Raw genomic sequence first — 57,671 nt, forward strand, 5'->3', positions numbered from 1 at the left:
CCCGGGGCGGTCCGGCCCCGGTCGACCTTGCAGGGTGCGTTCCCATGGCTACTTCAGCCGGGGACAGGGAGTTCCCGCGCCCCGCCCGGCGTCCGTGACGAGCGTGCCGTCGCAGCCGGATCGCCCGCATGGAAATGGCCCGTGGTGCGGTTGGGGCCCGCACGGCGCATTGCCTGATTACGCCGAGAATGTGTGGCGATGCCGACTGACACCGGAAGTGTTCTCCGACGTCCTGTGAGCGTCAAGGTCGCCGACGACACTGGTTGAGGCGCCCCTCGCGGATGCGGTGGCGGTTGCCTTGAACGGCGTCTCTGCCGCCCTCACCCTGCCTGCGCGGGTGCCAGCCCCGAACCCCGCAGGATCTCGTGACCGGGCAGACCTGCCCGGCCGAGCACCCAGCTCGCCCCGTGGAGGGACTTCGCCGCCTGTTTCAGCGGCGCCAGGCACGCAGCGGCCTGCCGGTGGTCCGCGACGCTGCCAGGCGCGCACAGGACCGTCGCCAGGGACAGCGTGACGGCGTGTCCGCCCGCGTACCAGGGCGTGTCGAGCACCGCCGACGCCAGCGGATCGAGACCTTCCGGATCCGTCAGTACGAGGAAGTCGTCCCCGCCGATGTGCCCCACGCGCGTGCTCCCGGACGCCGAGTGCGACAACACCCGCCCCACCGACCGGATCAGCTCGTCACCGGCCGCGAACCCGGCACCGTCGTTGACGCGCTTGAAGTGGTCGACGTCCAGCCAGCTCAGCGCGAACACCCGCCCGGCCGCGATCCGCCGGTCCACCTCCGCGGTGATCGTGTCCGAACCGGGCAGCCGCGTCAGCGGATTGAGCCCCGCCGCCTCCTCGACCCGGCTCTCGGCGAGCGCCCGTACGAGATCCGCCAGCCGTACGACGCCCACGCACCGCCCGTACCGGTCGACGACCGCCACGTCGTCCGACGTACGGTCCCGGTCGCCGTCCGCGACCACGTCCAAGACCTCCCAGGCGGTCGCGTCGACGCCGACCGTGCGCGGCGGGTCGCCCAGCTTGGCGGCGGGCCGGTCGGCGTACAGGGCGTGGCCGTAACGCCCCGACATCGACAGCAGGAAGCGGGACCGGTGCACGGACCGGACGGGCACCCCGGTCTCGTCCACGAGGACCACCCCGGACACGTCGGGCGACCCCGTCAGCAGCGCCCGCACCCGGCCCGCCGACGCGGTGGCCGGCAGGAGCGCGGCGGGCCGTACGAACTGCCGCACCGACGGCCCGGAAGGGGGCGTGGCGGCCAGCCCGGGGGCCAGCGGCGGAACGTATACGTCGGCCACGGGCAGCCGGGCGGGCGGGGCGAACAGCTCGCCCTGGGCCAGCTGCGCCCCGGCCGACACCGCGGCGGCGCACTGCAGTTCGGTCTCCATGCCCTCCACGGAAAGAAGCGCGCCCAGTTGCTCGCACAGGGTCCGCATCGCCCGCACCGCGGCAGGCCGGTCCAGCAGGGACGTGTCCAGCTTCACCAGGTCGGGCGCCAGGTCCGTGAGCAGCCGCAGGGGGACGTCCCCGTCGCCGACGCCGTCCGCGCAGATCCGGAAGCCCTCTCCCCGCAGCACGGCCACCGCCTCCAGGAGCGCCCGCTGCGGCACGTGCGTGTACGGCGGGACCACGTCCACGGTCACCTCCCACGGCAGCCGCCCCGCCTCGCGCACGGCGTCGTGCAGGGCGGCGAGCCCACCGAGGTCGGCGAGGGTCCCGGCGAACACGTTGACGTGGAGCGGCAGCAGCGTCTCCCGGGCGGCCGCCGCCCGTACCGCCAACGCGGCCAGCCAGCCGTCGAGTTCGGGGTCACGGCGAGCCTGGGCGAGGATGTCGCCGCTCTCCGGGCGGGCCAGTATCTCCAGCGCCGCGACGCCGCCGGTCGTCAGATTGACGACCGGCTGGAAGGCGAAACGGAGAGCGTCCGTCCAGGAGGGCACGGCAGCATTTTGGCGCTCCAGGCGTACGCCCGGGCGCAGTTCACGAGGTGTTCACGCACGATTCCGGGCTGATCACAGAGCGTGGAAGTTCCCAGTTGGGCGTGCACTCCATACACACTCCCCGCCCACCTGTTCCTCACCGCACCGCGATCACCGACGAACCGTGCCCGAACAGGCCCTGGTTGGCCGTGATGCCCACGCGCGCACTCGCGACCTGCCGGTCACCGGCGTCCCCCCGCAACTGCCAGGCCAGCTCGCACACCTGCGCGATGGCCTGCGCGGGCACGGCCTCTCCGAAGGAGGCGAGACCGCCACTGGTGTTGACGGGTATGCGCCCGCCCGGGGCCGTCGCGCCCTCCCTCAGCAGCTTCGCCGCCTCGCCCTCGCCGCACAGGCCCAGATCCTCGTACCACTGCAACTCCAGGGCCGTGGACAGGTCGTAGACCTCGGCCAGGGACAGGTCCTCGGGGCCGATGCCGGCCTCCTCGTAGGCCGCCCGTGCGATCGACGCCCGGAAGGTCCCGTCCGTGGGCTCCACGGCCACCGCGGAGTCCGTGGCGATGTCCGGCAGGTCCAGCACGGTCGTGGGGTACCGCGGGGTCACCGTCGACACCGCCCGGATCCGCACCGGCTCCGCCACCCCGTGCCGACGCGCGAACTCCATACCGGTCAGCACCAGCGCCGCCCCGCCGTCCGAGGTGGCGCAGATGTCGAGCAGCCGGAGCGGATCGGCGACCACCGCGGACGCGGCCACCTCGTCGGCCGTGACCCGTTTGCGGTAGCGCGCGTTCGGGTTGAGCGCCCCCAGGGCGGCGTTCTTCACCTTGACCTGCGCGAAGTCCTCCAGGGTGTCCCCGTGTACGGCCATCCGCCGTCGCGCGTACAGCCCGAAGTACGTCGGGTTCGTCGCCCCCAGGACCCGGAACCGCAGCCAGTCCGGGTCGTCGGGCCTTTCTCCGCCGGCCGGCCGGAAGAACCCCTTCGGCGCCGAGTCCGCGCCCACGACGAGCACCACCTCCGCCAGCCCGGCGAGGATCTGCGCGCGCGCCACGGCGACCGCCTGCGCCCCGGACGCGCACGCCGCGTACACGCTCGTCACCCGGGCGCCCTGCCAGCCCAGCGCCTTGGCGAACGTCGCCCCCGCCACATAACCGGGATAGCCGCCACGCACGGTGTCCGCCCCGACGACCGAATCGACGTCCCGCCAGTCGATCCCCGCGTCGGCGAGTGCCCCGCGCGCGGCACTCGCGCCGTACTCGGCGAAGCCACGCCCCCACTTGCCCCAGGGGTGCATGCCCACACCGAGCACCGCCACCTCTCCGGTCATTTCACCACCCCCGTCGGTCGCCAGTGCCAGGTCGTCCAGGTCGTCTCCGCGTCCTCGTGGAGCACGCCTTCGACGACCTCCATCTCCATGCCCACCGTCAGATCGGCGACGGTGACCCCGGGAACCGCCTGTCCCAGCACCACCATCCGCTCGGGCTCCAGCTCCACAGCGATCAACGCGTACGGTTCCCACGGAAGTTCCGGATTCGTCACATAGGGTGACGGCGGCCGGTAGCGGCCGTCGGTGTACGACCAGACCCGCCCGCGCCGGGACAGCGGCACCTCGGCCAACTCGCCGCCCGGACACCCCGGATTGCGGCAGTGGACGTCCTCGCGGGGAAAGAACACCGAGGCGCAGGCCGAGCAGCGGGTACCGAGGAGCCGGAAGCCGTCCCCGTCCCCGGTGAACCACCCGGCGACCACAGGTGTGCGGGTACGTGTCACATTCCCTCCAGAGACCTGGATCTGACGGAACGTCAGAAGTGTGACACGGTCACTTCGGATTGGGCAGCCGTCGCACAGAACCGGACACCCCGTCCGTGCGTCGTCGTATCGGTAGGGACGGCCGGGGTCCACGGGGGTGGTTCCGGCCGTCCCTGGTGCCCGATCGGGCAGGATCGCATCGGATCGCTTCCCCGGAGAGATCCACAACTGATAAATGCAGGGGGCATGACACGATTTCCTGTCGCAGTACGTGGCTTGATGACAGCGCTCGCCCTGCTGCTGGCCGCCTCCGCTCCCGCCGTCGGATCCACCCCGGAAGCCGGGGCACCCGATGACTTCGTGGCCCTGAGGTCAGTCGACCCGACGATCATCCAGGAGATGCGCTACTTCACCCCGCACAACTTCGTGGGCGAGCCCATCGACGGCTACGAGCAGCCGATCTGCATCCTCACCAGGCCCGCGGCCGAGGCTCTCCACCAGGCCCAGCTGAAGCTGCGCCCGCAGGGCTACACCCTCAAGGTGTACGACTGCTACCGCCCGCAGCGCGCCGTGGACCACTTCGTCCGCTGGGCCGAGGACCTCGACGACCAGACCATGAAGGGCGAGTTCTATCCGGACGTCGACAAGACCCGCCTGTTCGAGGACGGTTACATCGCGGAGAAGTCGGGCCACAGCAGGGGCTCCACCATGGACCTGACGATCGTGAAACTCCCCGCGAAACCGACCAGGCCGTACGTCCCCGGGGAACCCCTCGTGTCCTGCTACGCACCCCAGAGCGAGCGCTTCCCGGACAACTCGGTGGACATGGGCACGGGTTACGACTGCTTCGACACCCTCTCCCACACCCTCGACCCGCGCATCCAGGGGGAGCAGCGTGCGAACCGGCTCCTCCTGAAGGACACCCTGGAGACCCTCGGTTTCGTCAACCTCGCCGAGGAGTGGTGGCACTTCACGTTCAAGCCCGAGCTCTATCCGGACACGTACTTCGACTTCCCCGTTTCCGCGAGTTCCCTCACGCCGGTGTCCTGAGGAGCCCCCGGAAGGGTCCCGTCCGTATGATCGGATACAGTCCGCCGCGTGTCCGTAAATCAACTATCAACCGACAACTCCGCGCCGGACTCCCACTGTTCGAGCTGCGGAGCGCCCTACGGAGAGGGCGTTTCCGGCTGGCCCCGCACCTGCCCCGTCTGCGGCGCCGTGGCCTACCGCAACCCGCTGCCCGTCGCGGTGGCACTCCAGCCCGTGTACGACACCAAGGGCGCCGCCCTGGTCGTCATCACCCGAACCATCGCCCCCGCGCGCGGGGGGATCGCCCTGCCCGGCGGGTATGTCGACCATCGCGAGGACTGGCGGCAGGCCCTCGTCCGTGAACTGAGGGAGGAGACGGGCATCGAGGCGGCGAGCCGCGATGTCCGTCTCGCCGACGCGATGAGTTCGCCGGACGGGCACCTGCTGCTCTTCGGAGTCCTCCCGGAACGCCCCGCCGACCACCTGCCGCAGTCCGCCGCCACGGACGAGACGGCCGGCTGGCACCTTCTGCGCAGGCCGGAGGAGCTGGCCTTCCCGCTGCACACGGTGGCCGCGCGCGCCTGGTTCGAGGGCCGCTACTGAGCCCGCTCAGCGCGCGGCGAGTCCCCGCACGCGCACGGGGTGGGACGGCTCGCTCACGCCGTCCTCCCCGTCCCGCTCGACGACCACTCGCCGCCCCTCCCAACGCGTGACGTACCGCTCGATGTCCGCCTCCTCCCACCCGTCCCCCTCGTCCGGCACCACCAGCCCGCCCCCGGTACGCCCGAGGGCGGGCGCCCACACCTCAAGCTCCAGGCCGCCGTCGGCGCCCCGCACGGGTACGACGGCTCCCGCGCGCGCGAGCACCGGAATCCGCGACAAAGGGGCGTCGACCAGCACCTGACAGGGCCCCTCGTACGCCTGCTCCGTCACCGTGTCGTACCACCGCCCGCGCGGCAGCTGCACCGAACGCCGGTCCGCACCCAGGTCGAGCACCGGCGCCACCAGAAGACAGTCACCCAGCAGAAAGGCGTCCTCGCAGTCCCGCAGCGCCCGGTCCTCCGGCGCCCCCCACCACAACGGCCGTACATAGGGTGCCCCCGTGCGCCGCGCCAGATGCGCCAGCGTCATGAAGTACGGCAGCAGACGCCGGCGTTCGACGAGCACCACGCGCGCGTGGGCCAGGACGTCCGCGCCGAACTCCCAGGGCTCCCTGCGCCCCGCCCGCAGACTCGCGTGCGTACGGAACAGCGGCAGATAGGCGCCCAGTTGGAACCACCGCAGATACAGCTCGGGCGACGGGCTTCCGTCGAAGCCGCCCACATCCGGACCCGAGTAGGGCACCCCGCACAGCCCGAGGCCCATGACCAGCGACAGTGATGCCCGCAGCCCCGGCCAGCCCGTCGCCACGTCCCCGGACCACGTCCCTCCGTAGCGCTGCATACCGGCCCACCCTGAGCGGGAGAATATGAACGGCCGCTCCTCGGGCGCCAGTTCGCGCAGCCCCTCGTAGGCGGCCCTGGACATGCACAGGGCGTACACGTTGTGCGCCTCACGATGGTCGCCACCGTGCCCCTCCAGCGCGTGGCGGGCCGAACGCGGCAGGGTCGACTCCCCGAAGGCGGTGAACGACGTGGGCTCGTTCATGTCGTGCCAGAAACCCGCGAACCCCTGCCCGAGCCGCTCCGCGTACATCCGGCCCCACCAGGCACGCACGCGCGCGTGCGTGAAGTCGGGGTAGACCGACTCCCCGGGCCACACGACTCCCCGGACGAGCTGCCCCGACGCGTCCCGTACGAACGCGTCCTCGGCGCTCCCGCTGTCGTACACGGCGTTGCCCGGCTCGGCCTTGATCGCCGGGTCGACGATCGACACCAGCCGGATCCCGTCGCGCCGCAGATCCTCGGCGAGGGCCGGCAACTTGGGGAACTGCTCCTGGTCGACGGTGAACGCCTGGTGCCCGTCGAAGTGGTCGATGTCGAGATGGACCGCGTCGAGCGGCAGATCGTGCTCCTGATAGCCCGCGACGATCCGTCGCACTCCCTGCTCGCCGCCGAAGCCCCAGCGCGCGTGGTGGTGGCCCAGCGCCCAGGAGGGCGGCACCGCGGGCGCACCCGTGAGCAGGGCCCAGGTGTGCAGCACGCGCGCGGGGGTGCCCACCATCATCCAGCAGCGCAGCGGCCCGCCGTCCATCCGCAGTTCGCACGTCCCGGCCCGGTCATGGCCGGAACCCGCGCCCTCCTCGCCCTCCCGCAGGGTCACCGTGCCGTCCCAGGAGGTGTCCTGGAACACCAGATGGGTCGCCGCGTCGGCCACCACCAACTGCACCGGCATGGTGATGTACAGCGGATCGTCGCCGGGACCGAAGGCCCGACCGGGATCCGTGTTCCACAGGCGGTACGTCCCATCGCGCAGCCGAAGTCCCGACGCGCGCCCGCCGAGCCCGAAGAACCGCGCGTCCGCGGCCACTTCGGAGCGCTGCATCCATCGGCTCGTGCCACCGCCCACGGGCTCCCACCAGCGGGGCGGCAGTTCCCGTCGCAGGCTCACCCCTCCGGGGGTGAGCACTTCCACCGCACCGTGCCGCGAGACCACGACCGTCACCCGCTCGGCCACGACCCGCCAGCCACCGTCCTTGTCCGGCTCCAGCGAGGCACGGGGATCCGGCTCCGGGCAGCGGCCCGTGAGCGCGTACGACGGCTCGGGACCGGCACCGTCCCAGCCCCAGAAGACCGCCCCGTTGACGGCGACGGTGATCCGCAGCTCGGCCCGCGCGAACCGGACGACACCACCACCGGGCCCCGGTGTCACGTCCCGCACGGCCCCCGGCACCCGCGCGCGCTCGGTACCCCGAGGCGGCAGCCCGGCGGCGTCGGCACGCCTGCTGCGCCACGCGGCCCGTACGGTACGCAGCCCGTGTGCCGCCCCCGCCGAACCGACCGCCTTCACCGAACGCACCAGGTCACGACTGTCCATGCTGTTCAGCCTGCCACTGACTTCGCCCGACATACGTTCCGTTCAGCATCCGTTCACCCCGGCAATGAGCACATCTTCATCTCCACGACACGACGCCCGCGAGGCGCACCCTGGTGTCGGAGTCGATCAGATGGCATGGTCCGTGTCAGCCGTGTCACGCGCACTGTTCCGGGAGCCGCCCCATGTCCACCACGAACCCCACGCCTCTCTGGCAGCCGGACCGAGAACGGGTCGCCCGGGCCAGGATCACCAAGTTCCAGGCCTGGGCGGCCGAACGACACGGAGCCCCCGCCGACGGCGGCTACGCGGCTCTGCACCGCTGGTCCGTGGACCGGCTCGACACGTTCTGGCAAGCCGTCACCGAGTGGTTCGACGTGGGCTTTTCGACGCCCTACGCGCGCGTGCTCGGCGATCGCTCGATGCCCGGCGCGGAATGGTTCCCCGGGGCGACCCTCAACTACGCCGAGCACGCCCTGCGGGCCGCGGACACCCGCGCGGACGAACCGGCCCTCCTGTACGTCGACGAGACCCACGAACCCCGCCCGGTGACCTGGTCCGAGCTGCGCCGCCAGGTCGGCTCCCTCGCCGCCGAGCTGCGTGACCTCGGAGTACGCCCAGGAGACCGCGTGAGCGGCTATCTCCCGAACGTTCCGCAAGCAGTGGTCGCCCTGCTCGCCACGGCCGCGGTGGGCGGCGTATGGACGTCCTGCGCCCCCGACTTCGGTGCGCGCAGCGTCCTCGACCGCTTCCAGCAGGTCGAACCGGTCGTGCTGTTCACCGTCGACGGCTACCGCTACGGCGGCAATGAGCACGACCGCCGCGACACGGTCGCCGAACTCCGCCGCGAACTGCCCACCCTGCGTGCCGTCGTCCACATCCCGCTGCTGGGCACCGAGGCCCCCGAAGGCGCGCTGGAATGGTCCGCCCTCACCTCCGCCGACGTGACACCCGCCTACGAACAGGTGGCCTTCGACCACCCCCTGTGGGTGCTCTACTCCTCGGGCACGACCGGCCTCCCCAAGGCCATCGTCCAGTCCCAGGGCGGCATCCTCGTCGAGCACCTCAAACAACTGGGCCTGCACTGCGACCTGGGGCCGGAGGACCGCTTCTTCTGGTACACCTCCACCGGCTGGATGATGTGGAACTTCCTCGTCTCCGGCCTCCTGACGGGGACGACGATCGTCCTGTACGACGGCAGCCCCGGCTACCCCGACACGGGCGCCCAGTGGCGGATCGCCGAACGCACGGGCGCGACCCTTTTCGGCACCTCGGCCGCGTACGTCATGGCCTGCCGCAAGGCCGACGTGCACCCGGCCCGGGATTTCGACCTCTCCAAGGTGCAGTGCGTCGCCACCACCGGATCACCGCTGCCCCCCGACGGATTCCGCTGGCTGCACGACGAGTTCGCGGAGAGCGGGGCCGCACTGTGGATCGCCTCGGTCAGCGGTGGCACGGACGTGTGCTCCTGCTTCGCAGGAGCCGTACCGACCCTTCCGGTGCACATCGGCGAACTCCAGGCGCCCGGACTGGGCACCGACCTCCAGTCCTGGGACCCGAGCGGAAAACCCCTCGTGGACGAGGTCGGCGAACTTGTGGTCACCAACCCCATGCCGTCCATGCCCATCCACTTCTGGAACGACCCCGACGGCAGCCGGTACCACGACAGCTACTTCGACACCTATCCCGGAGTCTGGCGCCACGGCGACTGGATCACCGTCACCTCGCGCGGCTCCGTGATCATCCACGGCCGTTCCGACTCCACGCTCAACCGCCAGGGCGTACGCATGGGATCGGCCGACATCTACGAAGCCGTCGAGCGACTCCCCGAGATCAAGGAATCCCTCGTCATCGGCGTGGAACAGCCCGACGGCGGCTATTGGATGCCGCTTTTCGTCCATCTCGCGCCCGGAGCCGTCCTCGACGAGGCCCTGCTGAACCGCATCAAACAGACCATCCGGGAACAGCTCTCCCCGCGCCATGTCCCCGACGAGGTCATCGAGGTCCCCGGAGTTCCGCACACCCTCACCGGCAAACGCATCGAGGTCCCGGTGAAGCGCCTTCTCCAGGGCAGTCCCCTGGAGAAGGCCGTCAACCCCGGCTCCATCGACAACCTCGACCTGCTGCGCTTCTACGAGGAACTGGCCCGCAAGCGCTCCTGACCGGCATTCGGGAACAGCGGTCAACCACCGTAGGTGGCCTCGGACTCGACCAGCACGGTTGCGAAGTCCGAGGCCAGCCGCACCGCGTCGGCCGGCTGGAGGTCAGCCACCGCGATCCGCACCGCGGGCCCGGACGCGAGCCGGAACCGCGCCCCGGCCGCGACCCACCAGCCGTACGACCGCAGCCCGTTCACCACGGCGGACTCGTCCGGCACGGGCACCCACACATTCATCCCGCTCGCCCCCTGAGCCGGGATCCCGTGCCGGCCCAGCTCCCGCAGCAGCGCGTTCCGCCGCAGCGAGTACGTCTCCCGCGCACTGGCGACCAACGCGCGCGTGCCGTCGTCCGTCATCAGCCCGTACACGGTCTCCTGGAGCAGATGGCTGACCCAGCCGGACGTCAGCAGCATCCGTCCGTCGTGCCGGGCCAGTGTGGTCGGGTCACAGGCCGCCGCGGCCCACCGCAGGTCGGTCCCGAGGAACTTGCTCACCGTACGGACGTGCACCCACCGGGCCAGACCGCCCGAGGTCAGCGTGTACAGGGGCGCGTCCGCTACGGCGGACGCGTGATCGTTCTCGACCACGAGGACCTCAGGTTCCTCCCGAAGCACCGCGACAAGCGCGTCCCTTCGCGCCGCCGAGAAACACCCCCCGCGCGGATTCTGCGCGCGCGGGCTGCACACAACGGCCCGTACGCCCGCCCGCAACGCCTCTCTCAGCGCTTCCGGAAGCAGCCCCTCGTCGTCCACGGCAACGGGGACGTTGCGCAGCCCCAACGCGGTCACCAGATCCAGCAGATGGTGGTAGCCGGGGTCCTCCATGGCCACCGCATCGCCGGGCCGCAACTCCACCGACAGCAGCCGCCCGATCAGATCCAGCGCCCCGTGGGCGAAGGCCACGTGGTCCGTCGGCACCCCGTCGGGCCCGAACCACTCCCGGACGACGTGTTCCAGACGAGTCAGCCGGGGTGTCGCGCGATGCGCGCGGGCACCAGGAGACAGGCGTGAGGGCGGCACCAACTGGGGGAGCAGATCGGGATCCGGGTGCCCGCCGGCCAAGTCGCGCAGTCCCTCCGGGACTTTGGGAGGCCGCCGTGAGGCAACCGCCGGAGCCGCCGCCACCACGGTCCCGCCCCGGCCGCGCGTGACCACGATCCCGCGCCGCTGTAGCTCCTTGTAAGCCGTCGCGACCGTCCCCGGACTCACCCCCAGTTCATCGGCGAGCCGACGCACCGGAGGCAGCGCGGCCCCCGGCCCCAACGACCCCTCGGACACGCCTCGTTCGACGGACGAGGCAATCCCCTTGGCCGTCGTACCACTGATCCCATATTGTGTTGCCACGTTGAAGATTATGTATCAGTACATAAATCGAAGCAAGGGGGAGACGTGAATCCACTGCGCCGCGCGTCAGCCTGGACCGACCGCGTCCCAGGATGCCTCGACGGCCGCAGAATGCTCCTGATCACCCTCGTCGACCGCGTCGGCAGCGGCCTGTGGGCATCCGTCTCCGTCCTGTACTTCACCTACGTCGCAGGCCTATCCATCGCCGAGGTCGGCACTCTCGTCGCCGCCGCGGGAGTCATCGGCATTGCCGGGGCACCCATGGGCGGCCGTCTCGCCGACCGCTTTCCGCTCACCCGCGTCCTGATCGCCGTCCAAGTGATGCGCGCCCTGGCCTCGTTCACCCTGCTCACGACCGACCACTACGCCGTGCTCCTCGCATGTACGGCCGTCGGCGGCTTCGGTGACCGCGCGTCGAGCGTCATCACGAAGCTCTACGCCACCCGCGTCGCCGGCCCGGACCGCGTCCGCTATCAGGCGGTCAACCGGACGGCAGCCAACGCGGGCTGGGCCCTGGGAGGCCTCACAGCCGCTGCGGCTCTGGCCCTCGGCACCGCCACGGCGTACCAATGGCTGCTCGTCGGCGACGCACTCTCGTTCGTCGCCACCGCGGCACTCACCCTCCGCTGCGCCGAACCCCCTTCGCCCTCCCGCACGGTAGCCACGTCCTCCGACCCCACGCCCACGACCAGACCGGCGAACCCCTGGCGCGATCGCACCTACCTCGCCTACGTCGCCACCGAGACCGTCCTCTTCCTCGACGACGCGGTCTTCAAGGTCGGCCTGCCCCTCTGGATCGCCCACACCGGCAACGCACCGACCGGCCTCGCCCCACTGCTGATGGTCCTCAACAACGTGATGGTGGTTGCCCTCCAAGTCCCCCTGGCCCGCTTCGGTGCCACCACCAAGGCCGCTCGTAGGCTCCTGCTCCCACTGTCCACGGTCTTCGCCCTGGGCGGCATCACCATGGCCCTCTCGGCAACCGGTACGACTGGCTCCGCGACGCTCTTCCTCACCGCCTCCGCCGCCGCCTTCACCCTGGCCGAGATGCTCCACGCCACCGTCTCCTGGGAACTCTCCGTCGCCCTCGCCTCCGACAGTGCCCAGGGCTCGTACCTCGGAGTCCATGGACTCGCCCAAGCCGTCCAACGCAGCATCGGTCCACTCGCCGTCACGGCGGCCATCGCCACCGGCCCCGTCGGCTGGACCTGCTTCGGCGCCGGCATCGCCGTGACCTGCGTGATCCAGCACCGCCTCGTCCGCGACCGCCTGACCCGAACCCGATTGTCAGTGGCTCCGGTTACTGTGAGTGAGCATTGATCGACTGCGCACAGGGGGAACCATGGCGAACACCAGGCACTCGACCATGCGGCGCGTTCTGCGCCGCGAAATCGCGGGCACCATCGGCCTGCTCACCGACGAGCACGACTTCCGGGCGATGCGGCGCTACCGCAGCTTCACCTTCGACAACCACAGGGCCTACCTCCGCGAGGTGGAAGCTCTCCTGAAGAGCCTTGCCGCCCAGGGCAACCACACCACCGTCGCACTCTTCGACCCCGAGGAGTACGCAGAGTTCTGCACCGCGACCGGCCTCGACCCGGACGCCCCGTCCAGCCGCACCCGCTTCACAGCGGAACTCGCGACCACGGGCCCCACCGTCCCGTACGACGGTCAGCCCCTCGCCGAACTCGTCCCGGACCTCGTCGACGAGGCCGTCCGACAGGCGACCTGGGAGTACGCCGCCACACTCCTGGCCCGCATCGGCGCCTGCGCATCCTGCGGCGAGGACATCGGCCACGCGGCCTTCGCCCGTGCCTCGAACCTTCTGGTCCGCATCCTCGACACCGCCCCGCAGGGAAACAGGCACCTCGTCTGCAGCGTCACGACACCAGCCGAAACACTGGTCGCCGTCCTCCACGCCGACGACGACAGCGAGGGCGCCACGGAACTCGACGAGGCCGAAGTCCTCGAGTTCACCACGGTCCTGGCCCTCGGCATCGCCTCCCAGAGTCCCGGAGGACTCGTCATGCGCACCACCGCACCCGGGACCACCGACCGCATCTACGGCTGGCGCCTGCGCGGAAACGGCGTCGAGCCCCTGACGGCCGGCGAGGTCTTCGACGCCTACTGCACCGACGCCGAATCAGGCGACCTCATCTCCCCGGAATCGGACGTCGACTACTGCACACCCCCCGACCTCGGAGGAGAGGAACCCACCACAGGCCACGCCCACTGAACGAACAACGGGCGAGGGGCGCCCCACCAGAAGTGGGACGCCCCTCGACGAGCCGACGATCTGCACCGGGCCGGTCTGTCCAACGACTCGGCGCCGGCCGCCCGCTCACTCGCCCGACAGCACCGCCTGAGCAGCGTCGCGCGCCTCTTCGGCGCTGTCCGCAGCCCGTGCCGCCGCAGCGGCCCGCTCGCACTGCGCCAGCGTGTACTTCGCCAGTGACGCCCGCACATAAGGAATCGAAGCCGCGCCCATGGAAAGAGAGGTGACACCCAGACCGGTCAGCACACACGCGAGCAACGGGTCCGACGCCGCCTCGCCACACACACCACAGCTCTTGCCCTCGGCCCGTGCCGCGTCGGCGGACAGCGCGACGAGGTCGAGCAGCGCGGGCTGCCACGGATCCTGCAAACGAGAGACCGCACCCACCTGACGGTCGGCGGCGAAGGTGTACTGCGCGAGGTCGTTGGTCCCCAAGGACAGGAACTCGACCTCCTGCAGGATCGAGCGCGCCCGCAGCGCGGCCGACGGGATCTCCACCATGGCACCGAACTTCGCCTGCAGCCCGGCCGCGCGGCACGCGTCCGCGAACGCCTTGGCGTCGGCTCGGTCCGCGACCATCGGGGCCATGACCTCGAGATAGACCGGCAGACCCTCCGCGGCCTTCGCGAGTGCCGTCAACTGTGTGTGCAGCACATCGGGGTGATCGAGCAGGGTCCGAAGACCTCGCACGCCCAGAGCCGGGTTCGGCTCGTCGGCCGGCGTCAGGAAGTCCAGCGGCTTGTCCGCACCCGCGTCGAGCACCCGTACGACGACACGCCCCTCGGGGAACGCTTCGAGGACCTGCCGGTACGCCTCGATCTGCTTCGCCTCGGACGGCGCGCTCTTGCTGTCGTCCAGGAACAGGAACTCGGTACGGAACAGACCGACACCCTCGGCCCCGGCCTCGACGGCAGCCGGTACGTCCGCAGGCCCGCCGACGTTCGCCAGCAGCGGCACCTTGTGACCGTCGGAGGTCGCGCCGGGCCCGGTCGAGGCAGCCAGCGCCGCCTTGCGCTGGGCCGCTGCCGCCTCCAACTGCGCCTTCTTCTCCGCACTGGGTTCCACGAAGATCTCGCCCGTGCTGCCGTCCACGGCGATCACCGTGCCCTCGGCCAGCTCACCCGCACCGGGCAACGCCACCACAGCGGGGACCCCGAGGGCCCGCGCCAGGATCGCGCTGTGGCTGGTCGGCCCGCCTTCCTCGGTGACGAAGCCGAGCACCAGAGTGGGGTCCAGCAGCGCCGTGTCGGCGGGCGCGAGGTCACGAGCAATCAGGACGTACGGCTCGTCGCTGTCGGGGACCCCGGGCATGGGCACTCCGAGCAGACGAGCGACGATACGATTCCGCACGTCGTCGAGGTCGGCCACGCGACCGGCGAGGTACTCCCCGGCACCCGCCAGCAGAGCGCGGTAGGCGGCGAACGCGTCGTACACAGCGCGCTCGGCCGTGCTCCCGACCGCTATTCGCCGCTCCACGTCTGCCATCAGGTCGGGATCCTGGGCCATCATGGCCTGCGCTTCGAGCACCGCCTGGGCTTCGCCGCCGGCCAGATTGCCGCGCGCATTCAGGTCCGCAGCCACAGCATCCACGGCCTGGCGGGCGCGCCCCTGTTCGCGCTCCGCGTCCTCGGCCGGAATCTGCTTCGCAGGCGGTTCGAGCACCGCCGTTCCCATGTGCCGAACCTCGCCGATCGCCACACCGTGGCTCACACCGACGCCTCGCAGCGTTGTCTCCATCTCACCCGTCTCCGTTAGTGCGGCGGGTCCCGCCGCCGCGGTGGTTTTCCTGCCTGCCGTCATCGTCCGGCTGACGTCACTGCCAACCGAAGAGGCTGTCGCCGGCCTTCACGGCGCCGTCTTCGACGAGATCGGAGAGGGAATCGGTGGTGGCCTCGAGCGCCACGATCGGGCACACCGGCGACTTGCCGGCAGCTTCGACGGCGGCAGGGTTCCAGCGCACCACGCTCTGACCACGCGTCACTGTGTCGCCCTTGTTGACGAGCAGTTCGAAGCCCTCGCCGTTGAGCTGCACGGTGTCGATACCAAGGTGGGTGAGCACACCGTGGCCTTCGTCGTCCACGACGACGAAGGCATGCGGGTGGAGCGAGACGATGACTCCGGAGACAGGGGCGACGGCCTCCGAAGGTTCACGCACGGGGTCGATCGCGGTGCCGGGGCCGACCATGGCTCCGGAGAAGACCGGATCCGGCACGGCGGCGAGTCCGATGGCACGCCCTGCAAGAGGGGACGTCACGGTGGTCAAGGGAAGCCTCCCGGGGTGGAGATTCATACCGGCCGTCACTGCCTGTCCCGGACGGCACACTGTTGAGCAGCGTATGTCATATGAAGTGCCGGTTCCGTGCGAGAGACGGCGGTTGACGTCCGTAGAGCACCACGCAATCGATTTGCGCGTGCTCCGAGCGCCCGTGTACAGTCGTACTCCTGCCTGAGGCCGAGTGACGTGATCAAGTGCCTTTGCCTGGCAGCACCCAACTTGTCAGATCCTATCCCGGGGTCTCGTTTTGCATGCCTGCTGAACGATGGTCAGGGAGACGGAAAAACACTGATAGAGTTTGGAACACCGAAGGGAAGCGCCCAGAGGAAAACCTGAGAGAAATTCTTGGGTGAGTACGAAGGAAGCGTCCGTTCCTTGAGAACTCAACAGCGTGCCAAAAATCAACGCCAGATATGTTGATACCCCGTCCATCACATTCGTGGTGGTCGAGGTTCCTTTGAAGTAATACAACACAGCGAGGACGCTGTGAACGGTCGGGCTTATTCCGCCTGACTGTTCCGCTCTCGTGGTGTCAACCGGATTACCGGTGAACATTCACGGAGAGTTTGATCCTGGCTCAGGACGAACGCTGGCGGCGTGCTTAACACATGCAAGTCGAACGATGAACCACTTCGGTGGGGATTAGTGGCGAACGGGTGAGTAACACGTGGGCAATCTGCCCTGCACTCTGGGACAAGCCCTGGAAACGGGGTCTAATACCGGATGATACTTCTGCTCGCATGGGTGGGGGTTGAAAGCTCCGGCGGTGCAGGATGAGCCCGCGGCCTATCAGCTTGTTGGTGAGGTAGTGGCTCACCAAGGCGACGACGGGTAGCCGGCCTGAGAGGGCGACCGGCCACACTGGGACTGAGACACGGCCCAGACTCCTACGGGAGGCAGCAGTGGGGAATATTGCACAATGGGCGCAAGCCTGATGCAGCGACGCCGCGTGAGGGATGACGGCCTTCGGGTTGTAAACCTCTTTCAGCAGGGAAGAAGCGCAAGTGACGGTACCTGCAGAAGAAGCGCCGGCTAACTACGTGCCAGCAGCCGCGGTAATACGTAGGGCGCAAGCGTTGTCCGGAATTATTGGGCGTAAAGAGCTCGTAGGCGGTCTGTCGCGTCGGATGTGAAAGCCCGGGGCTTAACCCCGGGTCTGCATTCGATACGGGCAGACTAGAGTGTGGTAGGGGAGATCGGAATTCCTGGTGTAGCGGTGAAATGCGCAGATATCAGGAGGAACACCGGTGGCGAAGGCGGATCTCTGGGCCATTACTGACGCTGAGGAGCGAAAGCGTGGGGAGCGAACAGGATTAGATACCCTGGTAGTCCACGCCGTAAACGGTGGGAACTAGGTGTTGGCGACATTCCACGTCGTCGGTGCCGCAGCTAACGCATTAAGTTCCCCGCCTGGGGAGTACGGCCGCAAGGCTAAAACTCAAAGGAATTGACGGGGGCCCGCACAAGCAGCGGAGCATGTGGCTTAATTCGACGCAACGCGAAGAACCTTACCAAGGCTTGACATACACCGGAAACGGCCAGAGATGGTCGCCCCCTTGTGGTCGGTGTACAGGTGGTGCATGGCTGTCGTCAGCTCGTGTCGTGAGATGTTGGGTTAAGTCCCGCAACGAGCGCAACCCTTGTTCTGTGTTGCCAGCAACCTCTTCGGAGGGTTGGGGACTCACAGGAGACTGCCGGGGTCAACTCGGAGGAAGGTGGGGACGACGTCAAGTCATCATGCCCCTTATGTCTTGGGCTGCACACGTGCTACAATGGCCGGTACAATGAGCTGCGATGCCGTGAGGCGGAGCGAATCTCAAAAAGCCGGTCTCAGTTCGGATTGGGGTCTGCAACTCGACCCCATGAAGTCGGAGTTGCTAGTAATCGCAGATCAGCATTGCTGCGGTGAATACGTTCCCGGGCCTTGTACACACCGCCCGTCACGTCACGAAAGTCGGTAACACCCGAAGCCGGTGGCCCAACCCGTAAGGGAGGGAGCTGTCGAAGGTGGGACTGGCGATTGGGACGAAGTCGTAACAAGGTAGCCGTACCGGAAGGTGCGGCTGGATCACCTCCTTTCTAAGGAGCATCTAGGCGCCAGCTCTTCGGAGTCGGCGTCCAGGGCCATTACGTCGGCACACGTTCGACGGTGGTTGCTCATGGGTGGAACGTTGATTATTCGGCCGGGTTCACGGGTCGGAGGCTTGCAAGTACTGCTCTCGCAAGAGGGCGTGGAAAGCATGATCTCCGGGCGGGACATGGTCGGGCACGCTGTTGGGTGTCTGAGGGTATGGCCGTTTGGCTGCCTTCAGTGCCGACCCCGGTAAAAATCCGCTCTGGTGGGTTGTGACGGGTGGTTGGTCGTTGTTTGAGAACTGCACAGTGGACGCGAGCATCTGTGGCCAAGTTTTTAAGGGCGCACGGTGGATGCCTTGGCACCAGGAACCGATGAAGGACGTGGGAGGCCACGATAGTCCCCGGGGAGTCGTCAACCAGGCTTTGATCCGGGGGTTTCCGAATGGGGAAACCCGGCAGTCGTCATGGGCTGTCACCCACATCTGAACACATAGGGTGTGTGGAGGGAACGCGGGGAAGTGAAACATCTCAGTACCCGCAGGAAGAGAAAACAACCGTGATTCCGGGAGTAGTGGCGAGCGAAACCGGATGAGGCCAAACCGTTTACGTGTGAGACCCGGCAGGGGTTGCGTATGCGGGGTTGTGGGATCTCTCTTTCACAGTCTGCCGGCTGTGAGGCGAGTCAGAAACCGTTGATGTAGGCGAAGGACATGCGAAAGGTCCGGCGTAGAGGGTAAGACCCCCGTAGTCGAAACATTGACGGCTCGTTTGAGAGACACCCAAGTAGCACGGGGCCCGAGAAATCCCGTGTGAATCTGGCGGGACCACCCGTTAAGCCTAAATATTCCCTGGTGACCGATAGCGGATAGTACCGTGAGGGAATGGTGAAAAGTACCGCGGGAGCGGAGTGAAATAGTACCTGAAACCGTGTGCCTACAAGCCGTGGGAGCGTCGCGCATTGAGTTTACTCAGTGCGTCGTGACTGCGTGCCTTTTGAAGAATGAGCCTGCGAGTTTGCGGTGTGTTGCGAGGTTAACCCGTGTGGGGAAGCCGTAGCGAAAGCGAGTCCGAATAGGGCGTTTTAGTAGCGCGCTCAAGACCCGAAGCGGAGTGATCTAGCCATGGGCAGGTTGAAGCGGAGGTAAGACTTCGTGGAGGACCGAACCCACCAGGGTTGAAAACCTGGGGGATGACCTGTGGTTAGGGGTGAAAGGCCAATCAAACTCCGTGATAGCTGGTTCTCCCCGAAATGCATTTAGGTGCAGCGTCGTGTGTTTCTTGCCGGAGGTAGAGCACTGGATAGGCGATGGGCCCTACCGGGTTACTGACCTTAGCCAAACTCCGAATGCCGGTAAGTGAGAGCGCGGCAGTGAGACTGTGGGGGATAAGCTCCATGGTCGAGAGGGAAACAGCCCAGAGCATCGACTAAGGCCCCTAAGCGTACGCTAAGTGGGAAAGGATGTGGAGTCGCAGAGACAACCAGGAGGTTGGCTTAGAAGCAGCCACCCTTGAAAGAGTGCGTAATAGCTCACTGGTCTAGTGATTCCGCGCCGACAATGTAGCGGGGCTCAAGCGTACCGCCGAAGTCGTGTCATTGCAGCAGAAGCCCCAACGGGTGTTGTGATGGGTAGGGGAGCGTCGTATGCCGGGTGAAGCGGCGGCGGAAGCCAGTCGTGGACGGTTTACGAGTGAGAATGCAGGCATGAGTAGCGATACACACGTGGGAAACGTGTGCGCCGATTGACTAAGGGTTCCTGGGTCAAGCTGATCTGCCCAGGGTAAGTCGGGACCTAAGGCGAGGCCGACAGGCGTAGTCGATGGATAACCGGTTGATATTCCGGTACCCGCTGTGAAGCGTCAAACATCGAACCAGGCGATGCTAAGTCCGTGAAGCCGTTCCGGACCCTTCGGGGAATGGAAAGTGGTGGAGCCGGCGAACCAGATCTGTAGTAGGTGAGTGATGGGGTGACGCAGGAAGGTAGTCCATCCCGGGCGGTGGTTGTCCCGGGGTAAGGGTGTAGGCCGTGCGATAGGCAAATCCGTCGCACATTAAGGCTGAGACCTGATGCCGAGCCGATTGTGGTGAAGTGGATGATCCTATGCTGTCGAGAAAAGCCTCTAGCGAGTTTCATGGCGGCCCGTACCCTAAACCGACTCAGGTGGTCAGGTAGAGAATACCGAGGCGTTCGGGTGAACTATGGTTAAGGAACTCGGCAAAATGCCCCCGTAACTTCGGGAGAAGGGGGCCATCACCGGTGATTGAATTTACTTCATGAGCTGGGGGTGGCCGCAGAGACCAGCGAGAAGCGACTGTTTACTAAAAACACAGGTCCGTGCGAAGCCGTAAGGCGATGTATACGGACTGACGCCTGCCCGGTGCTGGAACGTTAAGGGGACCGGTTAGTCACTCTTCGGGGTGGCGAAGCTGAGAACTTAAGCGCCAGTAAACGGCGGTGGTAACTATAACCATCCTAAGGTAGCGAAATTCCTTGTCGGGTAAGTTCCGACCTGCACGAATGGCGTAACGACTTCTCGACTGTCTCAACCATAGGCCCGGTGAAATTGCACTACGAGTAAAGATGCTCGTTTCGCGCAGCAGGACGGAAAGACCCCGGGACCTTTACTACAGTTTGATATTGGTGTTCGGTTCGGCTTGTGTAGGATAGCTGGGAGACTTTGATCATCGGACGCCAGTTCGGTGGGAGTCGTCGTTGAAATACCAGTCTGGTCGTGCTGGATGTCTAACCTGGGTCCGTGATCCGGATCAGGGACAGTGTCTGATGGGTAGTTTAACTGGGGCGGTTGCCTCCTAAAGAGTAACGGAGGCGCCCAAAGGTTCCCTCAGCCTGGTTGGCAATCAGGTGTTGAGTGTAAGTGCACAAGGGAGCTTGACTGTGAGACCGACGGGTCGAGCAGGGACGAAAGTCGGGACTAGTGATCCGGCGGTGGCTTGTGGAAGCGCCGTCGCTCAACGGATAAAAGGTACCCCGGGGATAACAGGCTGATCTTCCCCAAGAGTCCATATCGACGGGATGGTTTGGCACCTCGATGTCGGCTCGTCGCATCCTGGGGCTGGAGTCGGTCCCAAGGGTTGGGCTGTTCGCCCATTAAAGCGGTACGCGAGCTGGGTTTAGAACGTCGTGAGACAGTTCGGTCCCTATCCGCTGCGCGCGCAGGAACATTGTGAAGGGCTGTCCCTAGTACGAGAGGACCGGGACGGACGAACCTCTGGTGTGCCAGTTGTTCTGCCAAGGGCATGGCTGGTTGGCTACGTTCGGGAGGGATAACCGCTGAAAGCATCTAAGCGGGAAGCCTGCTTCGAGATGAGTGTTCCCACCCCCTTTGAGGGGTTAAGGCTCCCAGTAGACGACTGGGTTGATAGGCCAGATCTGGAAGCCCGGTAACGGGTGGAGGTGACTGGTACTAATAGGCCGAGGGCTTGTCCTCAGTTGCTCGCGTCCACTGTGTTGGTTCTGAAACCACGAACAACCCCACACCCAGGTCACGGGTGATGGTGCGGTTGATGTGTTTCACCGTGTTTCGGTGGTCATAGCGTGAGGGAAACGCCCGGTTACATTCCGAACCCGGAAGCTAAGCCTTACAGCGCCGATGGTACTGCAGGGGGGACCCTGTGGGAGAGTAGGACACCGCCGAACTCCTTTTATAGCTCCGGCTCTTGGGCACACTGCCCGAGAGCCGGAGCTTTTTTGCGTTGAGGTAGGGTCAGGGGGCATCGTTGGCTCATTTCCCACAGGAGGCCCCCGGGTGGAGGTCCAGGAGACCCGCGTCCAGACAGACCGGGTCCTCACCATCCCGAACATCCTCAGCATGGCGCGCCTTGTCGGTGTGCCCGTCTTTCTGTGGCTGATCCTTCGACCCGAGTTCGGTGGTCCGAAGAGCGACGGCTGGGCGCTCCTCGTACTGATGCTGAGCGGGGTCAGTGACTATCTGGACGGCAAGCTCGCACGGCGCTGGAACCAGATCAGCAGTCTTGGCCGGCTCCTCGATCCCGCGGCCGACCGGCTCTACATTCTCTCGACTCTGGTCGGTCTGACCTGGCGCGAGATTCTGCCGATCTGGTTGACCGCTGCACTGCTGGCGCGAGAGCTGGTTCTGTTGGTGATGGTGGGTATCCTCAGGCGTCACGGGTATCCGCCGCCGCAGGTGAACTTCCTGGGGAAGGCCGCTACCTTCAACTTGATGTATGCCTTCCCGTTGCTTCTGCTCAGTGACGGAAGTGGGTGGCTCTCGTCACTCGCTGCTATTTTCGGATGGGCGTTCGCAGGATGGGGTACAACGCTCTACTGGTGGGCAGGAGTCCTCTACGTGGTACAAGTCCGCCGACTGGTTCGTGCGGACGCCATGGCCGATTGAGCTCGCCGGTTGGGCAGCTGTAGTGGCTCGATGGCCCGCGTCGGCAAAGTGCGGGACAATCTGGACGGGTGAAGTCGGCTAGACCGTCGTCTCTTCAAGGAGGACGCTTCCGACATGAAGGCCGTCGTGATGGCCGGAGGCGAAGGCACACGCCTTCGTCCAATGACCTCAAGCATGCCCAAGCCGCTCCTGCCAGTGGCCAATCGGCCGATCATGGAGCATGTGCTTCGGCTGCTCAAAAGGCATGGGCTCAACGAGACAGTCGTTACTGTCCAGTTCCTCGCCTCACTCGTCAAGAACTACTTCGGTGACGGCGAGGAGCTCGGGATGGAGCTGACCTATGCCAATGAGGAGAAGCCACTCGGTACCGCCGGAAGCGTCAAGAACGCCGAAGAGGCGTTGAAGGATGACACTTTCCTTGTCATCTCCGGTGATGCCCTGACCGACTTCGACCTCACCGAGCTGATCAATTTCCACAAGGAAAAGGGTGCGCTCGTCACTGTCTGCCTGACGAGGGTGCCGAATCCACTGGAATTCGGTATCACCATCGTCGACGAGGAGGGCAAGGTCGAGCGCTTCCTCGAGAAGCCGACCTGGGGACAGGTCTTCTCCGACACCGTGAACACCGGTATCTACGTCATGGAGCCCGAGGTCTTCGACTACGTCGAGGCCGATGTCTCCGTCGACTGGTCCGGTGATGTCTTCCCCCAGCTGATGAAGGAAGGGCGGCTGGTCTACGGCTACATCGCCGAGGGCTACTGGGAGGACGTCGGTACGCACGAGAGCTATGTGAAGGCGCAGGCCGACGTCCTGGAGGGCAAGGTCGACGTCGAACTGGACGGCTTCGAGATCTCGCCCGGAGTGTGGGTCGCGGAGGGTGCCGAGGTGCATCCCGATGCCGTGCTCCGAGGGCCCCTCTATATCGGGGACTACGCCAAGGTCGAGGCCGGCGTGGAAATCCGCGAGCACACCGTTGTCGGCTCGAACGTCGTCGTGAAGAGCGGGGCCTTTCTGCACAAGGCCGTGGTGCATGACAACGTGTACATCGGCCAGCACTGCAATCTGCGCGGCTGTGTGATCGGGAAGAACACCGACATCATGCGCGCGGCTCGGATCGAGGACGGGGCGGTCATCGGCGACGAGTGTCTCGTCGGTGAAGAATCGATCATCCAGGGGAACGTGCGCGTTTACCCGTTCAAGACGATCGAGGCCGGCGCCTTCGTCAACACCTCGGTGATCTGGGAATCCAGGGGACAGGCGCATCTCTTCGGCGCCCGTGGAGTCTCCGGAATCCTCAACGTGGAGATCACGCCCGAGCTGGCGGTGAGACTGGCGGGTGCCTACGCGACCACTTTGAAGAAGGGGTCCACCGTCACCACCGCCCGCGACCACTCCCGTGGTGCCCGTGCGCTGAAACGGGCCGTCATCTCCGCACTCCAGGCCAGCGCCATCGACGTACGGGACCTGGAGAACGTACCGCTGCCGGTGGCGCGGCAGCAGACCGCTCGCGGGAGTGCCGGCGGGATCATGATCCGGACTACGCCCGGGGTGCCTGATTCCGTCGACATCATGTTCTTCGACGGGCAGGGTGCCGACCTTTCGCAGGCCAGTCAGCGGAAGCTCGACCGGGTGTTCGCGCGGCAGGAATACCGGCGGGCGTTCCCCGGGGAGATCGGGGATCTGCATTTCCCGGCCAGTGTGTTCGACTCGTACACCGGGTCGTTGCTGCGGAATGTCGATACGACCGGGATCGCCGAGTCCGGGCTCAAGGTTGTCGTCGACGCGTCCAACGGCAGTGCGGGGCTTGTGCTGCCCAGTCTGCTCGGGAAGCTCGGTGTCGATTCGCTGACCATCAATCCCGGTCTCGACGAGTCCAGGCCGACGGAGTCCGCGGACACCCGGCGGTCCGGGATGGTGCGGCTCGGGGAGATCGTGGCGTCGGCGCGGGCCGCCTTCGGAGTGCGATTCGACCCCGTGGGTGAGCGGCTTTCGCTCGTCGACGAGAAGGGGCGGATCATCGAGGACGACCGGGCGCTGCTCGTCATGCTGGATCTGGTGGCCGCAGAACGCCGTAGTGGGCGGGTGGCGCTGCCGGTGACCACTACCCGTATCGCCGAGCAGGTGGCCGCCTATCACGGGACCCAGGTCGAGTGGACGACCACGTCGCCCGACGATCTGACCCGGGTCGGGCGCGATGAGTCGACCATCTTCGGCGGGGACGGGCGCGGTGGGTTCATCGTGCCGGAGTTCAGCAGTGTGTTCGACGGATCGGCAGCCTTCGTACGGCTTATCGGGCTGGTCGCGCGGACGCAGCTCACGCTCAGCCAGATCGATGCCAGGATTCCGCGGGCGCATGTCCTGAAGCGGGATCTGGCGACTCCCTGGGCCGTCAAGGGACTTGTCATGCGGCGGGTTGTCGAGGCGGCCGGAGAGCGGTTCGTCGACACGACCGACGGGGTGCGAGTGGTCGAGACCGACGGGCGGTGGGTGATGGTTCTGCCCGACCCGGCGGAAGCCGTCACGCATTTGTGGGCCGAAGGGCCTGACGACGCCTCCGCTCAGGCGCTGCTCGACGAGTGGGCCACCGTTGTGGACGGCGCCGGTCGCTGAATCGAGGTCCACGCGCGCGTGCCGGACAGGAGCCCCCAATGGGGCCTGTCCGGCACGCCGGTGGGGCCGTTCGGAGGCAGTGGTCGCGACGTGGGACGATGTGCGGCATGCCGCAGCAGCCCCCCGTTCGGAGCAACCCCACGAGCCGTTCCCGCCCGGACGCGTCCATGTCGCTGCTCACCAACGTCATGGACCACAGCCTCGACGAGGGGTATGCCGAGGCGGCCGAGCGGAAGAAGGCCGCGGGCGACGGTGGTCTGCCGAAGCCGCTCAGGGCGAAGCTGGGCCTGGCCGCCGGGCTGGTGCTCGCCGCTCTCGTGGTGACCGTGGGAGCCGCGCAGGCGCGGGTGGCGGCGCCCGCGATCGCCAAGGAGCGCGAGGAACTGATCGACCGCATCGACCGCGAGACGGAGGCGGCCGACAAGCTGGAGGAATCGGTCGACCAGCTGCGCGACGATGTCGGCGCGCGTCAGCGTGCGGCGCTGAAGTCGGGCGGCGGCAGTGAACAGGCCGACCTGGTAGGCATCTTGTCGGGTGCGACCGAGGTGCACGGGCCGGGTGTGAAGCTCGTCGTCGACGACGCCAAGGAAGCCAGCAGCGACGCCGGCGGGGACGCGCGGGAGACCTCCGGGTTCTCCGACACCGGGCGGGTGCGCGACCGGGACATGCAGCGGGTCGTCAACGGGCTGTGGCAGTCGGGCGCCGAGGCCATCGCGATCAACGGGCAGCGGCTGACGGCTCTGTCGGCGATCCGGGCCGCGGGAGACGCGATACTGGTCGACAACAAGCCGCTCGTGCCGCCGTACACGGTGCTCGCGGTGGGGGACGGCAAGCGGCTGAGCAGCAGGTTCCAGGACAGCGCCGACGGACTGTATCTGGCCGCGTTGCAGGAGAACTTCGAGATCCGGACCAGCATCTCCGTGGAGAGCGACCTCCGGCTGCCTGCCGCACCGAGTGTGATCGTACGAACAGCACAACCGAGTACAGAGACACCGAGTACAGAGACAGAGAAGGGCACATCGTGATCGCGGTACTGGGCCTCGTCGTGGGAGTCGTGGCTGGATTGTTGGTCCGGCCCGAGGTTCCGGCGGTCGTCGAGCCTTACCTTCCCATCGCTGTCGTCGCGGCTCTGGATGCCGTGTTCGGCGGTCTGCGGGCCATGCTCGACGGCATCTTCGACGACAAGGTCTTCGTGGTGTCGTTCCTGTCGAACGTCGTCGTGGCCGCGCTGATCGTCTTCCTGGGCGACAAGCTGGGCGTCGGTGCCCAGTTGTCCACCGGTGTCGTCGTGGTCCTCGGTATCCGCATCTTCTCCAATGCCGCGGCGATCCGCCGACACGTCTTCCGGGCCTGACGCCGATGAGCGACAACGACAAGAGCGGCGCGAGCGACAAGCAGGCCGACCCGGGCGAGAACCGGTTGCGCGAGGAGCTGCCCGAGGAGGTCTCTCCCCCGCCCACGGCGGACTCGGACGCGCAGACCGTGGACGTGAAGCCCGACGAGGCGCCGGGACCGTCCCTGACCGGCCGTCAGCGGCTGGTGAACGGGCTCTGGCCGCTGCGGGTGACCCGGGCCCAACTCATCGTCGCCCTGCTGCTGTTCGGGCTCGGATTCGGGCTCGCGGTCCAGGTCGCGTCCACCAGTGACAGTGACGGGGCGCTGCGCGGTGCGCGTCAGGAAGATCTTGTACGCATTCTCGATGAACTGGATGACCGTACTCAGCGTCTTGAGGACGAGAAGCAGGGTCTCGAAGATCAGCGGACCGAGTTGGAGAACAGCTCGGACCAAGCTGAGGAGGCCCGTAAGCAGACGGTCGAGAAGGAGCGGCAACTGGGCATCCTCGCGGGCACGGTGGCCGCGCAGGGGCCCGGGATCACGCTGACGATCGAGGACACGAAGGGAACGGTCGAAGCCGACATGCTGCTCGACGCGATCCAGGAGTTGCGTGCGGCCGGTGCCGAGGCCATCCAGGTCAACGGTGTACGGGTCGTCGCGGGAACCTTTCTGGCGGACGAGGACGGCGGGGGAGTGAGCGTCGACGGGAACAAGATCGACGCTCCCTATCGTTTCAAGGTCATCGGCAAGCCGCAGGACCTCGAACCGGCGCTCAACATCCCCGGGGGTGTGGTGCAGACCCTGGAGAAGGAGCAGGCCACCGTTACCGTGGAGCGGGCGGACAAGATCGTCGTGGACGCCTTGCGAGCGGCGAAGCAGCCTGACTACGCTCGGTCGTCCTCCCAGTGAACCGGGGGTGCATGGGGGCTGTCCGGGGAGGGCATGAGGTTGCGGGGGGTCGGCGCACCGAATGGGTGGTGCGTGGTGGAAACTGTCAGGTGGAGACGGACGTTGTGAGGATGTCCGGGTCGACCGGTAGGTGCAGTCAGGGTTCGTCCTGCCCCACGGGCGGGTCTGTTTCGGTCAAGGGGAATCGCCCGTGAAGTTGTTTGCGAAGTTGTTCGGCAAGAGCGCGCGAGAGGGCAGCGACAACGCGACCGCCCGCCATCGCGCACAGCCCGACGCGGAGGGTCAGCGCCCTCTGTTCCGGGACCAGGTCGGCGGTCCGGGCGGTGACGTTCCGGGAGGTCAGGGCGCGCCGTCTGTTGACCCTGCCCAGTCCGGGCGCATAGGTTTCGGGGAACCGTCAACCTCAAGTACGGGTGGAGAGTTTTCCTCCGACCCATATGCGTCCAATGCCCCGGCGGGGCAGCCGCGGCAGGAGGATCCGTCGATGTCGGCCCTTGTGTGTACGAGGTGCGGTAACCGCAACGCGGAGAACAGCCGCTTCTGCTCCAACTGCGGTGCGCCCCTGCGGGCCGGAGTCACCCCCGAGCGTCCGTCGGAGACGACGTCCACGATCTCCATCTCCGGTATCGAGGCGTACGACGCCGAGGTCACCGGGCAGACGCAGATGCCGATGCTCTCGCCCGAGGCGCAGGCCGCGGTGGACGCCCTGCCGCTCGGCTCGGCGCTCCTGGTGGTGCGCCGTGGCCCGAACTCGGGCAGCCGCTTCCTGCTGGACGGTGAGCTGACCACGGCCGGGCGTCATCCGCAGAGCGACATCTTCCTGGACGACGTGACCGTGTCCCGTCGTCATGTGGAGTTCCGCCGAGGTCAGGACGGCCTGTTCACCGTCGCCGACGTGGGCAGCCTCAACGGCACGTACGTCAACCGTGAGCGGATCGACCAGGTCGGTCTGAACAACGGCGACGAGGTGCAGATCGGCAAGTACCGGCTGGTGTTCTACGCGAGCCAGCGGGGCTACTGACCCTCCTCCGGACCGAGTCCGGAGGGACCCCAGGGAAGGTCCATGCTTCAAACACCGAGCGGCGGTGCCGGCCACGGCATCGCCGCCGCGGACAGTGGGCTGATGAGCATCGGCACAGTGCTGAACGTGCTGCGCGACGAGTTCCCCGAAGTCACCATCTCCAAGATCCGTTTTCTGGAGTCGGAGGGACTCATCGAGCCGCAGCGGACCCCTTCGGGGTACCGCAAGTTCAGCCCGGAGGACGTCGAGCGCCTCGGCCACGTCCTGAGAATGCAACGGGACCACTACCTGCCCCTCAAGGTGATCAGGGAGTACCTGGACGCCATGGAGCGCGGGGAGGCCGTGTCGCTCCCCTCCGTGGGCCGTCAGCGGGACGGTGAGCCGAGTCTGGAGCCCGAGGGGCCCACAGCCGTCCGGATCGGCCGGGCCGAGCTGCTCGCCGCCGCCGGGATCGGTGACGAGGAACTCGAGGAGTGGCAGTCGTACGGGCTGGTCGGGCCGCTGCCCGACGGGGCGTACGACGCGGAGACGGTCACCGTCGCCGCGCTCGTCGCCGAGCTGGGGCGGTTCGGGATCGAGCCACGACATCTGCGGGTGATGAAGGCCGCCGCCGACCGTGAGGCCGGCCTGGTCGACCAGGTGGTGGCCCCGCTCAGGCTCCACCGCAATCCGCAGACCAGGGCCCTCGCGGAGGCCCGCAGCAAGGAACTGGCGGGGCTCACGGTGAAGCTGCACGCGGCCCTGGTGCGGATCGCGCTGGGAGTGCGGCAGCCCTGAGCGGAAAGGGCCGCCGGAGGGCGGATCGGCCCCCCGTTCCGTGCCCGACTACCCAAACGTCCCGGGCACGGCCTAGGGTTGCTGTGTGAACGAGCTCGATGTCGTAGGTGTCCGGGTCGAAATGCCCTCCAACCAACCGATCGTGCTTCTGCGGGAAGTGGGAGGCGACCGCTACCTCCCCATCTGGATCGGACCGGGGGAGGCGACGGCGATCGCCTTCGCCCAGCAGGGCATGGCCCCCGCACGACCGCTGACGCACGACCTGTTCAAGGACGTGCTGGAGGCCGTCGGCCAGGAGCTCACCGAAGTGCGCATCACGGACCTGCGCGAGGGTGTCTTCTACGCGGAACTGGTGTTCGCCAGCGGGGTCGAGGTGAGCGCGCGCCCATCCGACGCCATAGCGCTGGCGCTGCGTACCGGGACGCCGATCTACGGCAGCGACGGAGTGCTCGACGACGCCGGGATCGCGATTCCGGACGAGCAGGAGGACGAGGTGGAGAAGTTCCGCGAGTTCCTCGACCAGATCTCTCCCGAGGACTTCGGGACCAACAGTCAGTGAGCCCTGACGGCGACGGTTGACGAGGCTCGGGCGGCTCCACGGACCTGATGGTCGGTGGAGCCTGTCTTTTGCCTGGTGGCGTCACGGATGATGGCAATTGCCAGCGGCGTGTGAGAGCGTCGTGCGGCCCATGCGGAGCGCATTCGGCTAGCCTTTCCCCGCGGTGGGGTACGGGAAACCACTCCTAGGGTGATTATCACTCGGCGTGCCGAGTGTGGCGATCGTTGACGCACCCCTGGTGACTGCCTACCGTCGAGAAGGCAGGTCAAGGACGGAGGTCGGCGTGAGAAGCAGCGGCGACGGTACGGCTGGGGGTGCCCCCGGACGCGGTCTGGGGGAGAGCGGCCCGTACCCGCTTCAGGGCAGCGCGGCCGATCACGTTCCGCGGCGGCCGACGGCTGTAGCAGGCGGCGGAGGGGCCACATCCATGGCGTCCGAGGAGATCGGCTACCGCGGTCCGACGGCGTGTGCGGCGGCCGGCATCACTTACCGCCAGTTGGACTACTGGGCGCGCACCGGGCTGGTCGAGCCGAGTGTGCGGCCCGCTCATGGGTCGGGGACGCAGCGGCTCTACAGCTTCCGGGACGTTGTCGTCCTGAAGGTCGTGAAGCGCTTTCTCGACACCGGTGTCTCGTTGCAGAACATCCGTACGGCGGTCCAGCATCTGAGGGCGTGCGAGTTCCGAGATCTGGAGCGCCTGACGCTGATGAGCGACGGCGCGACGGTCTACGAGTGCACCTCGCCCGACGAGGTGCACGCACTGCTCCAGGGCGGGCAGGGCATCTTCGGTATCGCCGTCGGTGTGGTGTGGCGGGACGTGGAAAGCGCTCTCTCGCAGCTGCACGGTGAGCGCGTAGACACGGGCGAGACGCTTGTCGGGCACAACCCGGCGGACGAGCTGGCGCGGCGGCGCAACCGGGCGGTCTGACCGCCCCCGCCTCGGCGCTCCGGGGCATTGTCAGTGGCGTAGGGCAGCATCGGACATGTGAGAAACGCGCCCACGATCCTGCATCTCGACATGGATGCCTTCTTCGCCTCGGCGGAGCAGGCGTCCAAGCCGAGTCTGCGCGGGAAGGCCGTGGTCGTGGGCGGGCTGGGGCCGCGCGGGGTGGTCGCGACGTGTTCGTACGAGGCCCGGGTGTTCGGGGTCCACTCCGCGATGCCGATGGGCCAGGCGAGGCGACTCGCGCCGAACGCCGCGTATCTCGTGCCGAGGTTCGGGTTCTACCGTTCGATCAGCGAGCAGGTCATGGCGCTGCTGCGGGCGCTGTCGCCGCTGGTGGAGCCGCTCAGCCTGGACGAGGCGTTCGTGGACCTGGAAGCCGGGGAAGCGGCCTGGGACGAGGCGTCGGCGCGGCTGGCGGGGGCGAAGCTGCGCGCTGACATACGGGCGGTCACGGGGCTCACGGGATCGGTGGGGCTCGCCGCCTCCAAGATGCTCGCGAAGATCGCCTCGGAGCAGGCCAAGCCGGACGGCCTGGTGCTGATCGAGCCCGGGACCGAGCGGGCGCTGCTCGGGCCGATGTCGGTGCGGATCCTGCCCGGGGTCGGGCCGACGACGGGCGACCATCTGCGGCGGGCGGGCATCAGCACCGTCGACGAGCTGGCCGAGGCGGGCGAGGACGAACTCGTACGGCTGCTGGGGAAGGCGCACGGGCACGGGCTGTACGCGATGGCGCTGGCGCACGACGAGCGGCCCGTGGTGGCCGAGCGGGAGACCAAGTCCGTGTCGGTCGAGGACACGTACGACGTGGACATCCATGACCGGGTCCGGGTGGGGACGGAGGTGCAGCGGCTGGCGGACCGGTGTGTGCGGCGGCTGCGCGGGGCCGGGCTGTCGGGGCGGACCATCGTCCTCAAGGTGCGGCGGTACGACTTCTCCACGCTGACCCGGTCCGAGACGCTCCGGGGGCCCACGGACGACCCCGGTGTGGTGCGGGAGGCGGCGGCCCGGCTGCTGGAGTCCGTGGACACGACGGGTGGAGTGCGACTGCTCGGGGTCGGGGTGAGCGGCCTCGCCGACTTCACGCAGGAAGATCTGTTCGCCCAGGCCGCCGGGGAGTTGGCGGCGCTGGAGCCGACGGAGGAGGCGGAGCACGAGGCCGCCGAGGAGCAGGAGGCGCCCGCCGAGCGTCACTGGACCACGGGGCACGACGTACGGCATGCCGATCTCGGGCACGGATGGGTGCAGGGGAGCGGCCTTGGACGGGTGACCGTGCGGTTCGAGACGCCGGACTCGGAGCAGCCGGGGCGGGTGCGGACGTTCCGGACCGACGATCCCGCGCTGGAGCCGGCGGATCCGCTGCCGCTGGTGTCCTCCGGGACGCGAAGACCCGACGGTCCGGACGAGGGACCGGTGGATCAGGTGTCGTCCGTGCCCGCCAGCTTGCCGAAGTCGTGGTCCGGGAACGGAGGAGGGGGCGCCACGTCGAGGCCGTAGTGGTGGTAGAGCTGGAGTTCCTGTTCCGGGGAGAGATGGCGGCCCACGCCGAAGTCGGGGGCGTCCTTGATCAGGGATCGTTCGAAGGGGACGCGCAGCGTGCCGTCGATCAGTTCGCTGGGTTCCAGCGGCACGAAGGCGTCCCTGCTGAACAGCCCGGTCCGTATGGCCGCCCATTCCGGCACACCCGTCGCGTCGTCGAGGTAGATCTCGTCGATCGTGCCGATCTTGGTGCCGTTTCGGTCGAAGGCCTTGCGGCCGATCAGGTTGCGCGGATCGATGTCGGTCTGCACGGCGGGCCCTCCGTATGGTCGCAACTCATCCGTAAGCACTACAAAAGAGCACAACGGGGCAGGTGGCCACTCGAAGGTCTGTGCGTGGAGCCGCTGATAGGCTGACCAATGGCTGCTGACCCTGTGCGGGAGAGTCCTCCGGAACCTCGGAGGCGCCGAAGGAGCAACTCCTCCCCGGAATCTCTCAGGCCCCTGTACCGCACGGACGAGGTCACTCTGGAAAGCAGGGCGGAGGACATGGTCTCCGCCCTCACCGACGGTGAAAACCGGGACGTCAGCGCATTGGCGGCCCGGTGAAGCTCTCAGGTCGAGATGACAGAGGGGGAGGCCGTTCGGGCACCCGTGCCGTGGTGCCCCTCGAAGGTCGCTAACGACCAGGAGGCCTCCGTAATGACCGCCCAACGCACTTCGCTCGCCGTACTCGAACAGGGCACGCCCTTCGAGCGGCGCCACATCGGGCCCGACCGCGAGGACCGGGCCAAGATGCTCGCGCAGGTCGGATACGGCTCGCTCGACGAGCTGACGGCCGCCGCGGTCCCGGATGTGATCAGGAACGCCGACGCGCTGGACCTGCCGGGTGCCCGTACCGAGGCCGAGGTGCTGGCCGAGTTGCGGTCGCTGGCCGACCGGAACCAGGTGTTCGGGTCCATGATCGGGCTCGGGTACTACGGGACCTTCACCCCGCCGGTCATCCTGCGGAACGTGATGGAGAACCCGGCCTGGTACACCGCGTACACGCCGTACCAGCCGGAGATCTCGCAGGGGCGCCTCGAAGCGCTGCTGAACTTCCAGACCATGGTCGCCGACCTCACCGGGCTGCCCACCTCGGGCGCCTCGCTGCTCGACGAGGGCACCGCGGCCGCCGAGGCGATGGCGCTGTCCCGGCGCATGGGCAAGAACAAGAAGGGGCTCTTCCTGGTCGACGCGGACGCTCTGCCGCAGACCGTCGCGGTCATTCAGACCCGGGCCGAGCCGGTCGGTGTCGAGGTCGTCGTCGCCGACCTGAGCGCGGGTATCCCCGACGACATCGCGGGGCGCGAGATCAACGGCGTGCTGCTCCAGTACCCGGGTGCCTCCGGTGCCGTACGGGATCTGAAGCCGGTCGTGGAGCAGGCGCACGGGCTCGGTGCCGTCGTCACCGTCGCCGCCGATCTGCTGGCCCTGACGCTGCTCACCTCGCCCGGTGAGCTGGGCGCGGACATCGCGGTCGGGACGACCCAGCGATTCGGGGTGCCGATGGGCTTCGGCGGGCCGCACGCCGGATACATGGCCGTACGCGAGCAGTTCGCGCGCAGTCTGCCCGGGCGGCTCGTGGGTGTCTCCGTGGACGCGGACGGGCACAAGGCGTACCGGCTCGCCCTCCAGACGCGCGAGCAGCACATCCGCCGCGAGAAGGCGACCAGCAACATCTGTACGGCCCAGGTGCTGCTGGCTGTGATGGCCGGCATGTACGCCGTCCACCACGGGCCCGACGGGCTGCGGACCATCGCCCGGCGCACCCACCGGTACGCCACGATCCTCGCCGCCGGGCTGACCGCGGGCGGCGTCGAGGTCGTGCACGGGGCCTACTTCGACACGCTCACCGTGCGGGTGCCCGGGAAGGCCGGCGAGGTCGCCGCCGCCGCTCGTGAGCACGGGGTGAACCTGCATCTCGTCGACGCGGACCGGGTGTCCGTCTCCTGCGACGAGACCACCACGCGGGGCCACCTGGGCGCTGTATGGACCGCGTTCGGGGTCGAGGGTGACATCGAGGCGCTCGACGCGGGTGCCGAGGACACGCTGCCCGACGGGCTGCTGCGCACCGACGACGTGCTCACGCACCCCGTCTTCCACCAGTACCGCTCCGAGACCGCGATGCTGCGCTACCTGCGCCGGCTCGCCGATCGTGACTACGCGCTCGACCGGGGCATGATCCCGTTGGGCTCCTGCACCATGAAGCTCAACGCGACCACCGAGATGGAACCGGTCACCTGGCCCGAGTTCGGTCAGCTGCACCCCTTCGCGCCCGCCGAGCAGGCGCAGGGCTATCTGACGCTCATCCGTGAGCTGGAGGAGCAACTCGCCGAGGTCACCGGGTACGACAAGGTGTCGCTCCAGCCGAACGCCGGTTCGCAGGGCGAGCTGGCCGGGCTGCTGGCCGTACGCGGATACCACCGGGCCAACGGCGACGAGCAGCGGACGGTCTGCCTGATTCCGTCGTCGGCGCACGGGACCAACGCGGCCAGTGCCGTCATGGCCGGGATGAAGGTCGTCGTCGTGAAGACCGCCGGGGACGGCGAGATCGACGTCGAGGACCTGCGGGCGAAGATCGAGCAGTACCGCGACGAGCTGTCGGTGCTGATGATCACGTACCCCTCCACGCACGGCGTGTTCGAGGAGCATGTCGCCGACATCTGCGCCCGGGTGCACGAGGCCGGCGGGCAGGTGTACGTCGACGGGGCCAACCTCAACGCGCTGGTGGGGCTGGCCAAGCCGGGGCACTTCGGCGGGGACGTCTCGCATCTGAATCTGCACAAGACGTTCTGCATTCCGCACGGCGGTGGCGGTCCTGGGGTGGGGCCTGTGGGTGTGCGGGAGCACCTCGCGCCTTATCTCCCCAACCACCCCTTGCAGCCCGCTGCCGGGCCCGAGACGGGCGTGGGGCCGATCTCGGCGGCGCCCTGGGGGTCGGCGGGCATTCTGCCGATCTCGTGGGCGTACGTCCGGCTGATGGGCGGCGAGGGGCTCAAGCGGGCCACGCAGGTGGCTGTGCTGAGCGCCAACTACATCGCCAAGCGGCTGGAGCCGCACTACCCCGTGCTCTACACCGGGCCCGGCGGGCTCGTCGCGCACGAGTGCATCATCGATCTGCGGCCGATCAGCAAGGCGACGGGTGTGAGCGTCGACGACATCGCCAAGCGGCTCATCGACTACGGCTTCCACGCGCCGACGATGTCCTTCCCGGTGGCCGGGACGCTGATGATCGAGCCGACCGAGTCCGAGGACCTGGGCGAGCTGGACCGGTTCTGCGACGCGATGATCGCCATTCGCGGGGAGATCGAGAAGGTCGGCGCGGGCGAGTGGCCGGCCGACGACAACCCGCTGCGGAACGCGCCGCACACCGCCGCCGCGCTCGGTGGGGAGTGGACCCACGCCTACACGCGCGAGGAGGCGGTCTTCCCGGCCGGGGTCTCGGCGGCCGACAAGTACTGGCCGCCCGTGCGCCGGATCGACCAGGCCTTCGGTGACCGGAACCTGGTCTGTTCCTGCCCGCCGCTGGACGCTTACGAGGAGTAGTCGCCCTCGGACACACGTCGGGGCCGGTTCGCAGCGAGTGTCTGCGGGCCGGCCCCTCTTTGTCTGTTCAGTTGTCCGGGCGGTCGCGCCTCTCGATGTCGGGAGGCTGCCCTTCGTGCGTGGCCGTCAGGCGGCCGTCATCACCGGTCCGGCGCCCGCGGGGCGGTGGGGGGCGATGATCTGGCCGTCGGGCAGTAGCTCACCGGTGTCCTCGAAGAGGAGGACGCCGTTGCACAGCAGGCTCCACCCCTGTTCCGGGTGGTGCGCCATCAGTCGGGCGGACTCCCGGTCGGTGGAGTGGGCTGTCGGGCACGGTGGCTGGTGCTGGCACATTGATGGGATCTTTCGCTCTGTCGTGGAGTGTGAGATGGCTGTGGTGTCTGTCCTGCGGCTCGAAGCACTGTTCATGGCCGCCCCCGTTGGGAAAGTCGGTTCGAAACCAGTGTTGCTCTACGGGCGTCAATCCGCAGGGATTTAGCCGCACCGCTTCTCACAGGTTCAAGACGCATCACCCGGGCGGACGGTTCAGCCCGACTGGGCTGTCCCTTTGGGTGGTTCTTGGGGGCCGGAAAGGGCTAGTCCGGGCGGCTCACAAACCCTTAATGGCTCGTACGAGCGTAATGGTGCGCGAAAGAGCGACGTACCCCGCTGCCAGGAATTCGGCGGCGGGGTACGCGGGAATACGGAGAGTGCCGTGCCGTGTGCGCTCAGGCGGGAGAACTCAGCAGTGGGGCCGGAGTCACCCGATGGGTGAGGACCGGGAGCAGTTCGGCGACCCGGTGCGGACGGTGGGCGGCGATGCCGGGCGGGGCCGGCGCCAGCGGGACGAGCAGGTCGGTCGCGGCGGGGTGGCCCTCGGCGGCGTCGGCGGTGATGTCGCCGTGCAGCCAGAGCGTGAGCATGTACAGCTCGGGTACGGACAGGAGGCGGGCCTGGTAGGGCTGTTTCATGGTCTCGGCCTGGCGCAGGGCGCGCTCGGTGGAGGCGATGTAGGGGCCTTCGAAGAAGTGCGAGAAGGCCCAGCCGTCGGGGGTCAGCATGGTCTCCGCCGCGGCCACCGCGCGGTCGCCGCAGCGGATCAGGAAGCGCCACCCGGTCAGCCGGGTGGTGGGGGTGCCCGCAGGGGTGATCCGGTCCAGGACGTGCACGGGCAGGGGGAGTTCGGGGGTGGTGGGTCCCTGGGCGGTGCGCAGGGCCGGGGTGCGTGCCTCGCGGACCGCGGTGGGGGAACCGAGTGCCGTGAGGATGGTGCGCAGTGCTGGCGCGGGAGCCGGGGGGACATGCAGCGGCATGGTGGAACGCCTCTCATTCGACAGGCAGGGTGGCGCGAGGGCGGGGGCGGACGGCGCTGTCAGCTCTCGAAGTCTCGGGGTCAAAGAGGCGGGGGCCGGATGCGCGGGCGGGGGTGCGGCCTGCCGCACGTCACCTGGACGGCAGGACCCAGGACCTGGGCGCCGACTCTCTGCCTTGTTCGCGGAGTTTATACGACACGTGTTCTGACTGTGTTTCGTCTAACCGTTTCCCACGTGAAGAGCAAGGGTCTATTCGGTCGGCGTTGTGTGGCGTTTCCACCGATTCCCGGCCGCTCGTACGGCGATGACCTCGGTATACGCGGCGCAGGCGGTCGGCCAATTGTCGTCGACGTTTTTCACGAGTTCGCAAGTGCGCGAAACTGTCGACTCGTTTGTCCGCACAAAGTCTGTAGCGCCATGCCGGACGAATGTGCCTCCGGTCATATGGGCCAGCGTAGCGGGTCACGGGCGTGCGTGGGACGTTATCAATCACGCTGGCTGGGCATCATCCCACGTGACCCGGGACATCGGTGGCCGGATCCTCGGCCTGCCCATTCGAGGAAGGGACGCTTCGATGGGGGAGAAGGTCGTGGCGGGGCAGTTCGACCTGTCCGATCGCCAGCGTTACCGCGCCAAGCTCCGGCAGTGCCTGACGGGGCTGGAGCGGCTGCTGGCCGAGAAGCGGTTCGACCGCCCCAAGAATCTCCTGGGCCTGGAGATCGAGCTGAATCTCGTCGGGCCCGACGGCATGCCGAAAATGATGAATGCGCAAGTACTTGAAAGGATCGCGAGCCGAGATTTCCAAACAGAACTCGCCATGTTCAATCTGGAAGTCAACATCGCCCCCCATCGTCTCGACGGGCGGGTTTTCGACCGGCTCGCCGAGGAACTCCGTACGTCACTGGCATATGCGCACCGGAAGGCGAAGGAGGTCGACGCGGGGATCGTGATGATCGGCATTCTGCCGACGCTCGACCGGGACGACCTGGTCTCCTCCAACCTCTCCGACGTCGACCGCTACACCCTGCTCAACGATCAGATCGTGGCCGCGCGCGGGGAGGATTTCACGCTCGACATCGACGGGGTGGAGCGCCTCTCGTGCACGTCGAAGTCCATCGCTCCGGAGGCCGCCTGCACCTCCGTGCAACTGCATCTCCAGGTCACTCCGGCGCGGTTCGCCGATGTGTGGAACGCGGCGCAGGCGATCGCCGCCGCGCAAATCGCGGTCGGGGCCAACTCGCCCTTCCTGTTCGGCCGTGAGCTGTGGCGCGAGTCGCGGCCCCCGCTGTTCACCCAGTCCACGGACACGCGTCCGCCGGAGCTACAGGCGCAGGGCGTACGGCCGCGCACGTGGTTCGGGGAGCGGTGGATCTCGTCGGCGTACGACCTCTTCGAGGAGAACCTGCGCTACTACCCGGCGCTGCTGCCCATCTGCGACGACGAGGACCCGCTGGACGTCCTCGACGAGGGAGGAGTGCCGAAGCTGGGCGAGCTGGTGCTGCACAACGGCACGGTGTATCGCTGGAACCGTCCGGTCTACGGCATCGCCGACGGCGTACCGCATCTGCGCGTCGAGAACCGGGTGCTGCCCGCCGGGCCCACCGTCACGGACGTCATCGCCAACGCGGTCTTCTACTACGGGCTCGTCCGGGCGCTCGCCGAGGAGTCACGGCCCGTGTGGACCCGGCTGCCCTTCGAGGCCGCCGCCGCCAACTTCGACGCGGCCTGCCGGCACGGGATCGATGCGCGGTTCCAGTGGCCCCGGGGCGGTCGGTTCGGTGGCATCGCGGAGGTCGAGGCGGTGCATCTCGTACGGGACGAACTGCTGCCGCTCGCCGAGGCCGGCCTCGACGCGTGGGGGGTCGAGCCCGCCGACCGGGACCTGTACCTCGGGGTGATCGAGGAACGGTGCCGACGTCGGGCCAACGGGGCGTCCTGGCAGGCGGCCACCTTCCACCGGGCGCTGGAGAAGGGGCTGTCCCGGGACGCCGCGCTGGCCGCGACGACCCGGCGCTACAGCGAGCTGATGCACGTCGGGGAGCCGGTGCACACCTGGCCGGTGGGGTTGCCGGAGCCGGTGCCTCTCGGGTGAGCGATGCCGGGGGCCCGGTTTGGCCTTCGGCCCCGGCTTCCGGGCCCCGGGCTTTGGCCGGGCTTCCGGGCCCCGGCCTGCGGCCTGCGGTCCCTGGGCTCTGGGCTCTGGGTTCTGGGCAGGCTCCCGGGCTTCCACTTCCCGGGCCCCGGCCTGCGGCTTCCAGGCCCCCGGTTCCCGGGCCACCGGTTTTCGGTCTCCGGTCTCCGGGCCCCGGTCCCTGGTCCCTGGCCCCGGTCTCCGGGCCCCGGCCACCGGGCCTCGTCGGCCCCGGTCCCTGGCCCCGCATCCCCGGCCTCCCGAACCCGGCCTCCCGAACCCGGCCTCCGGCCTCCGGCCTCCCGAACCCGGCCTCCCGAACCCGGCCTCCGGCCTCCGGCCTCCGGCCTTCGGTCCTCAGGCTCCGATCCCCGCCTCTGGCCTCGGGCCCGCGTCCCTGACCTTCGGCTCCCGGTTCCCGGTTCCCGGCTTCCGGTCCTTGGCTCTCGGCCTCCGGTTCCTGGCCTCCGGCCCCTGGCTTCCGGCTCCCGGGCCCTGGCCCCCGCGGTCCCCGGCACCCGGTCTCCGCTCTCCGCTCTCCGGCACCCGGTCTCCGGCACCCGGTCCCCGGCCTCCGGCACCCGGCCTCCGGCACCCGGCCCCGGCAGCCTGCCCTCGGTACCCGGGGCCCAGGGCCTCAAGGCCCCTGGGCCCCGGCTTCAGGGGTTCTGGGGAGCAGGTGGCGGTCAGACGTCGCTGCCTGCTGCCACGATTGCCTGGAGGATTACTGTGTGGATCTGGGTCGGGTCCGTCACCTCGTAGCCTGAGCCGCCCGTTGCCGTCGCGATCTGCTGGGCTTCCTCGCGGTCGGCCTCCGGGCCTACCGCGATCATGATCAGCGGTACTGGGCGTTCGGGGTCGGTGAGTTGCTGGAGTCCGCGGATCAGGGCGGCGCGCGAGATGCTGCCGGGGTCCTCGTTCACGCCGTCGGTCAGGATGACCAGTGCGTTGAACTTGCCCTTCGCGTACGAGGACGTCGCCGACTTGTAGGCGGCCAGGGTCGTGTCGTAGAGGCCCGTCGCGCCGCCCGGGACCGGTTCCAGGTCGCCGAACGCCGTCGAGAGGCGGTCGCGCTGGGTGCCGTTGCCTTTGCGGTCGCCCAGGCGTTCCGTCGGGACCAGGACGCGGTAGTCCTTGGCGCCGTCCAGCTTCGTGGAGAACTCCCACAGGCCGATCTCGTCCTCGGGGGTGAAGGTGGCGAGGGCCTGGAGGAGTGATGCCTTTGTGACGTCCATCCGGGTTCGGGCCGTGCCCGGCACCGGCTCCGTCATGGAGAAGGACGCGTCGACGACCGTTGTGATCCGGGCGCTCTGCACGGTGATCGTCCAGGTGCCGAGGGCCTCCTGGAGCGCCGCCGCCGACGCGGGTTCGCCGGCCGTGCGCGCGTACGGCTGCGGGGCACGGCCGCCCGCCCGGGCGATCAGCGCGCTCGGGGCCTCATCGGTGTCGGTCCGGAAGCCCTGCCGCTCCAGGAGCTTGTGCTGCTCGGGCTCGCGCAGAAACGTCATGAAGCGGATCGCTGCCCGGCTTTGGTCGGTTGTCAGTTCTGTGCCGTCGATCAGGGTGTACGGGTAGTCGAGCCGGGGTGATCCGTCCTCGGGGTAGAACATGCCCAGGTTCTGGGCCTTGTCCGCCGACGAGTTGTACGCGTACGCCGCCTGTTCGGACAGGACGAGGGTCCGGTTGCGTTTGGGGTTGCCCTGTTCGGTGCCCGAGGAGTCGCGGGGCAGGGTGTCCAGAACCTGGCCGTCGCTGTCGGAGACACGCTGTGACAGGGCCTTCATCAGGGCGGCGGCCTGGGTGGCGCCGTCCTTCGTCTTCGCGGCGGCCGTGCCGAGCTGGGTCAGGGCCAGCAGGCCCGTCGCGCTGCGCGCCGGGTCGGCCGCGCCCAGCGCCAGGTCGTCGTTCTCCAGGGTGGCGCCGACCAGCTCCGTCCAGGAGTACGTCTTCCGCGGCCACCCCAGTGCCTTCGCGGCGGCCGGCACCACGGCCACGCCCACCGGGGTCGAGGCGACGTTGCCGACGGCGGTCACCTGGGTCGCCCTTCCGTCGGCCGTGACGCGCTCGACCCAGACGTCCGAGTCGGGCACCCAGATCTGGGCGTCGGCCGGCTTGCCCGCGCGCAGCGCGTCCGCGACCTTGTACGAGTCCCGGGCGGTCACCTCGATGTCGAGGCAGCGCCCGTCGGAGGTGACGCCCTCGTCGTGGGCCCGGTCCGCCGCGGATTCCAGGGCGGGAGCCAGGTCCGGGGAGGCGGCGAGCGTCAGTCGTACCGGGTCGTCCCGGCACGACGAACCGAACGAGAGCAGACCGGTCTGCACGGCGACCGCCGTGCCTCCGGCGATGGTGAGGACGAGCGCCGTGGCGATGGCGACCGTGCGGCGGCGGGTGCGTGGACGGGGGTCGCCGGTGCCCGGTTCAGGTCGATCGGGCAAGCTGTGACGTCCCATGACGGTGGGGTCCTTCCCTGGTGAACAGAACACGTGGCGCGAAACAGCCGTATGAGCTGAATCGGCTGCATGGGCCGTATGGCAGGGAAAGGGGAGGCACGCCGGGAGAGGCGTCCGCCCCCCAACGGCCTGTCGCGCAGGTTCTTCGCAACTTCTTTCGAGACCCTAGCGGGGCGAGGACGGGGATGCGGCGGGATTGAACAACTGGAGGCAGGAGTGCAGGTGGAGGCGGGCGCGGTGGCTGATTCTTTTCCTGAGGAGCGGCCGTCGCGACGGATGCTCCGGGACGAGACGCTGTTGGTTCTGGGGCTTTCGCTCGGCGCGAGCGGTATCTCCTCCTTGATCAGCTTTGTCGGATCAGTCACGAAACCGGGAGGCCTCAAGGACCAGGCGGCCACCCTCAACGCCTCGGCCGCGCCGGGCCGCCCATGGCTGGATCTGGCCTGGCAGCTCTTCGGCATCACGACGTCTCTGGTACCGGTCGCGCTGGTCGCGCACTTCCTGCTGCGCGAGGGCAAGGGGCTGCGGACGCTGGGCTTCGACCGCACCCGGCCCTGGTCCGACCTCGGCCGAGGGGCCGCGATCGCGGCGGTGATCGGCAGCAGCGGAATCGCCTTCTACCTGGCGGCACGTGGTCTCGGCTTCAACCTCACGGTGGTGCCGGAGGCGCTGCCCGAGGTGTGGTGGAAGTACCCGGTGCTGATCCTCTCGGCGGTGCAGAACGCCGTACTGGAGGAAGTGATCGTCGTCGCGTATCTGCTGCGGCGGCTGAACCAGCTGGGGTGGACACCGGGGACGGCTCTGGTGGCCAGTTCCGTACTGCGGGGGTCGTACCACCTGTACCAGGGCATCGGCGGGTTCATCGGCAACATGGTGATGGGCGTGGTGTTCGTGTATCTCTACCGGCGGTGGGGGCGGGTGGGGCCCCTGGTCGTGGCGCATTCGCTGCTCGACATCGGGGCGTTCGTGGGGTATGCGCTGCTGGCGGGGAAGGTGCCGTGGCTGCCTGTCGCGTGAGCGGTTCGGAGGGGGCGGGGCGGGGGTGAATTAGGGGTGAGGCAGGGGTGAGGCAGGGGTGATTCAAGGATGAGTTGAGGGGCGTACGAGGGTTTCGTACGCCCCTTTTGTGTGGCCGGGATGCCTTGGCTCTAGACGAGCAGTTCGCCGTCGATGGTGGTGATCGCCCGGCCGGTCAGCAGGGTGCGGTCGCCGCGGAGTTCCGTGCGGACCAGGCCGCTGCGGGCGGAGGCCTGGAGGCCGGTGAGGTCGTTGCGGCCCAGGCGCTCGGACCAGTAGGGGGCGAGGGCCGTGTGGGCGCTGCCGGTGACCGGGTCCTCGTCGATGCCGATCCGCGGGAAGAAGCAGCGCGAGACGAAGTCGTAGCCGTCGGCGGGGTTGTCGGCGCGGGCGGTGACGATGATGCCGCGTTCCGAGTGGGCGGCGAGGGCCTTGAGGTCGGGGGAGAGGCCCAGGACCGTCTTCTCGTCGGCGACCTCGATCAGCAGGTCGTTGATGTTCGGGCCGGTGTCGAAGGCCGTGAGGGGCTCGGCGCCCAGGGCCTCGGTGAGTCCGGCGGGGGGCTCTACGCGGGTGAGCGGGGCGGTCGGGAAGTCGAGGGTGATCGAGCCGTCCTCGCGGGGTGTCGCGATGAGGACACCGCTGAGGGTCGCGAATCGTACGGGGCCTGTGTGGGCGCCTGTGGTGTGCAGGACGTGGGCCGTGGCGAGGGTGGCGTGGCCGCACATCGCGACTTCGGCGGCGGGGGTGAACCAGCGCAGGGCCCAGTCGGCGTTGCCGCCCTTGGGGAGGGGGTGGGTGAATGCCGTCTCGGCGTGGTTGACCTCGAGGGCGATTCGCTGGAGGCGGGTGTCGTCTGGGAAGGCGTCGAGGAGCATGACGCCGGCGGGGTTGCCGGCGAAGGGGTGGTCTGTGAAGGCGTCGACGATTCGAATGCGCATGGGATGACGCTAGGGGGGTGGTGGGGTGGGGGGCCAAGGCCAATTCGGGGGTGTTGGACCTGGTTGGGGGGTGGGGGTTTGGGTGGTGAGGGTTTTCGCCCCCGCCGCCCCTACCCGTTCCCATCCCTGGGGGCTGCGCCCCCAGACCCCCGCTGTCGGCCTGAACGGCCTCGTCCTCAAACGCCGGACGGGCTGGAGGGTGGTGGCGCGCTCGTCCTCAAGCGCTGGACGGGCTGGGTGGTGGGGGTGCGGGTGGGTGGGAAAGGGGCTCGCGCTGGATGTGCTTTCCTCAAGCGCCGGACGGCTGGAGTGGCGGGCGCGGGTGGGAGGGTCCCGCTGGACGCGCTTGTCCTCAGACGCCGGACGGGCTGGAATGCCCCGGTCGGTGCTGAAGAGGCACCGCCTGTGCTGTGGAAGCGGTGAAGGTGGAGGGTGTCAGGCTGCCGTTGGGCGTACGAGGCCTGACTCGTACGCGAAGACCACCGCCTGTACGCGTGCGCGGGCGCCGATCTTGGCGAGGATGCGGCTGACGTGGGATTTGACCGTGGTCGGGGAGATGGACAGGCGGGTGGCGATCTCGGTGTTGGACCAGCCGGCGGCTACCGCGGTGAGGACGTCGCGTTCGCGTCGGGTGAGGGTGTCGAGTTCTGTCTCCCGGTGGAGTGGGCCGGTGGTGTGTTCGTGGCGGACGGTGTCGATCAGGGCTCGGGTGAGGCTGGGGGTCGTGACGGCGTCTCCGGCGGCCACTATGCGGACGGCCGCGGCCAGTTCCCCGGGGGTGGCGTCCTGGGGGAGGAAGCCGCCGGCTCCGGCGCGCAGGGCCGCGTAGGCGTGCCGCTCGTGGTCGGTGGGGGTCAGGAGCAGTACGCGCGGGCGGTGGTGTTTGGTGGTTCTGGCTGACTCCGTGATCGGGAGCAGGGTGGGAGGGCGGGTGATGCGGCTGATGACGTCGACCCCGTCCGTGTCGACCACCGAGGTGTCCATCAGGACTACGTCGGGGCCGAGTGCGGCACTCATGCGCACTGCCTCGGCACCGCTCGTTGCCTCGCCCACGGCGGTCAGGTCGGGCTCGGCGGCGAGGAGCATGCGCAGGCCGAGACGCTGTAGGGACTGACGGTGGGCGACGAGTACGGAGGCCATGGCGGGCACTCTCCTTGTACGAAACTGTTTCGTTCACTTCGGTATTCGTCAGCCTAGCTCTCGGCGCTATCGAAACGGCTTCGTTTCTGGTGTGGTCTGGGTCACTTCTTTTTGGGGGTTGTCGCTCGCACAGTTCCGATATATCGTTGACGCATCGCGACAGATCAACGACAAGGCAACGAATGGAGTGGTTGCGATGCGTTCCCATGGAGAGGAATTCGGTCCGGGCTTCGGTTCCGGACGCGGACACGGTCATGGTGGTCCCGGGCGGCGAGCCGCCTTCGGTCCCTTCGGGCCCGGTTTCGGCGGCCCCGGCGGTCCTGGTGGTCCTGGCTTCGGCCCGGGTCCCTGGGGCGGGCGCGGCGGCCGGGGCGGACCGCGGGGCAGGGCACGGCGCGGTGATGTCCGCGCATCGATCCTGGCCCTGCTGAAGGACCGGCCCATGCATGGCTACGAGATGATCCAGGAGATCGCCGAGCGCAGCGGTGGGGCGTGGAAGCCCAGCCCCGGCTCGGTCTACCCCACCCTTCAGCTGCTGGAGGACGAGGGCCTGATCGTCAGTGAGACCGAGGGCGGCAAGAAGCTGTTCTCGCTCACCGAGGCCGGCCGTACGGCGGCCGACGAGGGTCCCGACGCGCCCTGGGAAGAGGCCGGGCGCGGCGTCGACTGGGAGGCACTGAACGACATCCGCCAGGCCGGCTTCGGTCTGATGGAGGCCTTCGGCCAGGTCTGGAAGACGGGCAGCAAGGAGCAGCGCGAGAAGGCGCTCACGGTCATCGGTGATGCCCGTAAGAAGCTGTATCTGATCCTCGCCGACGAGGACTGATGGGTCGTCCTCGGAGACGTGTTCGCCCCTGGCGACCTGTCTCCCTGATGCGCACTGGCGCCCCGCGGAAGTGTCCGCGGGGCGCCTTTGTGCTGTCGTACGGCGCCAACGGGCGGGCTCAGGCCACCAGGCCGGCCAGTTTGCGCAGGGACTCGTTCAGGGCCGCCGTTCCCGAGTCCTTCAGCTTGCCGGCCATCAGGGAGACCGCCGCGCCGGTGAACTCGCCGTCGATCCGGACCGTCGTGGCGTCGCCGTCGGGCGTGAGCGTGTAGCGCGTGGCGACGGTCACGGCCATCGGGCCCTTGCCCCGGATCGACAGGGTGCGGGCGGGCTCCAACTCGTCGATGGTCCACTCGACCTCGGCCGGGAAGCCCATCAGTTTCATGTTCTCCTCGAAGGTGCCGCCGACCTCCAGCGCGGAGGGGCCGCCCTTCGGGAAGCTCGTGTGGGTCGCGTTCCACTCTCCGTACGCCGGCCAGTCCGTCAGCTGCGCCCAGACCTTCTCCGCCGGTGCCTGGATGCGTGCCTCCGCGCTTATTTCGGCCATGCGACCACCTCTGTGTCTCGGGCTGCGGTGTCGCGGAACGTAGCCGTAAGGGCCGGAACATTCAATACTGACGAGCAGTCAGGTTCGTGGTTGGGGGGCGGGGTCAGCTCACCCGCCGTATCACCGCCGCGTCGAACAGGTCCCACGCGCGTGGGAAGGGGCCTTCCTCGTGGCAGTGCCATGCCTCCCAGAACAGGTCGGCCGGCAGCGCGTCCTCCGGGGCGTAGACCCGGTAGACGTACTGCCGGCCGTCCGTGGCCGGCAGCGCCACCAGCCAGCACCTGCTCTCCATGTTGGAGTGGGACGTGCGAGGGCGGGCCCCGGTTGCGCCCGGGGCGTGCGGCAAGGGTGTGTGCGCCCCTTGCGTCGACTTCGGGTCGAAGCGGCGTGATGTCATCCGTAAGGAGGAGATTCCGCCCCCGATGCCCACCTTCCGTGGGACGCGGAAATGGTGCGCCACGGGGATGACCGGATCGACTGGGACTGATGGGGTAGGGGATGTGCAACCCCGTATTCCCCGGCAGTCGACCACTGAGCACGGTGCGAACCGCGTGGACAGCGATGCCAGGCTCACCGCAGAGCTGGCAGCGGTGGTGGCCGGTGCGCGCAGACGGGCACTGCGGGACGGGGACCGGCAGATCGACACGGCCCATCTGCTGCACACCCTCCTGGAGTCCGATCCCGAGGTGCGCGCGGTGTTCGAGGCCGACAGTCCGCAGGTCGCGCGGCTGCTCGGCTATCTCGTGCAGCGCAGCATCGGGTACGGGCTGCGCTGGCAGGGCTCCGTCGAGGATTCCGGGGCACTGCCCGTACTCCCCGGGGCGGCTGGTACGGCCGTCGGCTGGTCGCCGGTCGCGGCGGGGGCGCTGGAGGAGGCGTGCGAGCGGGCCGGGCGGCGCGGTGACCCACGCGCGCGTGGCGTCGATCTGCTCGCGGCCATCGTCGGGGATCCGGAGTCCCGGGCCGTCGAGGTGCTCGGGCGGGGCGGAGTCGACGCGGGGGAGTTGGTGGCACGGCTGCGACAGGCCGAATCGCCGGTGGTGGGGTGGGAGGAGTACGTCTGGGGTACTGACGGCGGCGGCTGAGGTGTGGGTCCGCTCGGCGGGCTCCGGTGGGCCGTCCAGCTCGTGAGACAGGTGTCATCGGGGGTGACGGTCATGTCGTCGCCTGTCATCATGTGCCGGTGCGTACGTCAGGGAGCGGTGAGGTCGGTCGGGGCAGGGGTGTCGGGCTCGGGCTCGCGCTGGTGTCGGCGGTCGCGTTCGGCGGGTCCGGGGTCGCGGCCAAGCCGTTGATCGAGGCGGGACTCGACCCCCTGCACGTCGTGTGGCTGCGCGTGACGGGCGCCGCTCTCGTGATGCTGCCCCTGGCCGTGCGGCACCGCGCGCTGGTGCGTCGGCGGCCCGCGCTGCTCGCCGGGTTCGGACTGCTCGCCGTGGCCGGCGTCCAGGCCTTCTACTTCGCCTCGATCTCCCGCATCCCCGTAGGGGTCGCCCTGCTCGTCGAGTACCTCGCGCCCGCGCTCGTGCTCGGCTGGGTGCGGTTCGTGCAGCGGCGGCCCGTGACCCGCGCCGCCGCCCTCGGTGTCGTCCTCGCGGTCGGCGGGCTCGCCTGTGTCGTCGAGGTGTGGTCCGGGCTGAGCTTCGACGCCATGGGGCTGCTGCTCGCGCTCGCCGCCGCGTGCTGCCAGGTCGGCTACTTCGTCCTGTCCGACCAGGGCAGCGACGCGGGCGACGAGGCGCCCGACCCGCTCGGCGTCATCGCGTACGGCCTCCTGGTCGGCGCCCTCGTGCTGACCGTCGTGGCGCGTCCGTGGAGTATGGACTGGTCCGTGCTCGCGGGCACCGCGGACATGGACGGCACACCGGTCGCGGCCGGGCTGTTGCTGGGCTGGATCGTGCTCGCCGCCACGGTCGTCGCGTACGTCACGGGCGTGCTCTCCGTGCGGCGGCTCTCGCCGCAGGTCGCCGGTGTCGTGGCGTGTCTGGAGGCGGTCGTCGCGACCGTGCTGGCCTGGGTGCTGCTGGGCGAGCATCTGTCGGCGCCGCAGATCGTCGGGGGCGTGATCGTGCTCGTGGGCGCGTTCATCGCACAGTCCTCGGCTCCCGCCAAGGGGTCGGCCGAGCCGGTCGCCCGCGGCCCCGAAAAGGATGTGGCGGCCCGTCGTACCGCCGCGTAGGGTCGCGATCATGCACGCGCGAGCACTCGTCCTTCCGCCTCCGGCCGTCTGAGGCGGGCTTCCCCGAGAACATGTCCGACGCATCGACTCGACGTCGGGCTGAACGGTTCTGCCCGCAGACGAAGTCCGAGGACCCCCGTCGAGCCTTGAGGGCCCGGGTCCTTTCGTCATCTTCCGCGCGGTCGCCGCCCTTCGGCCGGTCCCCACGCGGCTGCGGAGAGACTCTCGTGTCGAACGTGTCGAACGCCGTTTCCGGCCTGCCCATCGGGCGGGGCCTGCTCTTTCTGATCGTCGCCGGTGCCGCCTGGGGCACCGCGGGTGCCGCCGCCTCCCTCGTCTACCGGGTGAGCGACATGGGGCCCGTCGCCCTCTCCTTCTGGCGCTGCGCGGGCGGCTTCGTGCTGTTGCTCCTCGTCCGGTCGCTGTTCTGCCGTACGGGGACGGCCGTCAGGTCCGGGCCGTGGCGCCGCAAGGCTCTGCGTGCCGGGGTCACCGGGCTCTCGCTCGCCGTGTTCCAGACCGCCTACTTCGCCTCCGTCCAGGCCACCGGCCTCGCGGTCGCCACCGTCGTCACACTGGGCGCCGGGCCCGTCCTCATCGCGCTGGGCGCCCGGCTGACCATGGGTGAGCGGCTGGGCGCGGGCGGGACCGTCGCCGTCGCCGGGGCGCTCACCGGGCTTGCCGTGCTGGTGCTGGGCAGCGGCGGCGCCGAGGTCCGGCCGTCGGGTGTCGCCTGGGCCGCGCTGTCGGCGGCCGGGTACGCCCTGATGACCCTCCTCACCCGGTGGTGGGGGCGGGACGGGGAGACGGACGCGTTCGGTGCGTCCGTCAGGGCCTTCGGCGTCACCACGCTGTGCCTGCTGCCGTTCGCGCTCGCCGAGGGGCTCCTGCCGCACACCGGCGACGGCCTGCGGTTCATCGGGTTGGTGGTGTACGTCGCTGCCGTGCCGACCGCCCTCGCGTACGGGCTGTACTTCGCGGGGGCGGCCGTCGTCCGCTCGGCGACCGTTTCCGTGATCATGCTGTTGGAACCGGTGAGCGCGGCGGTCCTCGCCGTCACCCTGCTCGGTGAGCGGCTGACGGCGGCGACCGTCGTGGGCACCCTGCTGATGCTGGGCGCGGTGGCGGGGCTCGCGGTGGCGGAGACGCGCGGTGCCCGTGCCGGTGTGCTGGAGCGTGCCGAACCCGGAGGGGCGTTCGGCTGAGGCTCAGGCGTCCTGCGAAGGGTCCTTCGCGTCGCCGATCGCGTCCAGTTCCGCGATGGCGTCCGCCGGCAGCGTCAGGTCCGCCGCCGCGATGTTCTCGCGGAGGTGGGCGCGTTTCGCCGACGCTGGAGCAGCCAGGCCAGGGCGACCTGCTGCGGCGAGGCGCCGAGACGGGCGGCGACCTCGGTGAGGGTCCGCGACTGGAGCGGGGTGAAGCCGCCGAGCGGGAAGAAGGGCGCGAAGGCGATGTTCTCCGCCGCGCACCGCTCGACCAGCGCGTCGTCCTCCCGGTTGGCCAGGTTGTAGAGGTTCTGCACGGTGACGACCGGGGCGATGGCCTGCGCCTCGGTCAACTGGGCGGAGCTGACCGCACTGACCCCGAGATGCCGGATCAGGCCTTCCTTCTGTAGCTCGGCCAGGACCCCGAACTGCTCGCTGAGCGGCTGCTCACCGGCCATCTCGTCCGCACCGACCCGCAGGTTCACCACGTCGAGGACGTCCACGCCGAGGTTCCGGAGGTTGTCGTGGACGGCCGACCTGAGGCTCTCGGGGTCCAGCGCGGGCAGCCAGCTGGCGTCGCTGCCGCGCCGGGCGCCCACCTTGGTGACGATGCGGAGGTCGGCGGGGTAGGGGGACAGGGCCTTCCTGATGAGTTCGTTGACGACCGTGGGTCCGTAGAAGTCGCTGGTGTCGATGTGGGTGATGCCCCGGTCGACGGCCTCGCGCAGCACCGCCACGGCCTCGTCGGGGTCCTTGGGCGGCCCGAACACATGGGGGCCCGCCAGTTGCATGGCGCCGTACCCCATACGGGTCAGGGTCAGACCCTCGGCCGGGGTGAGGGTTCCGCCGGAGACGGTGTCGGCCATGGTGTTGCCTTTCGTCGCGTACCGCTGAGGTGGTCGTCGGACGTCGTCGGACGACGTGAGTCGTCAGCGGGTGTCGTTCGTCGTGGTCCGGACCGACTCTGCCGCGATCCGTACCCGGGTGGCAGTACCCCGATGTTCCTGGGGGCGACAGGGACACCCACATCCCGGGCCGTCCGCTCTACGGTGGTGGGTATGGACGCCAACAACGTGCTCGGTGAGTTTCTGCGGGCCCGCCGGGAGCTGGTCCGGCCCGAGGACGTAGGGCTCAGCGGCGGCGGTCTGCGGCGGGTGCCCGGGCTGCGCCGGGAGGAGGTCGCGACGCTCGCTGGCATCAGCTCCGACTACTACCTGCGGCTTGAGCAGGGACGGGACCGCAATCCGTCCGTCCAGGTGCTCGAAGCGCTCGCCCGGGTGCTGCGCCTCGACGCCGACGCGACCCGCCACCTGGTCGGCCTGACGGGAACCGGGCGGCGGCCCGCACCGCGCAGACGGGCGGCGAAACCGGCCCAGGTGCCGATGACCATCCGGAAGCTCATCGACGGCTGGACCACGAACCCCGCCTATGTGCAGGACCGGTACACCGACGTGCTCGCGGCGAACGCGCTGTGCCGCGCGCTGTCCCCGGACTACGTCCCCGGCGTGAACCTGCTGCGGTCCGTGTTCCTCGACCCCGCCGCGCGCGAACTGCACCGCGACTGGGAGGACCTGACCGCCGGGATCGTCGCGAGCGTGCGGGCGAGGGCCGGCGCCGACGTCGACGATCCGCGCCTGGTCGAACTGGTCGGGGAGCTGTCCCTGCGCAGTGAGCGCTTCCGGGTGCTCTGGGGGCGCCACGACGTCGTCCCCATGCGCGCACGCGTCAGCAAGCTGTCCCACCCCCAGGTCGGCGACCTCGACCTGTACTGCGACAAGCTTGACATCGGCAGCTCGGACGGCCTCCTCCTCGTCGTCTTCCACGCCGAGCCCGGCAGCCGTGACGCGGAGCTGCTGGGGCTGCTGGGGAGCCTCAACGCCCCGGAATTCGCCGGGCGTACGAAGGCCGACGAGCAGCAACCGGAGCAGCGGCCGCGGCGGCACGGTGACGCGTCGGTCGCCGACGAGCCGAACGCCGACGGGAGTTGAGGTCCGCTACAGACCCCGCCTGCGCCGCTGAACCGCCGACGCCGCCGCGTCCCGTGGCCTGCCCCGCGCCGCAAGACCGGCCGCGATACGGTCCTGGACCTCGGCGGGCTTCTTCTCGGCGTACTTGAACTTCGCCCGTACGTCCGTCACTTCGAGCCTGATGCCACGGATACCGGCGAGCATCCGCCCGTACGGCTCCTCGCCCGCCGCCACCCGTGCCGACCCGCCCTCCGGCTGGAAGTGGCCCATCTGGCGGTTGAGCAGGGCGGCCTTCTCCGTCGGGTCGTCCACGACGTGGGCGGTGCAGTGGAGTTGGACGGCCGCGTAGAAGCTCGTCGGGGTGCCGTGCTCGGGCGGGCCGTCCGGTGCGGCCTGCCACGGGCCGGGGATGAACGTGTAGTCGTCGACCACGCTGAGCAGCACGGCCGGGTTCCTCTCCAGCGCGGGCCAGAGCGGGTTGGGGCGGGCCAGGTGGGTGACCGCTTCGGCGCGCTCGGGGTCGTAGGCGAAGTGCAGCGGCTGGACGTACGGCGCCTCGCCCGGCAGGCCGCTCACCGCGAGCTGGCCGAAGTCGTGGACGGACAGCCACTGTTGCCACTCCGCGTCCTCGCGCGGCGCGTCCCAGGGATGGATCAGCATCTGGATCAGAGAGCCTCGAGATAGCCGGGAAGCTGGGTGCCGGGCGCCAACTCGGCGTCGGAGATGGGGGTTTCGTAGCCCTTGCGCAGCGGGACCACGCCGGCCCAGTGGGGGAGGGCGAGGTCCTCGGGCTCGTCGTTCACCCCGCCCGTGCGCACCTTCGCGGAGACCTCAGCGAGGTCGATGCGGATCACGGCGGTGGCGGCGAGTTCCTTGGCGTTGGCGGGCCGTGAGTCGGCCGAGCGGCCGGCCACGACGTTGTCGACCAGGACGTCCAGGGCGAGGCGCTTCTCGTCCGGGTCCGTCACCTGGTGGGCGAGGCCGTGGACGACCACCGAGCGGTAGTTGATCGAGTGGTGGAAGGCGGACCGGGCCAGGATCAGCGCGTCCACGTGCGTGACCGTGAGGCAGACCGGCAGCCCCGGATCCGCCTTGCCCGTCATCCGCAGCGGGCGCGAGCCCGTCGATCCGTGCACGTAGAGACGCTCGCCTAGCCGCCCGTACAGCGTCGGCAGCACGACCGGCGCGCCGTCCCGGACGAAGCCGAGGTGGCACACGTACCCCTCGTCGAGGATCGCGTGCACCGACTCCTTGTCGTACGAGGCCCGGTTGGGGGAGCGGGTGGGGACCGTGCGGTCGGTCGGGGGGTAGGTGTCGTCGGCTGTGCTCTGTGCTGCGTCCTCTGCGGTGGTCCCCGGCATCGTGGTCTCCTTGCGGTCCATATTGCACTAGTGCATAATCTCTGTTGTGCTAGGAGAATATCCGATCGAAGGTCGGGGTGCAGCAGAGATTTCCGCGAGCGTCGAACGCGCGGTGGGTGCCGGGGAGCTGGAACCCGGTCAACTGCTGCCGCCCATGCGGGAGTTGGCGGAGCGGCTCGGGGTGAATCCCAATACGGTCGCCGCCGCCTATCGCACGCTGCGGGAACGCGGGGTCATCGAGACGCATGGGCGGCGCGGCAGCCGGGTGCGCTCCAAGCCGGCCACCACCGGGCGCGAGTACATCCGGGTGGAGGTGCCGTCCGGTGTACGGGACGTGGCGGACGGCAACCCCGATCCGGCGCTGCTGCCCTCACTTGCGGCGGCGTTCGCGGCGGCCGGCGAACAGGGTGACCGGGCGCCGGTGCTCTACGGGTCCGCCACCGTGGAACCGGAGCTGGCCAGGATCGCCCGCGCCGACCTCGACGCCGACGGTGTGCCCGACGGACCCCTCGCCGTCACCTCCGGTGCGCTGGACAGCATCGAGCGCATCCTCGCCGTACACCTCAAGCCCGGTGACACCGTCGCTGTCGAGGACCCCGGGTGGGGCGGGCTGCTGGACCTCGTACCGGCGCTCGGGCTGCGTATGGTCCCGGTGGGTGTCGACGACGAGGGGCCGCTCGCCGAGGACGTACGGCGGGCGTTGGCGGCCGGGGCCCGGGCGCTGATCGTCACGGACCGGGCGCAGAACCCGACCGGGGCGGTCGTGAGCGCCACGCGTGCGCGTGCCCTGCGTTCTGTCCTCCGGGAGCACCCGGAGACCCTGCTCATCGAGGACGACCACGGCTACCGGATCGTCGACCAGCCCCTCCACCCGCTGGCCGGGACCACCCGGCACTGGGCCTTCGTCCGCTCGGTCGCCAAGGCGTACGGCCCCGACCTGCGCCTGGCCGTCCTCACCGGCGACCCCGTCACTGTCGACCGGGTCCGGGGGCGGCAGCGGCTCGGGCCGGGGTGGGTCAGCCGGCTGCTCCAACGGGCCGTCGTGCGGCTGTGGGCCGACGACGCGCTGGACGCGCGCGCGGTGGCCTCGGCGTACGGGCGGCGCCGGGACGCGCTGATCGACGCGCTCGCGCGGCGCGGGGTCGCGGCCCATGGGCGCAGCGGGCTGAACGTGTGGATCCCGGTCCCGGACGAGACCGGCGCGGTCGCCCGGCTGCTGCATGCGGGGTGGGCTGTCGCCCCTGGAGCCCGCTTCCGGATGAACGCGCCGTCCGGGATCAGGGTGACTGTGGCGACGCTTACGGAGGTGGAGACGGGGCTGCTGGCGGATGCGATTGCTTCGGCTGTGGGGTCGGTGGGGGCGCGGACCTACGTCTAGGAGCGGACCTACGTCTAGGACTTGTCCGCTCGCTCGTGGTGGGGCACGGAAGGCCGTGGTGCTCCGGTTGGGTGCCGGTTGGCGGTTGGCGTGTGTGGTGCGTCCGGCTGCCAGGCGGAGGTGGTGCTCGCATCAGCCGCTGCCGGAGTTTCGGGTGTCCCCGGCCGGGCCACGTCGCGAGTGGGGGGAAGTGGAGCCACGACGACATCGCTGGGGCCCTCCTGCGGGAAGGCACCCGCGGAGCGGCCAGGCCGCGCCCGGCGGCCCGTGCCGACCTGGGTGAGGGCTGCCCCGGCCAGCACCACCACCGCGCCCACCGGTGTCGACCAGGTCAGGGTCTCGCCGAGCAGGGTGACGCCCGCGATCGTGGCGATGACCGGGATGAAGTACGTGACCATCTGGGCGGTCGTCGGGCCAGTCTCCGCGACCAGGCCGTACTGGAGCAGCATCGCGAAGCCCGTGCCCAGTGCGCCCAGGGCGACGATCGCGAGCAGCGGGCCGACGGGGAGGCCGTCGGGTATGGAGGTGAACAGCGGGGTCACCACGGCCAGTTGGAGTGTGGCCAGCAGCAACTGGGCGCCGCTGAGCGACAGATGGGAGTGGCCCGAACCCGCCAGTGTGCGGCGGACGTAGATCCAGCCGATCGGGTAGCTGAGCGAGGCCAGCAGGGCCAGTGCCGTGCCCTTCGTGTCCAGGCCGTGGAAGCCCTGCCAGGCGCCGAGGACGGTCAGTACGCCTATGAAGCCCAGGCCGAGACCGGCCACCCGCACCCGTGTCGGACGGTCCTCCGAGAGCGCGACCAGGGACAGGGCCATGCCCCACAGTGGCGAGGTCGCGTTGCAGATGCCGGCGAGCGTGGACGGGATCGTCAGCTCCGCGTACGCGAACAGGGAGAACGGCAGTGCGTTCAGGAGGAACGCGGCCACCGCGAGATGCCCCCACGTGCGTGTGCCCCGGGGGAGTCGCTCCCGCTTCACGGCCAGCGCCGCCGCCAGGACCGCCGTACCGAACAGCAGTCGGCCGAAGGTGACCTGGAACGGGGCGAACCCCTGTGTGCCGACCTTGATCAGCAGGAAGCTGAAGCCCCAGATCAGGGAGAGCACGCCGAAGCGGATGCGCCAGTCCAACGCGGGGAAGCGGTGGGGCGGGGAGGTCGTGGGTGTGGGTGCGAGTGCTGGCGTCGTGGGGTTTGTGGTGATGGCGCGGCTCATGCTCCTACGGTCCCTGAGTTGATCTCGTAGCACAAGCGAGCGTTTGTTCGGCTCATCTCGTAGAATTGCTTACATGTTGAATCTGGAGCGCCTGCGCACCCTCGACGCCCTCGCCCGGCACGGCTCGGTCAGCGGGGCCGCCGAGGGGCTGCATGTGACGACGTCGGCCGTCTCGCAGCAGATGTCCAAGCTGGAGCGGGAGGTGGGGCAACAACTCCTCGCCAAGAACGGGCGGGGCGTGCGGCTCACCGACGCCGGACGGCTGCTCGCCGACCATGCCGCGCGCATCCTGTCCCAGGTCGAGCTGGCCCAGTCCGATCTGGAGGCGCAACGAGGGCAGGTGGTGGGTGAGTTGCGGCTGTCGGCGTTCCCTACCGCCGCGCGCGGACTGTTCCCGGCCGCGCTCGCGGCCCTGCGCGCCGAGCATCCCGGGTTGCGGTTGCGGTCGTGCGAGCTGGAACCGGAGGCGGGGGTTGCCGGGGTGGTGCGGGGGGATCTCGATCTGGCGGTCGTACTCGACTGGTACAACAAGCCGATGCCGTTGCCCGACGGGCTGGTGAAGTCGGCGATCCTCGATGATCCGGCGGATGTGGCGATGCCGGTCGGGCATCCGCTCGCCGGTCGGAACGAGGTGGATCTCGGGGAGTTCGCCGAGGACGAGTGGATCACTTGGGGGGAGGGGGAGTTCTGCCATGAATGGCTGATGTTCACGCTGCGGTCGAAGGGGGTCGAGCCGTGTATCGGGCATCGGGCGGCGGAGACGCATACGCAGTTGGCGTTGGTCGCGGAGGGCCTTGGCGTGTGTATCGCGCCGCTGCTTGGGCGTCACCCTGTGCCTGACGGGGTTGTCACCGTGCCGCTTCGGCAGCGGGTGCGGCGGCATGTGTACGTCGTCTGGCGGGCGGATGCGGATCGGCGGCCGTCGATTCGGGCGGCGGTGGATGCGTTGCGGGTGGCGGGGCGGGGGGTTGGGTAGGGTTTTCGCCCCCGCCGCCCCTACCCGTCCCATCCCTGGGGGCTCCGCCCCCAGACCCCCGCCATCGGCCTGAACGGCCTCGTCCTCAAACGCCGGACGGGCTGAAATGACTACTGCGCCGGCAGTTTGCGGAAGTCCCAGGAGACGATTTTTTCCGGGGTCAGGCGGATCCAGGCGTGTCTGCCGTCGTGGGGCATTTCGTCCAGGCGGAAGTTCTTGCGGGCGAACAGGGTTTCCGGGACGTCCAGTTCGGCGCGCAGTTCTCCTGTGCGAGGGGACTCGCCCACGAACTCGACGGCGCCGGACAGTTCGACGCCGCGCAGTTCGTCGTACTCCTCGCCCGTGTCGACGACGATCGCGACCCGTGGGTCGCGGCACAGGTCGGTCCAGCGCTTGCTGCGGACCACCGAGTACAGCCACATCGAGGTGCCGTCCCAGGCGAACCACAGTGTGCTCACGTGCGGAGCGCCCGCCGCCGAGATGGTGGCGACCCGACAGGTGCGCTGGGTCGTCAGGAACTCGTCCAGCTCGCCCGGTGTCATCATGATCTTCCGGCCTCGGCGCTGAGTGACGGTCATGCGATCCCCCCTCTTGTTCTCCCACGTCGTGTCAGAGGTGATCCTCTGACATCACGTCAGAAAAGAAAATGGGTCGTCTTCCGCCCGGACGTGACGAGCGTTACTCTCCAGCGCCATGCCGTCGTTCGAACAGCTCAGCGAACTCCTCGATCCCGCCACCACGGTCCTGCTCACCGTCGAGTGTCAGCAGGGCGTCGTCGGTCCGGACAGCGCCCTGCCGGAACTCGCCGCGGAGGCGCGGTCGTCGGGGGCGCTCGCCCGGGTCGCCCGGTTGGTCGCCGCCGCCCACGAGGCCGGTGTCCAGGTCATCCACGCGGTCGCCGAGCGCCGGCCGGACGGGCGCGGCGCCAACCGCAACGCCCGGCTGTTCCGCGCCGCCGAACGGCTCCCCGTCCAGCAGCTCTCCGGCACCACCGCGGTGCGTGTCGCGCCGCCGATCGAGGTCGCCGACGAGGACTTCGTCGTACGGCGGCTGCACGGCCTGTCGCCGATCCAGGGCACCGACGTCGACGCCCTGCTGCGCAACCTGGGCTGCCGCACGCTGATCGTGACCGGGGTCTCGGCCAACGTCGCGATTCCCAACGCCGTGTTCGACGCCGTGAACCGCGGATACACGGTCGTCGTGCCCGGGGACGCCATCGCGGGGGTGCCCTCCGACTACACCCCCGCGATGATCCGCAACACCCTCGCGCTGGTCGCCACGGTCGCTACCACCGACGAGGTGCTGGCCTGTCTCAGAGGGAGGGTCAGGCGAGGGTGATCGAGTCCCCGGAGACGGTGATCTCCTCGGCTGCCAGGGCCTCGGTCGCGGGGCCCTTCTTCACGCTGCCGTCCGTGACCGAGAACTCGCTGTTGTGGCACGGACAGGTGATGACGCCGTTGGCGACCCCCGTCACCGCACAGCCCGCGTGCGTGCACTTCGACGAGAACGCCTTGTAGGTGCCGGCCGTCGGCTGGGTGACCACCACACCCTGGTCCGCGAAGATCTTGCCACCGCCCTCCGGGATGTCGGCGGTTTTCGCGAGGGCGGTGCCGGCGGCGGCGCCCTGTTCG

Annotated in this window: 46 protein-coding genes, 3 rRNA genes, 1 pseudogene and 1 riboswitch (1 of these 51 running past the window's edge); of the genes and pseudogenes, 29 read left to right on the plus strand and 21 right to left on the minus strand. The window is 68.9% G+C overall.

The features are described 5' to 3' along the window. Positions 1-320: 320 nt before the first annotated feature. From OG787_RS41525 to OG787_RS41535, 3 genes are all read right to left on the minus strand, one after another. On the minus strand, positions 321-1,946 hold the full coding sequence (locus OG787_RS41525; RefSeq protein WP_405538741.1) for a GGDEF domain-containing protein: 1,626 nt from the start codon (positions 1,944-1,946) through the stop codon (positions 321-323). Between the two features lie 136 nt (positions 1,947-2,082). Next, a complete protein-coding gene (locus OG787_RS41530; protein WP_405538743.1) occupies positions 2,083-3,273 on the minus strand; it encodes a lipid-transfer protein in 1,191 nt (396 codons plus the stop codon). Further along, positions 3,270-3,695 carry a Zn-ribbon domain-containing OB-fold protein gene (locus OG787_RS41535; protein WP_405540736.1) on the minus strand — a complete coding sequence of 142 codons (426 nt, stop codon included), beginning with the start codon at positions 3,693-3,695 and terminating at the stop codon, positions 3,270-3,272. Before OG787_RS41535 ends, OG787_RS41530 begins: the two co-directional genes overlap by 4 nt. Before the next feature lie 246 nt (positions 3,696-3,941). Between OG787_RS41535 and OG787_RS41540 the strand changes: the two genes are divergently transcribed. Together OG787_RS41540 and OG787_RS41545 are read left to right on the plus strand one after the other, a co-directional pair. After that, the gene (locus tag OG787_RS41540) at positions 3,942-4,745 is read left to right on the plus strand and encodes a M15 family metallopeptidase (protein ID WP_369032116.1); all 804 of its coding nucleotides are present in this window, start codon (positions 3,942-3,944) and stop codon (positions 4,743-4,745) included. Between the two features lie 48 nt (positions 4,746-4,793). After that, entirely contained in the window at positions 4,794-5,327 is a 534-nt protein-coding gene (locus OG787_RS41545) for an NUDIX domain-containing protein (RefSeq protein ID WP_369032117.1), read from the plus strand. Between the two features lie 6 nt (positions 5,328-5,333). Here the strand turns inward: OG787_RS41545 and OG787_RS41550 are convergent, their stop codons facing one another. Continuing rightward, complete coding sequence (locus OG787_RS41550) at positions 5,334-7,700, minus strand: TIM-barrel domain-containing protein (RefSeq protein WP_405538745.1); 2,367 nt, start codon at positions 7,698-7,700, stop codon at positions 5,334-5,336. Between the two features lie 182 nt (positions 7,701-7,882). Between OG787_RS41550 and OG787_RS41555 the strand changes: the two genes are divergently transcribed. Further along, positions 7,883-9,859, plus strand: coding sequence for an acetoacetate--CoA ligase (locus OG787_RS41555; protein WP_405538746.1), 1,977 nt, complete (start codon positions 7,883-7,885; stop codon positions 9,857-9,859). A gap of 20 nt (positions 9,860-9,879) precedes the next feature. Here the strand turns inward: OG787_RS41555 and OG787_RS41560 are convergent, their stop codons facing one another. Beyond that, positions 9,880-11,199 carry an aminotransferase class I/II-fold pyridoxal phosphate-dependent enzyme gene (locus tag OG787_RS41560; RefSeq protein WP_405538747.1) on the minus strand — a complete coding sequence of 440 codons (1,320 nt, stop codon included), beginning with the start codon at positions 11,197-11,199 and terminating at the stop codon, positions 9,880-9,882. Positions 11,200-11,244: 45 nt separating this feature from the next. On the opposite strand from OG787_RS41560, the gene OG787_RS41565 reads away from it, so the two are divergent. Further along, positions 11,245-12,519 (plus strand): MFS transporter, encoded by a 1,275-nt coding sequence (locus tag OG787_RS41565; protein ID WP_405538749.1) that lies wholly within the window; start codon positions 11,245-11,247, stop codon positions 12,517-12,519. Positions 12,520-12,541: 22 nt separating this feature from the next. Further along, positions 12,542-13,435: a hypothetical protein gene (locus OG787_RS41570; RefSeq protein ID WP_369032122.1), complete on the plus strand. Its 894-nt coding sequence runs from the start codon at positions 12,542-12,544 to the stop codon at positions 13,433-13,435. A 105-nt stretch (positions 13,436-13,540) separates the two neighbouring features. On the opposite strand, the gene ptsP is transcribed toward OG787_RS41570, so the two are convergent. Together ptsP and OG787_RS41580 are read right to left on the minus strand one after the other, a co-directional pair. After that, positions 13,541-15,211 carry a phosphoenolpyruvate--protein phosphotransferase gene (ptsP, locus tag OG787_RS41575; protein WP_369032123.1) on the minus strand — a complete coding sequence of 557 codons (1,671 nt, stop codon included), beginning with the start codon at positions 15,209-15,211 and terminating at the stop codon, positions 13,541-13,543. Between the two features lie 76 nt (positions 15,212-15,287). Beyond that, positions 15,288-15,737 carry a PTS glucose transporter subunit IIA gene (locus OG787_RS41580; RefSeq protein ID WP_369032124.1) on the minus strand — a complete coding sequence of 150 codons (450 nt, stop codon included), beginning with the start codon at positions 15,735-15,737 and terminating at the stop codon, positions 15,288-15,290. Between the two features lie 566 nt (positions 15,738-16,303). Here OG787_RS41580 and OG787_RS41585 point away from each other — a divergent pair. From OG787_RS41585 to OG787_RS41645, 13 genes are all read left to right on the plus strand, one after another. Continuing rightward, a 16S ribosomal RNA gene (locus OG787_RS41585) occupies positions 16,304-17,828 on the plus strand. Between the two features lie 321 nt (positions 17,829-18,149). Beyond that, positions 18,150-21,272, plus strand: a 23S ribosomal RNA gene (locus OG787_RS41590). 92 nt (positions 21,273-21,364) lie between these two features. Continuing rightward, positions 21,365-21,481 (plus strand): 5S ribosomal RNA (gene rrf / locus OG787_RS41595). The 16S, 23S and 5S rRNA genes sit together here, the layout of an rRNA operon. Positions 21,482-21,590: 109 nt before the next feature. Beyond that, positions 21,591-22,199: a CDP-alcohol phosphatidyltransferase family protein gene (locus OG787_RS41600; RefSeq protein ID WP_369037525.1), complete on the plus strand. Its 609-nt coding sequence runs from the start codon at positions 21,591-21,593 to the stop codon at positions 22,197-22,199. A 114-nt stretch (positions 22,200-22,313) separates the two neighbouring features. Further along, positions 22,314-24,809, plus strand: coding sequence for a sugar phosphate nucleotidyltransferase (locus OG787_RS41605; RefSeq protein ID WP_369037524.1), 2,496 nt, complete (start codon positions 22,314-22,316; stop codon positions 24,807-24,809). A 98-nt stretch (positions 24,810-24,907) separates the two neighbouring features. After that, entirely contained in the window at positions 24,908-25,834 is a 927-nt protein-coding gene (locus tag OG787_RS41610) for a DUF881 domain-containing protein (protein ID WP_405538750.1), read from the plus strand. Then, entirely contained in the window at positions 25,831-26,163 is a 333-nt protein-coding gene (locus OG787_RS41615; RefSeq protein WP_003988855.1) for a small basic family protein, read from the plus strand. The genes OG787_RS41610 and OG787_RS41615 overlap by 4 nt, the downstream gene beginning before the upstream one ends. A gap of 5 nt (positions 26,164-26,168) precedes the next feature. Next, on the plus strand, positions 26,169-27,053 hold the full coding sequence (locus OG787_RS41620) for a DUF881 domain-containing protein (protein ID WP_405538752.1): 885 nt from the start codon (positions 26,169-26,171) through the stop codon (positions 27,051-27,053). A 130-nt stretch (positions 27,054-27,183) separates the two neighbouring features. Next, the gene (locus OG787_RS41625; protein ID WP_389361292.1) at positions 27,184-28,074 is read left to right on the plus strand and encodes an FHA domain-containing protein; all 891 of its coding nucleotides are present in this window, start codon (positions 27,184-27,186) and stop codon (positions 28,072-28,074) included. 42 nt (positions 28,075-28,116) lie between these two features. Beyond that, a complete protein-coding gene (locus tag OG787_RS41630) occupies positions 28,117-28,851 on the plus strand; it encodes a MerR family transcriptional regulator (RefSeq protein WP_369037520.1) in 735 nt (244 codons plus the stop codon). A gap of 85 nt (positions 28,852-28,936) precedes the next feature. Beyond that, positions 28,937-29,410 (plus strand): bifunctional nuclease family protein, encoded by a 474-nt coding sequence (locus OG787_RS41635; RefSeq protein WP_006123076.1) that lies wholly within the window; start codon positions 28,937-28,939, stop codon positions 29,408-29,410. 283 nt (positions 29,411-29,693) lie between these two features. Then, on the plus strand, positions 29,694-30,338 hold the full coding sequence (locus OG787_RS41640; protein ID WP_369037519.1) for a MerR family transcriptional regulator: 645 nt from the start codon (positions 29,694-29,696) through the stop codon (positions 30,336-30,338). 57 nt (positions 30,339-30,395) lie between these two features. Beyond that, entirely contained in the window at positions 30,396-31,850 is a 1,455-nt protein-coding gene (locus OG787_RS41645; RefSeq protein ID WP_369037518.1) for a DNA polymerase IV, read from the plus strand. On the opposite strand, the gene OG787_RS41650 is transcribed toward OG787_RS41645, so the two are convergent. Next, a complete protein-coding gene (locus OG787_RS41650) occupies positions 31,772-32,143 on the minus strand; it encodes a PRC-barrel domain-containing protein (RefSeq protein ID WP_369037517.1) in 372 nt (123 codons plus the stop codon). The two genes, OG787_RS41645 and OG787_RS41650, sit on opposite strands and share 79 nt — an antisense overlap. A gap of 116 nt (positions 32,144-32,259) precedes the next feature. Then, a riboswitch (glycine riboswitch) is annotated at positions 32,260-32,353 on the plus strand. 180 nt (positions 32,354-32,533) lie between these two features. Between OG787_RS41650 and gcvP the strand changes: the two genes are divergently transcribed. Continuing rightward, a complete protein-coding gene (gcvP, locus tag OG787_RS41655) occupies positions 32,534-35,419 on the plus strand; it encodes an aminomethyl-transferring glycine dehydrogenase (RefSeq protein ID WP_405538754.1) in 2,886 nt (961 codons plus the stop codon). 126 nt (positions 35,420-35,545) lie between these two features. On the opposite strand, the gene OG787_RS41660 is transcribed toward gcvP, so the two are convergent. Then, positions 35,546-35,752: a DUF5999 family protein gene (locus OG787_RS41660; RefSeq protein WP_369037515.1), complete on the minus strand. Its 207-nt coding sequence runs from the start codon at positions 35,750-35,752 to the stop codon at positions 35,546-35,548. A 374-nt stretch (positions 35,753-36,126) separates the two neighbouring features. Then, positions 36,127-36,711, minus strand: coding sequence for a hypothetical protein (locus tag OG787_RS41665; protein WP_369037514.1), 585 nt, complete (start codon positions 36,709-36,711; stop codon positions 36,127-36,129). Between the two features lie 574 nt (positions 36,712-37,285). Here OG787_RS41665 and OG787_RS41670 point away from each other — a divergent pair. Then, entirely contained in the window at positions 37,286-38,803 is a 1,518-nt protein-coding gene (locus OG787_RS41670; protein WP_369037513.1) for a glutamate--cysteine ligase, read from the plus strand. A 725-nt stretch (positions 38,804-39,528) separates the two neighbouring features. On the opposite strand, the gene OG787_RS41675 is transcribed toward OG787_RS41670, so the two are convergent. Continuing rightward, a complete protein-coding gene (locus OG787_RS41675) occupies positions 39,529-41,292 on the minus strand; it encodes a substrate-binding domain-containing protein (protein ID WP_369037512.1) in 1,764 nt (587 codons plus the stop codon). Positions 41,293-41,508: 216 nt separating this feature from the next. Between OG787_RS41675 and OG787_RS41680 the strand changes: the two genes are divergently transcribed. Then, positions 41,509-42,309 carry a CPBP family intramembrane glutamic endopeptidase gene (locus tag OG787_RS41680; protein ID WP_369037511.1) on the plus strand — a complete coding sequence of 267 codons (801 nt, stop codon included), beginning with the start codon at positions 41,509-41,511 and terminating at the stop codon, positions 42,307-42,309. A 131-nt stretch (positions 42,310-42,440) separates the two neighbouring features. Here OG787_RS41680 and OG787_RS41685 read toward each other — a convergent pair whose 3' ends face one another. Then, entirely contained in the window at positions 42,441-43,250 is an 810-nt protein-coding gene (locus tag OG787_RS41685) for a PhzF family phenazine biosynthesis protein (protein ID WP_405538756.1), read from the minus strand. 435 nt (positions 43,251-43,685) lie between these two features. Continuing rightward, a complete protein-coding gene (locus OG787_RS41690) occupies positions 43,686-44,390 on the minus strand; it encodes a LuxR C-terminal-related transcriptional regulator (protein WP_405538758.1) in 705 nt (234 codons plus the stop codon). 196 nt (positions 44,391-44,586) lie between these two features. Here OG787_RS41690 and OG787_RS41695 point away from each other — a divergent pair, with 196 nt between their 5' ends. Continuing rightward, positions 44,587-45,216, plus strand: a complete 630-nt coding sequence (locus OG787_RS41695) for a PadR family transcriptional regulator (RefSeq protein WP_369032631.1) — start codon at positions 44,587-44,589, stop codon at positions 45,214-45,216. A gap of 118 nt (positions 45,217-45,334) precedes the next feature. Here the strand turns inward: OG787_RS41695 and OG787_RS41700 are convergent, their stop codons facing one another. Then, entirely contained in the window at positions 45,335-45,763 is a 429-nt protein-coding gene (locus OG787_RS41700; protein WP_369032630.1) for an SRPBCC family protein, read from the minus strand. 103 nt (positions 45,764-45,866) lie between these two features. Next, positions 45,867-46,055, minus strand: a complete 189-nt coding sequence (locus tag OG787_RS41705) for a hypothetical protein (protein ID WP_369032629.1) — start codon at positions 46,053-46,055, stop codon at positions 45,867-45,869. A 208-nt stretch (positions 46,056-46,263) separates the two neighbouring features. On the opposite strand from OG787_RS41705, the gene OG787_RS41710 reads away from it, so the two are divergent. From OG787_RS41710 to OG787_RS41720, 3 genes are all read left to right on the plus strand, one after another. Then, positions 46,264-46,848, plus strand: coding sequence for a Clp protease N-terminal domain-containing protein (locus OG787_RS41710; protein WP_405538759.1), 585 nt, complete (start codon positions 46,264-46,266; stop codon positions 46,846-46,848). Positions 46,849-46,940: 92 nt separating this feature from the next. Further along, positions 46,941-47,942 carry an EamA family transporter gene (locus OG787_RS41715; protein WP_405540738.1) on the plus strand — a complete coding sequence of 334 codons (1,002 nt, stop codon included), beginning with the start codon at positions 46,941-46,943 and terminating at the stop codon, positions 47,940-47,942. 236 nt (positions 47,943-48,178) lie between these two features. Further along, positions 48,179-49,147: a DMT family transporter gene (locus OG787_RS41720; protein ID WP_405540740.1), complete on the plus strand. Its 969-nt coding sequence runs from the start codon at positions 48,179-48,181 to the stop codon at positions 49,145-49,147. Positions 49,148-49,150: 3 nt separating this feature from the next. On the opposite strand, the pseudogene OG787_RS41725 reads toward OG787_RS41720, so the two are convergent. Next, positions 49,151-50,013: pseudogene (locus OG787_RS41725) on the minus strand (oxidoreductase). 192 nt (positions 50,014-50,205) lie between these two features. Here OG787_RS41725 and OG787_RS41730 point away from each other — a divergent pair. Next, on the plus strand, positions 50,206-51,135 hold the full coding sequence (locus OG787_RS41730; RefSeq protein WP_369032625.1) for a helix-turn-helix domain-containing protein: 930 nt from the start codon (positions 50,206-50,208) through the stop codon (positions 51,133-51,135). Positions 51,136-51,141: 6 nt separating this feature from the next. Here the strand turns inward: OG787_RS41730 and OG787_RS41735 are convergent, their stop codons facing one another. Both OG787_RS41735 and OG787_RS41740 read right to left on the minus strand, forming a co-directional pair. Then, positions 51,142-51,774: an FMN-binding negative transcriptional regulator gene (locus OG787_RS41735; protein ID WP_369032624.1), complete on the minus strand. Its 633-nt coding sequence runs from the start codon at positions 51,772-51,774 to the stop codon at positions 51,142-51,144. A 5-nt stretch (positions 51,775-51,779) separates the two neighbouring features. Further along, positions 51,780-52,475, minus strand: a complete 696-nt coding sequence (locus OG787_RS41740; RefSeq protein WP_369032623.1) for a pyridoxamine 5'-phosphate oxidase family protein — start codon at positions 52,473-52,475, stop codon at positions 51,780-51,782. 46 nt (positions 52,476-52,521) lie between these two features. Between OG787_RS41740 and OG787_RS41745 the strand changes: the two genes are divergently transcribed. After that, on the plus strand, positions 52,522-53,853 hold the full coding sequence (locus tag OG787_RS41745) for an aminotransferase class I/II-fold pyridoxal phosphate-dependent enzyme (protein ID WP_405538761.1): 1,332 nt from the start codon (positions 52,522-52,524) through the stop codon (positions 53,851-53,853). Between the two features lie 14 nt (positions 53,854-53,867). Here the strand turns inward: OG787_RS41745 and OG787_RS41750 are convergent, their stop codons facing one another. After that, positions 53,868-55,064 (minus strand): DMT family transporter, encoded by a 1,197-nt coding sequence (locus OG787_RS41750; protein ID WP_405538762.1) that lies wholly within the window; start codon positions 55,062-55,064, stop codon positions 53,868-53,870. Positions 55,065-55,137: 73 nt separating this feature from the next. Here OG787_RS41750 and OG787_RS41755 point away from each other — a divergent pair, with 73 nt between their 5' ends. Then, positions 55,138-56,040, plus strand: coding sequence for a LysR family transcriptional regulator (locus OG787_RS41755; protein WP_369032620.1), 903 nt, complete (start codon positions 55,138-55,140; stop codon positions 56,038-56,040). Between the two features lie 110 nt (positions 56,041-56,150). Here OG787_RS41755 and OG787_RS41760 read toward each other — a convergent pair whose 3' ends face one another. Beyond that, positions 56,151-56,618, minus strand: a complete 468-nt coding sequence (locus OG787_RS41760; protein ID WP_369032619.1) for a pyridoxamine 5'-phosphate oxidase family protein — start codon at positions 56,616-56,618, stop codon at positions 56,151-56,153. 115 nt (positions 56,619-56,733) lie between these two features. Here OG787_RS41760 and OG787_RS41765 point away from each other — a divergent pair, with 115 nt between their 5' ends. After that, positions 56,734-57,378 (plus strand): isochorismatase family protein, encoded by a 645-nt coding sequence (locus OG787_RS41765; protein WP_369032618.1) that lies wholly within the window; start codon positions 56,734-56,736, stop codon positions 57,376-57,378. Here the strand turns inward: OG787_RS41765 and OG787_RS41770 are convergent. Then, positions 57,365-57,671: the 3' portion of a Rieske (2Fe-2S) protein gene (locus OG787_RS41770; RefSeq protein ID WP_369032617.1), read on the minus strand. 131 nt of this gene lie beyond the right edge of the window; 307 of the gene's 438 nt are visible here — the last part of the coding sequence; the start codon falls outside the window, past its right edge; the stop codon is at positions 57,365-57,367. The two genes, OG787_RS41765 and OG787_RS41770, sit on opposite strands and share 14 nt — an antisense overlap.

Source organism: Streptomyces sp. NBC_00075 (genome assembly GCF_045041225.1).
Taxonomy (GTDB): domain Bacteria; phylum Actinomycetota; class Actinomycetes; order Streptomycetales; family Streptomycetaceae; genus Streptomyces; species Streptomyces adonidis.

Coding starts and splice junctions, on each gene's coding strand:
- OG787_RS41530 (WP_405538743.1), bottom strand. CDS start 3,273: ATGACCGGAGAGGTGGCGGTGCTCGGTGTGGGCATGCACCCCTGGGGC.
- OG787_RS41540 (WP_369032116.1), top strand. CDS start 3,942: ATGACACGATTTCCTGTCGCAGTACGTGGCTTGATGACAGCGCTCGCC.
- OG787_RS41550 (WP_405538745.1), bottom strand. CDS start 7,700: ATGGACAGTCGTGACCTGGTGCGTTCGGTGAAGGCGGTCGGTTCGGCG.
- OG787_RS41555 (WP_405538746.1), top strand. CDS start 7,883: ATGTCCACCACGAACCCCACGCCTCTCTGGCAGCCGGACCGAGAACGG.
- OG787_RS41570 (WP_369032122.1), top strand. CDS start 12,542: ATGGCGAACACCAGGCACTCGACCATGCGGCGCGTTCTGCGCCGCGAA.
- ptsP (WP_369032123.1), bottom strand. CDS start 15,211: ATGGAGACAACGCTGCGAGGCGTCGGTGTGAGCCACGGTGTGGCGATC.
- OG787_RS41605 (WP_369037524.1), top strand. CDS start 22,314: ATGAAGGCCGTCGTGATGGCCGGAGGCGAAGGCACACGCCTTCGTCCA.
- OG787_RS41610 (WP_405538750.1), top strand. CDS start 24,908: ATGTGCGGCATGCCGCAGCAGCCCCCCGTTCGGAGCAACCCCACGAGC.
- OG787_RS41620 (WP_405538752.1), top strand. CDS start 26,169: ATGAGCGACAACGACAAGAGCGGCGCGAGCGACAAGCAGGCCGACCCG.
- OG787_RS41630 (WP_369037520.1), top strand. CDS start 28,117: ATGCTTCAAACACCGAGCGGCGGTGCCGGCCACGGCATCGCCGCCGCG.
- gcvP (WP_405538754.1), top strand. CDS start 32,534: ATGACCGCCCAACGCACTTCGCTCGCCGTACTCGAACAGGGCACGCCC.
- OG787_RS41660 (WP_369037515.1), bottom strand. CDS start 35,752: ATGTGCCAGCACCAGCCACCGTGCCCGACAGCCCACTCCACCGACCGG.
- OG787_RS41665 (WP_369037514.1), bottom strand. CDS start 36,711: ATGCCGCTGCATGTCCCCCCGGCTCCCGCGCCAGCACTGCGCACCATC.
- OG787_RS41670 (WP_369037513.1), top strand. CDS start 37,286: ATGGGGGAGAAGGTCGTGGCGGGGCAGTTCGACCTGTCCGATCGCCAG.
- OG787_RS41675 (WP_369037512.1), bottom strand. CDS start 41,292: ATGGGACGTCACAGCTTGCCCGATCGACCTGAACCGGGCACCGGCGAC.
- OG787_RS41685 (WP_405538756.1), bottom strand. CDS start 43,250: ATGCGCATTCGAATCGTCGACGCCTTCACAGACCACCCCTTCGCCGGC.
- OG787_RS41690 (WP_405538758.1), bottom strand. CDS start 44,390: ATGGCCTCCGTACTCGTCGCCCACCGTCAGTCCCTACAGCGTCTCGGC.
- OG787_RS41695 (WP_369032631.1), top strand. CDS start 44,587: ATGCGTTCCCATGGAGAGGAATTCGGTCCGGGCTTCGGTTCCGGACGC.
- OG787_RS41700 (WP_369032630.1), bottom strand. CDS start 45,763: ATGGCCGAAATAAGCGCGGAGGCACGCATCCAGGCACCGGCGGAGAAG.
- OG787_RS41705 (WP_369032629.1), bottom strand. CDS start 46,055: ATGGAGAGCAGGTGCTGGCTGGTGGCGCTGCCGGCCACGGACGGCCGG.
- OG787_RS41730 (WP_369032625.1), top strand. CDS start 50,206: ATGGACGCCAACAACGTGCTCGGTGAGTTTCTGCGGGCCCGCCGGGAG.
- OG787_RS41735 (WP_369032624.1), bottom strand. CDS start 51,774: ATGCTGATCCATCCCTGGGACGCGCCGCGCGAGGACGCGGAGTGGCAA.
- OG787_RS41740 (WP_369032623.1), bottom strand. CDS start 52,475: ATGCCGGGGACCACCGCAGAGGACGCAGCACAGAGCACAGCCGACGAC.
- OG787_RS41750 (WP_405538762.1), bottom strand. CDS start 55,064: ATGAGCCGCGCCATCACCACAAACCCCACGACGCCAGCACTCGCACCC.
- OG787_RS41755 (WP_369032620.1), top strand. CDS start 55,138: ATGTTGAATCTGGAGCGCCTGCGCACCCTCGACGCCCTCGCCCGGCAC.
- OG787_RS41760 (WP_369032619.1), bottom strand. CDS start 56,618: ATGACCGTCACTCAGCGCCGAGGCCGGAAGATCATGATGACACCGGGC.
- OG787_RS41765 (WP_369032618.1), top strand. CDS start 56,734: ATGCCGTCGTTCGAACAGCTCAGCGAACTCCTCGATCCCGCCACCACG.